The sequence below is a fragment of the Serratia sp. Ag1 genome, assembly GCF_000743355.1.
GTDB lineage: Bacteria > Pseudomonadota > Gammaproteobacteria > Enterobacterales > Enterobacteriaceae > Chania.
Window position 1 is genome coordinate 173,015 of sequence record NZ_JQEI01000003.1, and the last position, 57,671, is coordinate 230,685.

Below are 57,671 nucleotides of genomic sequence, written 5' to 3' on the forward strand. Positions count from 1 at the left end.
AGTCATTCGTACCGGCACAGTTAAACGCCATGATAAGCTTTTGCGAAGATTACTCATCGCGATGGAGTTTTCATCCAGTTGCTGAGCAAGGAGTGCTACTTGCTTTTTTAGTGATTCTCGCTCAGCACTATTTTCCTGAGCTTGAACATACAGTTGTTGCTGCTGTTCTTGTTGCTGTTGCTGTTGCTGTTGTTCTTGCAGCAACAACAATTGCTCCAATTGCTTCTGCTGTAACGCTAATTGATCTTGCTGCAACAGCAATTGTTCTTGCAGAGAAGAAATAATACTCTGCTTGCCCTCAATATCAGTAATCAGGTGATGTTCTGCAGCTTTAATTTCCTGCTGCATTACATCCTGCTTTTCATTTTCAAGCTTCACATGTTTTGAAACCAACTCACCCAGAGTCATGCCCTGCATTTTCAGCAACCCTTCTTTCTCGGTCGAATAATATTCAATGTGGTAATTCAGAATTGCGTTCTCATCCGGCTGTGCAATACGAAAGCGCAGATAATCAATATCAAAAAGCAATTCAAACGGAACCAGATAAGAGAACAGATAGAAAGCCAGACGATTGACTTTTTCCTGCTCATCCTTAGCCTGCGTAACATACTTATAGGAACTATCACCAAGTACTGTTGTTGGTATACCGGTTAAGAGCCCTTCGAGACCTACACTCGAGTTGATCGTCAAAATGTGGCGACAACGATGCACAAAATCCAAGCTCATGGGTGAGTGATCGATATCATAGTCACCCGATTTAATTTGAAATTGGCTGGCTGGATGGGTTCTTAGCAAGAAACTGCTCTGTGGATAATGCATTCGCGCATATGATAGCAAAGTCAAATTATCAAAATCATTGCCATAAGCAATCAAATTTGAATCATCTTCAACCTGAAAAACAATGCCAACATCGGCATCGATTGACTGAGTATTGACGTAAGGATCACGTAAAAAATAACGATGTAACTCATCAGCCGAAACATCAACCTGGCACAATCCCTCGATATCTGAGTACCTTTTCTCGGCCTCTGTATGCCCATTAACTCCGGTAAAGTCTAAATAACCTGTATTAAAGTAAGCTGGCATACGCAGTGGCCCAACCTCAATATGGAGCACAGGAATTGACAATGACTCAGCAACAGCCTCCAATGATGGGCAATTGCAGATCGCTAATACCCCTTCGATCTTTTCAGCCGAGTGACCAGAAAGACATTCATGTAATTTTATTTCTAACGCAGGGATTCGCTGCGTCAGCATTTTTCTAAATGCCTGTATCGGATTATAGTTACATGAAGCAAGTAACTCTTCAAATACGCTCTCTGTGAGATAGAAATAATCATGTTGGGCCAGCGACTGCTCAGAAGGAATTTCATAGCCCAGATTAGTCATCGTGGCAAGATCAAACTCCCAGCGCCCATTCTTTTGCCATTCATCAGGCGAAATCAGATAGTCTTCACCTGTGATAAATAATGAACGTTCCTTCAGCGAAGACAAGAGCCTGTAGAAAACCCAAAGATATGGAGCTTTCACTCCCCTAAATGCATAGGGTGGTAAAAATGTCGCGAACATGCGGCTAATTACTCCTCATTTAATACACTGATAGGGGCATATACCACACCGCCTAATTCACGAGAAGACCAAAATTTTAATCTCATCATTGGCCGACGCTGATCCAACTCTTCACGCACGCCACCCTGTAATGAGGCTAAACCGCAGTGAACCAGATAGTCACCTGAGTTTATTGGCAATTTCACCTTATAAATTACATGCTGTTCACCAGCTCTCAGTACTAACGGACTCCCGGCACCGATATTACTGTCACCCCAAATATCACCGCCTTGGGCCTTTGAGATGGAAATACCGAGTGCGACATCACGAATCTCTTCCGAGGCAAGAATAGTGAAATCCAGAGTCAACTCATCGCCGGAACGTACCAAAGGTTTATCTGAAAGCGTAGTGCCATCTGATTTGATAATTTCCAGGTGTTGCAGAATGGCTCTAGCACTACCAAAGCGTTTTTCCCCAATCTCAGCATTCAGTTGCTCTTGCTGCAAAGTGGCTAAAGAGGACTGATCCATAACGACAGATGATGACAAGTTAGCTGTCTTTTCGCGTTTCACAGCCTGCGAGAGAAGCATACCTTTCTCGTAGGCAAGAACGGCGGCAAGAACATCATAAGTATCCACCACTAACTGGCCATCACTCATCACCAGGCAACGATCGGCGTATTCAAGGATGCTACCCGTCGAGTGAGTAACCATAATGATGGTCACGCCCTTTGCTCTCAGCGCTTCCATTCGCTTATAACATTTATACTGGAAACCAATATCACCGACGGCCAAGGCTTCATCAACGATCAGTATTTCTGGTTCAACGCACGCCTGCACGGCAAATGCCAAACGGATGTACATACCACTTGAATAAGTTTTTACCGGTTGATCAATAAACTCACCGATGTCAGCAAAATCAACAATCTCCTGGAAGCGGGCATCAATCTGTTCGCGAGTAAAACCCAAGACAGAACCGTTGAGATAGACATTATCCCGGCCAGTAAATTCAGGATTAAAACCAGCCCCTAGCTCCAGCAATGCTGCGATTCTGCCATGAACCTGGATCTCCCCTTCGGTCGGGGTCAAGGTGCCACAGATCATTTGCAGCAAGGTAGATTTACCTGCACCATTACGTCCAATGATGCCAACGGTCTCGCCTTTTTTGATGCTAAAAGAAACATCCCTTAGCGCCCAGAACTCGCGAAAATAGCGGCGTGACTCTCTGCGCACAACGCGCTGCAGTTTAGGGGCAAAAAACTGTTTCAGACGATCACGTGGACGATCGTAAATCTGATAGCACTTGCTTAATCCCTTAACTTCAATGGCAAATTCATTAGAGGACATCAGCAAACCCCTTTCTGGTTTTCTGGAAGAAAACAAAACCCAACCAAGCTACGACCGACGCAGCCAAGGTATAAATGCCAAGCCCTAGCCAATCAGGGACTCGCCCCCAAATCAATACATTACGCGATTGTTCAATAATAAAAGTAAGCGGGTTCAACATAATCCATACCCTGTACTTCTCGGGTAAAGCAGTAATTGGGAAGAACACGGGTGAAAGGAACATCATCACTGTAGTGATGATCACTGTTGTCTGCCCTACATCGCGAATGTAAACGCCCAATGACGCCAGGATCCACCCTAAACCCAGGCAAAAAATCACCAGCGGCAAAAGAACCAACGGCAAGAAAACAATTGTCCAGTGCAGGAAACCGTTAAACAGGAAGAAAGCACATAACAGCACAATCACGCTGATTGAGGTGTGAAACAACGCAGCACAGAGGCTTATCACGGGTAGTGTTTCCAAAGGGAACACCACTTTTTTCACATAGTTGGTATTACCAAGAATGATTTGCGGCGCTCGGTTAACCACTTCTGCAAAGAAACCGTGAACAATCATGCCAACAAACAGAATAACGGCAAACTGAGTGCGGCTTTCATCACCACCAACAGACCAACGAGCCTTGAACACCACTGAAAAAACAAAAGTGTAAACGATCAACATGAACAGAGGGTTTAAGAATGACCACGCCAAGCCCATCGTTGATCCTTTATAGCGGCCAACCACCTCACGCTTAGTCATCTGCAGAATAAGAGGCCTAAACCCCCAGATGTTGCGAATCAAGGCAAGTGGCGAGAATGGCAGCATTTTATGCGGATTGCTCATTAACCCCCCCCATCACACACGCAACATGCCCCAAACCAAAATCACACCCAGTTACAGATAACATCACAGATACCTTAGATTTAATTAGACTCATAAAACCGCCACTTCTGCTAATCGAACATTTTACCGCTTCTCAGCAGGAGAAGTCATGGGAATCGTCTTTAAACATTTTTGGTTAATAAGGGTACGTTGCTGGTCAAAAAACCACCCCCACTTGTTAAAGTATGAAATAACTGATTTGATATGATAAATAAATAAATTCAAACTCTTATAAGAGCCTTTACTAAAAACATGGATTATCGTGGCATCAGGATAGAACACGATATCAGTCAACGACAGCGCACGCCTGCAAAGATCCACATCCTCCAAGTACATAAAGTATCGCTCGTCAAATCCACCCAGTTGCTTCAGCAGCTGTGATTCCATCAACATAAAGCAACCAGAAACCGAAGGAACTGAAAAAGATTGGGTGTAGTCAGCGTGCTGAAGCTCGTAGATGACATCAAGTTTTATGCCCCACTTCGGCATAAAGCGACGCAGGAACAAGTTTGCCGGTGTGGGCAATAAACGGCAACTGTACTGAAATCGCCCGTCGCTATAGTGGATACGAGGAGAAACAAACTTATGGTTTCCGTCACGAGCAAAATGATACAGACGCTCAAGCTCCCCTTGGGCAAAACTGATATCTGGATTACAAATCAAGAAGTAACCACATTTATCCAGGTAATGCTTCATAGCAACATTGTGCCCACAACCAAACCCTCGGTTTTGCCCGAGAGGGATGTAGTGTATCCGTGGATTTTCCAGCGCGGCTGCCCACGCAGAGCTACCATTGTCAACCAAGACAATCTTTTCAACACAGGGCTCGCTAAGCAGGGATGACAAGGTATCCTCCAACTGGGCGAAGCTGTGGTTGAACAATACAATTGAAGCAACGATTTGATATTGTTTTGATTCTAAAGACATGCCGTATGAAGTTCCTGAACCCGTAATACTTGCCATGATGCATAGCCATACAGATTGGGTAGTGGTTGCGCTCATTATTTGCCCAAACAGAGCAAAAACGTACAACTTGATGAGTAAAGCGCCAAAGGGGACAACCGTATCCCTTTCATTTCATCCAGTGAAGGGGCAATTCTGTAACAACATTTTCTAAGAGAAAACTATATACAAGCCACCCGGGGCTAAAACCCCAAAAGGCTCAGCGCGAGTATGACAAACGAAGCACCGGAGGTTAGCACAAATCCTCAAAATATCCGAGATTGGTCATAAAAACTTGGCTAAAAAAATTTTTTATGGTTACTTTTCGGGCACCTGGAAATAATTTGAGTATTTAATCAGCGCAAATAATTTGAGAGGTAGGGTTTTGCAGATTGCAACAAGGAGGTGGGAAATATGCATTCAAATTGAACAAGAGAACACGTAGGCTTATCAATAATAAAGAGTTAAAGACAAGCCTACATGAAAGTACAGAACGACTAAGACTGGCAGCGAGTTACAACAAAGCCAACCCGCTCTTTCCATGGTGATAATTCAACACCTTCATTCTGAATTTTTGCACAATTCAAAACGGAATATTTTGGCCTTTTGGCTGGGGTTGGATACTGTTCAGTCGTGATAGCGTTGACTATAGGGGCCTGAGTCAACACTTCCAACTGCAATGCTGAGGAGAAGATTACCTCGGCGAATTCACTCCAGGCTACTTCACTATTGCCACAGAAATGATAGACACCACCGGGAGCTTTCTTTTGTAACAATACAAGCAGTGCGTTAGCGATATCGCCAGCATAAGTTGGGCAACCGCGCTGATCAGCTACAACACCTAAGCTATCGCGGTTCTCAGCCAAACGCAGCATGGTTTTGACGAAGTTATTGCCATATTCACTGAACACCCATGCGGTACGGATAATCAAAGCCGCGGGCTGAATCTCACTGACGGCCAGTTCACCATTCAATTTGGTTTTACCGTACACCCCCAATGGGTTTGTGGTGGCCATCTCAACATAAGGCACGGTTGCCTCACCATCAAAAACATAGTCTGTAGAGATATGAACCAACCGGGCACCATATTCATTAGCAGCAAGCGCCAAATTTTTGGGCCCTACTTCGTTAATCTGCATCGCAATGTCTTTCTCAGATTCAGCTTTATCAACCGCTGTATAAGCAGCCGCATTAACAATAAAATCTGGCTGGTATTCCGCGACCACCGACCTCACTTTCTCGAAGTCAGTAATATCCAGAGTGTCAGCATCAGTTGCCAGAACGCTCCATCCGGCTGGCAAACGATCGCAAAAACAGCGCCCTAATTGCCCATTAGCACCGGTAAGTAATACCTTCATTGCTCTAACTCCTTCAATAACTTACCGAGTTTATCTTTTTCTGATAATAAAGGATTGGTAACCGGCCACTCAACACCCACATCAGGATCGTTCCACAACAGACAACCTTCGTGCACCGGGTTGTAATAATCAGTACATTTATACTCAAAATCTGCTGAATCAGAGAGCACTACAAAACCATGAGCTAAACCAGGAGGGATCCAGAACTGAGTTTTATTCTCTTCTGATAGCTCCAACCCTTCCCATAAACCGTAAGTAGGTGAATCAGGCCGAATATCAACCACCACATCAAACACTACCCCACGGACGACACGCACCAGTTTCCCCTGGGGATTAATCTTTTGGAAATGCAGACCACGCAGAACCCCACGCGCAGAGCGCGAATGGTTGTCTTGCACAAAATCCATATCGATATCTAACATTTCCTGGTAACGTTTTTTTTCAAAAGTTTCCAGAAAGAATCCGCGCGCATCCCCAAATACCTTTGGTTGAATAATCTTCACTCCAGCGATTTTGGTATCTGTGACCTGCATTCTATTTCTCCACAATCATTTTCGATGAGTATTGTGTTATGAGGTCTTAACAAGCTACTTGGCTGGTGCCTCTGATGGTGGGCTGTTCATAATTACCGCACCGGAAAACAATACGTCTTTTTATATAAGTTAATGAACCAAACCTAAACGTTCCCCAACATAGGAACCATCTTTTACGCTGCGCCACCAAGCTTCATTAGCCAAATACCACTCAACGGTTTTTCTGATGCCACTTTCAAAAGTTTCTTGCGGCTTCCAGCCCAGTTCACGTTCGATCTTTGATGCATCGATCGCGTAACGCATATCGTGGCCAGGGCGATCGGTGACAAAAGTGATTAAATCTTCATACTTGGTGAGGTTACCTGGCTTAGTTGGCACCAGTTCATCCAACAAACGACAGATTGTTTGCACTACCTCTATGTTTTGCCGCTCGTTATGGCCACCTATGTTATAGGTTTCGCCCACAGCGCCCTCACAAACCACCTGATACAAAGCACGAGCGTGATCTTCTACATAAAGCCAATCACGAACTTGTGCCCCATTACCATAGACCGGTAATGCTTTTCCTTCCAATGCATTGAGGATCGTCAGCGGTATCAGCTTTTCAGGGAAATGGTAAGGGCCGTAATTATTTGAGCAGTTGGTCACAATAGTCGGTAAGCCATAGGTACGCAGCCAAGCTCTGACCAAGTGATCGCTAGAGGCTTTGGAAGCGGAATAAGGGCTGCTCGGCGCATAAGGCGTGGTTTCAGTAAACAGATCGTCAGTGCCATACAGATCGCCATACACTTCGTCGGTTGAAATATGGTGGAAACGAAATGCTTTTCTTGCGAGCTCACCTACCCCTTGCCAGTACTGGCGCGCGGCCTCTAACAAGGTATAGGTACCCACGATATTGGTTTCGATAAATGCCGCCGGGCCGTCAATTGAACGGTCTACATGACTTTCTGCCGCCAAATGCATCACAGCATCAGGTTTAAACTCAGCAAAAACGCGATCCAATGCCGTACGATCACAAACATCTATCTGCTCAAACTGGTAACGATCATTGCTGGAGATCACTTTCAGCGATGCAAGATTACCCGCATAGGTCAGGCTATCCAGCACCAGAATCTGGTCCCTGGTATTATTGATAATATGCCTAGCAACGGCTGAACCAATGAAACCAGCGCCACCGGTAACGATAATCTTCATATAGCCCTCTATAAACAACAAGTGTGGTCAAACCTCAACCACACTCGTGCCTACGCTCTCAAACTCAACAAACAGCGTTCTTGTCTATTAAATAATCGTCGCAAAAATGAAAAGCTTCACAATCAATACGTTAAGAAAACTCTCAACTTAATGAAGCGACGCATTGTACAAGAATCTATTACTACCTGCTATCGGAATACACACATTTATAGCTAAATGACGCTAGCAGGATCGCAGATTAACGGTAGCCTTGCGGGTTGTTTTTCTGCCAGTTCCATGCATCACGCATCATGTCATCCAGGCCCCGCTTTGCCTGCCAGCCGAGTTTCTCTGCAGCTAAGAGCGGGTTAGACCAACACTCTGCGATATCGCCATCCCGACGCGGTACAATTTGATACGCTACCTTGCACCCTGCCGCCTTTTCAAAAGCGTGCAACATATCCAGTACCGAATAGCCTTTACCTGTACCTAAATTGTAAACGGTAAATCCTTTCTGATCGTTGATGTGTTCAATCGCTTTTAGGTGCCCTTCTGCCAGATCCATGACATGAATATAGTCACGTACGCCTGTTCCATCAGGCGTTGGGTAATCGTTACCAAAAATTGATAGCTTCTCTAGCTTGCCAATAGCCACTTGCGAAATGTAAGGCAGTAAGTTGTTTGGAATACCGTTAGGATCCTCGCCAATCAGGCCAGATTCGTGTGCCCCCACCGGATTAAAGTAGCGCAACGCAGTGATAGAGAATTCAGGCTCCGCCTTTGCAAAATCCTGCAGAATCTGTTCAACCATCAGTTTAGAAGTACCATAAGGGTTTGTTGTGCCCCCCACACGAGATGTTTCAACCAGCGGAACTTGCTCTGGTGTGCCATATACAGTGGCCGAAGAACTGAAGATAAACTGATGCACGCCAGCACGGCGCATTTCATCCAGCAGAACCAAAGTGCCGGTAACATTGTTCTGGTAGTATTCTAAAGGCTTGCGGGTGGACTCCCCCACCGCCTTCAAACCCGCAAAGTGGATCACCGCAGAGATCTTATGGCCATCAAAAATGCGATTCAGGCATTCCGCATCCTGTACATCGCCCTGATAAAAGATCGCTGCTTTGCCTGCCAGTTGCTCTACACGCTGCAGTGATGCTTCAGACGCGTTAGACAGATTGTCTAACACTACTACGTCATCACCCCGTTCCAGCAGTGCCAGAACCGTGTGGGAACCGATATAACCGGCACCGCCGGTGACTAAGATTGCCATATGAACTCCTTGCGTGCGCCCTGATGCTAATAATGGGGATTTATTGAGGTGTTTACGATGATGTTTTTTAACATCCCAAAGTAAAGTTTGATTATTTTGCATTTTTTATACCATTGGCAAGTTTATTTTCTTCATCAATCTCTACAGTTTTTGTTCTATCGGAAAGCTATAACCATTTTTTCTTTACAACTAGTCATAAAATTTTCATTAGAATAATTCTTTTCGCCTAACACAGCCTTAGTATGAGACTTTAACCACCTAATTTTTGGCTGTATTCTAGGCTGAGCCTCTTGCTTTAAAAACAAGCCAACAGACCCCGACTTCAGCATAATCAAGTAATTTCTAGATGTTTTTCAGAGTAAGTAGCGATACGTTGATACTCTTTAAACTTAGCAAAGTAACTTCAACGAAGTTACGTTTTTTGTACAATCGATATCGAGTTTTCAGCGTTTATCCTGAAAAACTTTCCCATCCGACCTAATAAGGAATAATCGCCTTTATCTCTCTCATTTTTAGTCGGCTACGTAAGATCTGGTTTGAGCATCTATTATCAACCAACACAACTTCAGACCGCGATTTAAACTGTTCACTTTAGCGGTTTTCAAAACCCAAATGTTACTGCCATCTAACGCAATAGTATCCCCGTTAACCAACATTTTCCCATCAAACATCTGAAGTAATTTATTGAAAATGCAGTTCACACCAATGAACTCCTGAGCACAGCACCAAAAAATTCTATTCATAACTTACCGGTGCTCAAAATAAGGCCAACCGACCTCAGAAACGCTTTGCTCAGGCAGCTGCGGGGATGAAATCAACGCCCAAGTGCCGTCGGGAAAATCGTAATGAGCCACGCAAAAGACTTTTTCTGGTTGAAATATATGCTGAATTGTATAAAAATAACTACGAAACACAGCCTAAATAACGCTATTTTAACTTAAAGACTCTTTATAAGTAAAAAACCTGACAATCCATGTAAAAACATCCATATATAATTAATTTTATATACTATGCTAAATTTATAAATCTCCACTAGCACTTGAAGGCTCACAAAAATCATGTAGAAGTAAGATTAGACGAAGTTATTCTCAAAAAATATTTAAAGCCAAGACTATTAGCATTTATTAATCTTTAAAATATTAACTCTGCTCTAACGATATTAAACCTCTGTATCTCCGTCAGGGTCAGCATTGAGAGAATGTACTTTATTTTTTACACAATCATATAACAAGAGGTTTATTATAAAGCACCGGGTTATATATTTAGCTATTCCACCTTGACTATCCGATAATCGGTTTCTGCAATCTGCCAATAGTCATAGTTAATAAATAGGTTATTTGAAAAATTATCTAGCATATTTATATAACAACTTCATCAGTGATAGAGGCAGTAAATGCAAAAAAAACCTTAGTGAAATAAAAAATACATTTTTAAATGATACTTTCTTCAATGTAAACATATAATATGCTCGGATTCTAAACTCACTGATTGCCTTATTAAAACCTTTCCTCCTTTTAATTGAACCTTCATTCAATCTAAAATCGAGGAGTACCTCATCTAAATTTGAAAACTTAAAACCTTGTTTAACTAATAAAAACCACAAAGCCATATCCTCCGTTAGACAAGTATCTGTAGGATATCTAGCACCGTTGGAAAATACTTTACTTTTGAACATAACAGTAGGGTGAATAAATGGACACCTAGTAACACTAAAATCCACCAATTCATCATGCATAATAGGCAAGTGTTTCTCCTTAAGAGCATATGTTGCTCCAAACTCTCTACACGAAGTTCCTAATATATCAACATCCGGATTTTTAACCATATGACTTACTTGGCGCTCGATACGATTTAAATAGGAAATGTCATCACTATCCATTCTTGCTATATAGTCATATCCCCTAGAGATAACACAATCAATCATAGCGTTTAACGCATGGGCTAATCCATTATTTTTTTTAGAGCAAAGTAATGTAACACTTTCATTTTCCTTAGCTATGGAACGCAGTAAATTTGAGATATCAGGAGATACCGGGCCATCTTGGTAAATATAAAGCGAACAAGGTTTTGTTTGATTCAAGATACTATCAACTGCAAGCTCTATATGTCTTAACTCATCTAAACGATAAACAGACATAATAACAGCAACCTTATAATCATTATTGGTCATAATAAATTCATATTTTCTAATAAAGTATTCAATTATAAAATTTGTATAAACCAACCACATTTCATACAAATGGCTTGATTTTTTTCAAAATAAAAGTAGGAAGTAAAACAACAAGAGACTTAAAGTTTGGGCGATGCAAAAAAGACATGATTGCATATTTCATTTTATCAGTTGTACTAACATGTGAGGCTGACAAAGCCACTCGAAAATAAACCATACTCCAGAATTTATTTTTTAATCTAAGCTGTAACAAGTCACTCTTGAATTTTTCAGCAATATAATTAGCTGACTCTATATATTTTTTATATTTTGAGCTAACCTGGAAACCAGATGAGTGAATTGTATAAATAACATTCACCCCCCCATCGCTCATTACATTACAACATCTAGCCATTCTTATCCATAATTCATAGTCTTGCATGGCATGTAATTTTTCATCAAACATTCCAGCACTTATAAAAATACTTTTTCTCACTGCAGCACATGAGGTAGGACCAACACTATTACCATTCGCGAGTAAATCATGAAAAGATACAGGTTTATTTGAAGCACTTTTTATTCTTTTAACCTTCGTAAGATCACTACTTAGTACAAACTGAACGCCTGTATAAACAAGGCCTACATCTTTATTTTTCTTAAAAACATCAAACTTTTCAGATATTGAATCTTTAGTATACGCATCATCATCATCTAAAAAATAGATCAGACTACCAGATGCCGCTAGTACACCTTGATTTCTTGCTTTGTTTCCACCTAAGGAGACGTGATTATTTATTATTTTATAATTATAAAATTCAGGTAGAACATCCTTTTCTATAATCCCCCCTCCATCGTTAACAATAACAATATCAAAAGGTAGCATAGAATTCTTTAAAACTGACTCAACAGCTCGATTTAAGTACTGCTGACGGTTTTTAGTTGTGATAATTATACTTATTTTCATTTAATACCTTCACATTAGGATGATTATTTAAAGAATTCATCTATATTTTTTTATGAAGAATTGGCAAAAAACTATGAAAAAAGCAAAAATAATTAACGCTTGGAGAAAAGACATATACTGTATAACCCAACCATGTACGATAAGAATAAAACTAGAAATCCAAGATATTAGTATAAAAAAAGGAGATTTAATTAAGAACTTAGATATAACGACAGAAGTAATTATCATTAAAATCGAAATAATATATACAAAAATTGCATTGCTTCCGAAAAAAACCATATAGCCATATAGACCTATATGTGATGCCCAGTTATCCATTCCATTTATCATGGTAGCCAAATAAACTTGCGGTGTTGGAATAGTAGCAATACTATAGCCAAGCATTTTATATATGCTGTCAAACAGCCAAAAGCCACTTAAAAAACTTGAGATCGACGGAGTATAATTGCTAGATATAGAACTAATATTTGTAAGTAGATATTCTGTATTTGCAACCACTTGGAATCTCTCCAATCCAACAAAAAACATATCTGCGTATAGATCATACAGTGACTTTTCAGAGATGGCATTTTGCATCATAATCCCAACCTCCACATTATATGCAGAACTAGCAATAATTGAATATTTAAGAAATCTAAAAAAGGGATACAACAGAACACCAACAATAGATAGTGATATTAGTCGAGATAATGGGAAGACATGCTTCCTTCTGAAGTAAATATACATATACACGTATATTAACGCAATAAACTGAACAGTTTGCCCAGTTGCCAAAATTAGCACAGTGTATGCAAGGATATTTATAATAAATAATTTATTATAACCCACGCAAACTCTATAGTAAATATAGATTAAACAAAACCAAACCGGCTGAAATATTGATATAACATAAGATATCAATTTAATCATAATAGAATTTGCATTACGGTCCGCACCAACACCGACAATCCCAATATCATAAACTATAGCTCCATAAATCCCCAAGAAAGACAACACTAGAGCAGTAATATCTAGAACACCTCGATACTCATAAGAAACACTTGGTATATTAACCCTATTAATTAATGAAAAAACAGCAAATTGATAAATAAATATGAAAAATATCACAAGTAATAATGAAAAAAACAAATTATCGGGATTTGATATCACCGTTCCAGAAAAATCCCCTCCTAGATATCCATTTATAGAAAACAAAATAGCGCAAACAATATTTGCAGTAATATAAATAAATGAAAGATGTTTTTTTACAACACCTACAATAGCTTTATCAAAACTAGTCATTAAATGATACTCATCATTAACGTGATATGCGATAAGTTTCTTAGTTGATTAACACGAAAAATTTGTAATGTGATGACTATCCAAAACCAGTTAAAATAGTAACTAGGTTTGTTGAATAAAATCATTTCCACCCCAAAAACTGTCTTTAGTACCAATATATTTTTTATCTGACTATACTTTTTACTTGAGAATGAGTTCGCAATTTTTATAAAGCTCTTATTCAGTAATCAGCACATCTTGACAACATCACAGATACCATCACAGTGAAACATCAGTATAACTATAAACTTGCTTCTTATTATCATCTCTTCTTAGTGATATCTTTTGCATCAGAGCCTTTCCGGCATCGGATATTCATTCTATGCTCGACATAACTAAGTCCGATTGGTAATTTGAGACATTCACCGATAGCTCTGAACGCTTAAATAGAACTGAAATCCCTCTTGATAATCTACTATTTTTAACAACTATTTAGGAACTACTCATCCTCCATCCAATATTTGCGATTTTTCATGCACAAATACAACTATACTATGATAATTTTAAGGGAGTATTCATCAAGTTAAGAGAGAATCGATAAATGTTGTAGAACATTGAAAAACCTTAATAATTGAATCTATTTGAACAACTAATTCAGCAAATTGAAAAAATAATCGTATTTTCTTCGATATACCGCGCAGCATTAAGTAATAGTAGGGGTAACGCAAGATATTACTGTCCTATTTTTAATAAATAGTTTAGTTATATAGCTACTATATGCTATTCATATACTTTTCCCGAAAAATATAAAACTTAACATTATCAATTTTAAGAGATGTGACTCTGCCGATAGATAAAAATCTCATTTAGCAATAGATAATTACTCCAATGCATTCATTACTTTGTCCCATTTATTACAAACTTCACTAATACGATATTGATTAACTTTCAATCTCCCATTAAGACTCATAGAATTAAGAACAACGTCATTATTTAAAACTGAAGATAACAACTCGACAAACTTAGCGGTGTTACCGTCTTCAACTAAAAAACCAGTTTTATTATTATCTATAATTTCTCTCGGCCCACTATGTACATCAAAAGCAATTGCAGGGACACCATAATACATAGCCTCAATCAACACCATTGAGAACCCCTCAAAAAAAGAGGTTACCAGTAACAATCTAGCATGCCTGTAGATATCATTAATCTCTTTTGTAAAACCTGAAATAGTAACGTGTTTTATATTATTTGTAATGATATATTTATCTAACGTAGCTCTCATAGGTCCCTCGCCTATAATTTTAAGATTATAATTATTACTACTCCCATTATCGCCAACACGCTTCCAAATATCGAGGAGTCGAATAAATCCCTTGACTTCAACCAGTCGCCCAACAGCAATTATATTTTTGCCCCTATGGCTTAAAGGGGCTATATTTAGATTATCATCTACCGGAATAGGGTTTGGAATCATTACAACTTTTTCTGAATTCCATTGTCTTCGATCTAGTTCTGTGAGAACTATAACTTGATGTGACAATAATAAAGATATTTTGCGACCAATACGAGCCCATAGAGGTTTCCGAAAATAACTTGTGTGATCGCAGCAAATATACTTAGCTCCAGAGATCATAGCGAAAGTTGATGACCATATAACACTATCCATCCCTTGAGAAATGATATAATCAAACTTATGCTTTTTCGCTGCTATTGAAAATAGAACCACCTTTAATAAACAATTAATATGTTTAACTAGCTTTTTCTCATAAGCATTTTTTTCAACTAAATAAATAATTCTTACTTTTTCCGATATCTCATAAGGATATGATGGCTTATTATCTTTACTCATCGTATTAGCATACACGCTAATAATTGTTACATTGTTAAACTTCGACATAAAATTGGCAAGCTCAACGACCACTCTTTGAATCCCACCAGGATCACTTAGATCTGTCAAGAAAAAACATATATTCTTATTTTTTGTAAGATTCATTATACACTCTCTTCTACCAAAAATTCTTATTAAAGGGCTTTTTAAATCTATGTAAAAATCTAAGCATCTTAGGGAAATTAAATAAGAACAGCACAATCTCATTTTTCAAAATTATATGTTTTTTTAAAGAATGATACTTAGAACGATAAGTATATACTATGTCATCAACGCCACAAAGAATACATCTTTTCATAATGGAAAGATAAATATTCATCACTCTGTCATTAATTTCTATCTCTTGATTAGGGAAATCAGTAACTATTTTATTTGTATAATTAACAATCCTCTCTTGTGTTTGTATATACTTTTGAATATTTTCATTTATACTCGATGACCATGAATTATCAGAGCCAACTCTATAAACAGCCATTTCCGCGGATAAAAAACACCCTTTCCCTTGAGATAGCATATATACCTCAATAAAGAAATCACCTATAGGCGCTTCGCTAAACCAATTAGGCAGAACTCCTATATTTGATCTTTTAAAGAAATACGATGCTGTTGGAGAATACTGTTTATTGCAGTTAATAACGTCATTGACATCAAAGAAACTTTCTTTAATTGACATTTTAAAACCATTATGCAAATTATTATCTTTCAATAACTTTGCCGAATGCACACAAATTGATATAGAGGAATCTGCCTCTAGCTTATCAAATTGAACTTGAATTTTATTTTCATTGCACCAATAATCATCACCTTCACAAACAGCTATATATTTTCCCTCTGCTGCATGAAAAACCCTTAAAAGATTGGAGTTCGCACCAATATTATCATCAGAAGTAATCACTCTAATTAGTCTTGGATATTTTTGCTGATATTCATTTAGTATGGTTAGCGTATTATCTTTTCCATGGTCCTCACCAATAATGATCTCAAAAGGAAACGTAGTCTTTTGCATCAAAAAACTATCAATGGCTTGTTTTATATATTTTTCTTGCTTATATGTAATGCAACATATACTAACACCAATAGGTTCCTCAATCGACCAATTAGACATAATCTGAGCTTCTGTTAATTTAAACAAAATATCTCACCTCGAACCGATTTCTATGTGATTTTTTTTTACCAGCTCACTTTCACACTCTAGTAGTTTTTGTTCCCTTCTCTTAATTTTTTTTGCTGGCACACCTGCATATATGTTAAAGGCTTCACAATCTTTTGTCACAAGAGAAAAAGCCCCTATCGCAACCCCTTCATATAAACTAGCACCTGGTAATACTAATGAACCACTTCCAATAATGACGTGTTTTCCCAAAAAAACCATATCATTTGTAACATTAGTAAACACACTAGGAACCATAGGATTTGTCATATACTCACCACTATAATCATCATTACTAGAATAAATAGCTACTTTTGATGATATGTTGCAAAAATCAGAAACCGTTATCTTACCGCCTCCGATTAACGAACTATATATAGCAATATGTATATAGTTACCGATCTCAATTCCTCCACAACCGGCAGATAAAACACAAAAATCATCTATACGCACATTGCTACCAATTTTGATACGACTAGCACCATAAATTGAAGCTTTATCAGAAATTAATACATTTACCCCAAAAGAAGCAAATCCAATATTTTTTAACTGTTCTTCAGTTAGAAAAGCCATGTTATCACATCCCCTTGATCAAGTTTATAATATAGTCTTGCTCATCAACCCCTAATTCGTGATAAATTGGTAAACAAAGTACTTTGCTAGAAACCTCATTCGCATTAATCAAGCGACTTGCTTGCGAGCTTGGCAATCCGCGATACATTGGCATATTGCTAATTAAGGGGTAGAAATAACGACGTGATAAAATATGATTTTCCTTAAGTTTTTCATATAACTCATCGCGGCTAAGAGGATAATTATTCTCAACTAAAATTGGAAAATAAGAAAAGTTACTGTCAGCATTTATGTCATGCTGATACAAAGTAATACCTTTAACTTCAGCTAGAGAAGCTCGATAGCGAAAGTCGATATTTCTCCTCAATTGCATTACCTTGTCAATATGTTTAAGTTGTACTAAGCCAAAAGCAGCATTAACCTCACTCATTTTCCCATTAATACCAGGAGCAACAACAGTTAGCTCATCCGTAATGCCAAAATTTTTCAAATGATCTATTCGTTGTTTAGTCTTTAAATCAGGACTTATAATTGCCCCACCTTCGAAAGTGTTAAACACTTTCGTAGCATGAAAACTTAAAATGGACAGATCTCCCCACTTGAGTAAACTTTCCCCTTTATATTTAATATTAAACGCATGAGCAGCATCATAGATAACTTTTAGTCCATAATTGTCAGCTATTTTTTTAATAGCCTCAACGTTACATGGATTTGAATAGCAATGTACAGGTAAAATTGCTGTAGTTCGTGGGGTAATTGCTTGCTCTATTTTTTCAACATCGATGTTAAATGTATTAGGATCTATATCTACAAAAACTGGTTCTAGACCATTCCATAAAATTGAATGACTTGTAGCTACAAATGAATAAGGAGTGGTAATTACTTCTCCACTAATTCGCATTGCTTGTAAAGCAGTAATTAATGCAATAGTAGCATTGTTGAACAATGATATATATTCAACGCCTAAGTAATTGCAAAGTTCACTTTCTAATTGCTGATGAAACGGACCATTGTTGGTGAGCCACCGATTTTCCCATATCCTTTCCAAATAAGGTATAAATTCATTAAGTTCAGGCAAAAATGGTTGTGTAACAGGAATATTTTTCTTACTCATATAAAATCCCAATACTAATTAAATATAGTATTTTAACAAAGTTAAATTCAAGTTTGAAATTATAAATCAAACCACATTATAAACGTTTTAAACCCATGTCAACATACTTTAAAGTATGTCTGGTTTAATATCTCACTAGATGATATGTCTGATTCTGAATGATAGTTAATGATGATAAAAAGCTATGGCAAAGAAAAATAAAGGGCAGATATTTGACAGATAAAATATTCATTTGGCATATCTAAATAACTTCGCCAAATAGTAGATTACTTGAAAGGAACTCAGCCTAGTTTGTGCGATCTGCTCAATTGCCAAATATCCCAAATCACTCACCGGACTGAGCGATGCCGATCATAGCAGCAATTCCTGATGAAGAACAACAACTGATGCGTAAAGAAGCCCGACAGACCCGTGACAAAAATCATACTAGGCGGCTCATCGCCATGCTGATTTTACATCAAAGAATGACCGTTTCCGAGGTAGCCAGATTGCTCTGTGCTGCGCGTTCATCCGTCGGAAGATGGATAAATTGGTTTACTTTACAGGGTATTGAAGGACTAAAAAGCCTCAAGCCCGGACGTGCTCGTCGGTGGCCAGTCGCGTACATCCTGGCGCATCCTGCCATTGTTGGTACAACGTTCTCCACACAATTTTGGTTGGCTGCGTTCCCATTGGAGCACTGAGTTGTTGGCGCTCATTGTCAACCAGTTTTTTAGTGTAAAACTCCATTCTATCACCTTATACCGATACCTGAGCCAGGCAGATATTGTCTGGTGCAGAACCGCGCCAACGTTGAAAATTAAAGATCCACATTATGAGGAAAAGCGGCACTCTATTGAACGGACGCTAGCTCAGGAGCAGACAGTGCATCCTGTGTTTTATCAAGATGAAGTCGATATCGACCTGAACCCTAAAATCGGCGCAGACTGGATGCCCAAAGGACAGCAGAAGCGCATCGCTACATCGGGACAGAACCAAAAGCATTACCTAACTGGTGCGCTGCACTCAGGTACGGGACGAGTCCACTACGTCAGCGGCATCAGTAAGAATTCTGAACTATTTATCAGTCTATTAGAGACGTTACGCTGCACATATCGGCGAGCGAAAACTATCACCCTGATCGTTGATAACTACATTATCCACAAAAGCCGTAAAGTAGAGCGCTGGCTGGAGAAGAACAAAAAGTTCCGGCTGTTATTCCTGCCAACCTATTCGCCTTGGCTGAACCCAATAGAACGGTTGTGGTTATCGTTACACGAAACGATAACGCGAAACCATCAGTGTCGATATATGTGGCAGTTACTGGGCCAGGTAAAATAGTTTATGAATGCAGCCTCGCCTTTCCCCGATAGCCAACACAGGTTGGCTAAAGTGGAGCGGTAATATGCAAAGTTATTTAGTGTAGCAGTCCGACTCGATCTCCCGCTTTGAAAGATTAATTCGTAGAATGATCTACGCCCCTAGCCTTATTCAATTATATAAAAATAATTCCCTCTTCATTAAAAAAACTCTATTAATTGAACATATGCCCCTTAACGATGAAATCTTCATTTAACGTTCGTACTGTATTTATGTCACGGCTAATTAAAGCTAAACCGCTTCATCACACTAATTAATAATTTTATATGAGACTATATATTTAACTACGCAATATTGATAATAATTTTTGTGTTAATTGTCTCTGCAAAAAAAGCAGATAGGCTGTATAACATAATATGGCAACGGCTAGTGTTATTATAATTTGTAGCCATAAAACCTCATGTAAATATAAACCCAAGATGTAACCAATAAAAGCAGAGAATACCGCAGCCAACCAAATAGGCAGTAATTTTCTACATTGTTGCCATTGACTGATTTTAGTCAATTTAGCTGTATAGTAAGTATTAAGAAACAATGACGCATAAGATGTAATACAAAAACCTACACACATTGCTAGCAATCCAAATGGCATAGTAATAAGTAGGATGCTTACTCCGATTATTTTTTTTGCAACCTCCAATTTTAAAAATAAATCACTACGCCCTTTTACTTGCAATAAATTTAAATTAATAGCATGAATAGGATAAAGCATATAACCTATGCATAAAATGCTTAACAAATTAGCTGCATCTTGCCACTGTGAGCCCAACAATAAAGTCATCAACGGCTTTGCAATAATAGCGACACCAATTATAAGAGGAAATATAAATACTGCAGCCATTCTTAGCGTTAGGAAAAAAAGGCTTTCCAACCTATCTGTCTTGTCTTGTAAATGACTAAACATAGGGTAAGTTACCCTCTGGATAATACCCGTTAACGTCATTGCTGGCACACTAGCTAACTGGTTAGCTTGCGTAAATTGTCCTACAATAGCAGGGCTAAATTTTTTCCCGATTATAATTAAATATAGATTATTATATATAACATCCAATAGGCTAGATATTAATAACTTACCTCCAAAGTCAAATAAATAATCAAATGAATTTTTTGTTATTTGTCCCCGAGGGAACCATGGAGAAAATAGATTGAACAATAACACTGAACAGACTGTTGAAATTATCATCTGAAACACTAGCGACCACACACCATAACCTAACATAGCCATGACAATCGCTATTAAGCCACCTATTGACACGCTAGTAATAGAAATTTTAGCTTGTGTTTTGAAATCCATTGCCAGTGTTAACTTTAGCCTTGGAATAAACATGAAAGGATTAATTAAGACAACTACTCCTAGAGATCTCAAGATATATTTCAATTCATCTTGATGATAAAAATTCGCAACATATGGCGCAATGAAAAATAATATGAGATAACAAACTGCGGACATCAAAATATTATAGTAAAATGCAGTAATCAAGTCATTATTACAATGATCCTTTTTGCGAATTAGCGCCGAACTAAAACCACTATCAATCAAAACATTTGATATAGCTATAAATATAGTTAGCATGCCTACCAGTCCAAATGCAGAAGGCCCTAATATTCTGGCAAGAACTAAAGTTATACCTAATTGAAAAGCTTGTGTGAAAAAACGCTCAATTGCGCTCCATTGCAAACTTTTTTTTGTCTTATCTTTTAAATTTTGCATCGCGCTATATATTTCAACCTTAAACATAAAGATTATATGAGATAATAACTAAGTGGCCTAACTAAAAGCAGAAAATAGAATTCATAAACAAAAATATGACTACGCTAAAATTATCAACCCATAAAATGCATTGAATAAGGTTACTTTAATCGTCAAAAATGTAATCATCTAGCTGTATAGCTACAAGGTCTTTTAGAAAAAGGCTCGGCTTCTGTTAAAATAAAAATCATAAGATTTTAAAATAATGAAATTCAAAAATTACGCCCTATAGCATATAGGTAACCTGCATCTAAAACCAAAAGTCGAATACTTATTGTAAACTCAGTTATTTCCCAATAATGTATCTATATAGCGACTCCTAGCAATCAATCGCATGAACATATTTTGAACACTTGTCACCTTTAAAAAATTTAGAATGCGAAACATATTGTATTTTTCTAAAAAAATTTTTTAATCACATACTACTTAGATATATTAAAATTACCACATTCATGGTTGAAACCATAGGACATACTCAAACGCTGAATATAATTGCTAGAAAAATAAGTGATTAATCTAAAAACTTCAATTTGTGTGGAGAACATAGTATAGTCAATGTCTATTTAATACATTAGGATCCAACTTTTCAATTAGTTGCTGTCAATTAATGACTAATCCTAAACATCTAATCATAACAGTCATGTAATTTATCAGCAACTAACTCTCATCTCATTCACTTTCAAATAAAGCTATTTTATTAAAACAGTTTCTTTATAACTGATATTATTGGTTTAATAATGTTAAGCTCCAGATTTATACTCATAATGATAGTAACCATAGCCAAAATAATTTGATGACTTGCGTAAAACAGCGTTAAGAATAACTCCTTTAATATCAACACCATTTTGCTCAAAACGCTTAATGCTAACATCCACTTCTTTAGGACTATTTATCTCAAAGCGAGCAACCATCAAAGCAGTACCGGCTAACTTACCAATAATTGCTGCATCAGTTACAGCAAGGATAGGTGGTGTATCTACTAACACTATGTCATACTCCTCCCCGACATACTCTAGCAATTCAGTAAAGCGGTTGTGCATCAATAACTCAGAAGGATTAGGTGGGTTTTGACCACGCGCTATAAAATCAAAATTATCATATTTAGTTTTTTGAATTGCACTTTGAGCATTTAATTTGCCAGAAAGCACATCAGATAAACCATACCGACTGTCTCCCCCTAGTAGTTCATGTGCATATCCTTTTCGCATATCACAATCCATGAATAAAACTTTGAGACCGCTTTGCGCTATTACTGCAGCTAAATTTGCACTGATAAAAGTTTTACCAATCCCAGGGCTAGCTCCAGAAATCATTAAAATATTATTTTTAGCCTCCATCATCGCAAAGTGCAAACTAGTTCGCAAACTCCTAATTGCCTCAACAGCTAGATCAGCAGGATTACCATATGTCAAAAGTAGACTTGTATCATTAGGAGTGGTTTTTTTAGTTTTTCTTTTATTTGCGAGAGTGAGATCCTGTTTACGTTGCCATTCAGATAAAGGGACACTAGCGTAAACATTGATTCCTAACTCCTCTAGCTGTTCGGGGCTTTCTATACCATTATAAAGAAATGAGCGTATTAAAACATAACCTATAGATAACATCACACCCAATATCAAGCTCAAGCTAATTATTATCACTTTCTTGGGTTGCACAGGAATATCCTGAGTTACCGCCTGATCAATAATCCGCACATTGCCCACCGTGCTAGCCTTGGATATGCTCAATTCCTGCTCTTTAGCCAACAACTGCATATAAATCTCTTGGCCTGACTGTACATCTCGGCTTAGCCGCAAAATCTCTTGCTGAGTTTTAGGCATCGAGCTCACTCGTTTGTTCAATTTGTCTCTTTCATCTTCCAAAACTTTCTTTTTCTCTAAAAGAGCACGATATGACGGATGTTCCACCGTGTATAATTTCGATATTTCCGCCTCTTTAAACGTAAGCTCATTCAATTGAGCATCAACAGAGACGATAGAATCCAGTACAGATTTAGCCTCTAAAGAAAGATCAACAGAATCATTCTGTTGACGATATTTATTCAACAAATTCTCTGAAGCATCAAGTGAATTGCGTACCTTTGGTAACTGACCTCTTAAAAACTCCAAGCTTCGGGCATCTTCTTCAGATTTTCTTTCAACATTTTGTGCAAGATAATTGTTGGTAATACTATTCAATATTTTCTGATTTAATATAGGGTCACTGCCAGTATAACTTAGTCCCAATACTCCAGTATTCTTACCTTTGTCCTGAACATTAAATACATCTAAGATAGAGTTAATAACCTTCAACTCTGGAACTTTAGTGACAAAGAAAGACGTACCTGCTTTTGCATTCACATCACTAATAAGTATAGAAAAATCGCCTTTTCTCAATAAAGTACCAATGATACCCTCTGCAAAAATCGCCTCATCTCTGTTTACACTAAAGTGCTTACCATCGTTTATGATTACCTCGATTGTAGGGTCATCCCCCCATTCGTCAGGGAGCACTAATCTAGATATAGCAATTTTTCCAGCCGGCTCTTTAGTCAAACGTACAAATATTTTACCAAAAACAGGAAAATACTTCTGCTCTATCACAGTATCTAAATTTAAATCCTCAACAGTTTTACTTAAAATCATTCTAGATTTAAGCAACTCAATCTCTGGAGCTGAATCTGGCTGTCCATTTGGCAACATTTGATTAATATTCTTTAGCAATGAATTCCCAGAATTTTGCTCTACCTGCACTAACGCATCAGCACGGTATATAGGGGTTGCTAATAAACTATATAATACCCCCAACGTCAAAAAGACTGAAGTGACAGCTATTATCAACCATCGATTATCTAGAACCTCTCCAAATAAACGCTTCAGATCAACCTCATCGTTCTTTTCACTTCTGCTAATATTTATTCTATTTTTCTCTAACATTATAAACCCTAGCTAACTAGCGACTTAAAGCACCGCCCCATTTTTGGGCGGACTCATAAAGAAGACGATAAACAAACTCAAATGCCTCTCGGCTTTGGCGATAAGGATCAGTAATGTCACATTTATTAAACCAATGCCCAAACAACATAACTTTGCCTCTTACTTCAGGAACTAATTGGCAAACTGCTTCAATATGTTTTTTCTCCATCACCAAAATCAAATCATATTCATGACACATACTTGCAGTAATTTGTTGCCCTTTATGCCCAGCTAATGAAAGACCATATTGCTCAGCAACTTCTGCCGCCCTCGCATCAGCTGGCTCACCAACCAAGGCACTAATCCCAGCTGAATCAATCTTTCGCTCTGGCAAGAGATTTCTCAACAACCGCTCCCCGGTTGGGGAGCGGCAAATATTGCCAACACAGACCACAAGAATTGAATTAAACATATTAGTTCGGCCAATTCCTTATCCAGCGCGCGGATTCAGTCATATTATTAACCCCAGTAATTGTCGGCACCAATTGACTGATCACGCGATTCCAACGCACTAACGGTGCAGTGGTAACATAAACAATATCGTAAGGTTGCAACTGGAACTCGGTACCCATCACTAAAGCACTGGCGTCTGAAGCATTCAACTGGTAGATATTCGCCAGTTTCTTACCTTCGCTACCGCGCAAGGAGCGAATCACAAACACCCCAGTAGCATCAGCCATTGCCTGGTCCATCCCTTCTGCATTACCCAATGCCTCAGTCAGAGTCATACCACTGCGGTCCATCTTCAACGTGGTCTGTTTCTTAACTTCACCCATCACAAACACTTTCAGGTCATCATTACGTGGGATGTAAAGAATGTCACCAGGGTACAGCAGGTGGTTTTCGGTCAGGTCGCCTTTCTGTAACAGCGCTTGAAGGGAGATTCGCTTCTCTTTGCCATCGTGGGTTAACACTACGTTGCGCCAATCCGCATTTTCGGTCAGGCCACCTGCAGCGTTAATTGCATCCATCACTGTTAGCGGCACGTTGGTAATAGGTTGTTGGCCAGATTTAGCCACTTCGCCTGTTACATAAGTCTTTTGCGAACGGAAAGCAGCAATGCTCACATCCACCTGTGGGCTTTCAATATATTGCGCCAAACGGCTGGCGATCTCAGTCCGGATCTCAGACATTGTCTTGTCTGCTACTTTAAGCTTGCCAATGTAGGGGTAAAAAATGGTGCCATCTGCATTAACCCAGTTACCGGTGTCGCTGGCACTACGGTATTGCCCCGCCGGAGTTGTCAACTCAGGGTGATCCCACACCGTCACCATCAGCACGTCGCCAATCCCAACACGATATTCGTAATTTTTCAGCTCAGCTTCTAGATCTTTGTTCGGCTGCGCTACAACCACTGCTGGTCGCATTTTTTCGATCAACTGCGGCGTCATTGGGTAAACATTGACCAGTTTGTCAATGTTAAAATCTGCATCGGATTGCTTTACAACTGTTTTACCTGAAGCCGATAGATGTGAACCAGGCACCACAGTACATCCACTGATGAAACTTGCTGATATCAGTACGGATACCAGCTTAAACGTAACTTTTGTCATCCAATTATTCACTATTATAAGGAAAGCAATCCAATCTAACATTCGAGCTCTATGAACGGAAAACAACTCAGTAAAGAGTAAACCACCTATCACACAATGCAGTTAATCACTTGTTTGAAGGTGTGTTTCCGATTTCGCTCATCCCTTGCTTATGGCCTGGCTTTCGGATCCAAGTCAAAATTTTCCAAACCCGAATAATAGACCAAAAATAAGCTGCAAAAACAACCAAAAATCCCACCAGCATCAGCAATTCAGGAACCCGGGCCCTATCGCCAATAATACCAATAGTCGCTAGCAACGCAGCAAAAGCAACAATCGCCAACAGTGTTTGCCGTGGACCCAAGCCAGCTCTCATCAAAATATGGTGCAAGTGCTCACGGTCAGGTTTAAATGGGCTATCTCCTCTGCGGATCCTGCGCACCATGATCGCAGCCATATCCATTAATGGTACCGCAATCAGCCACAGAGCAGATACTGGCCGCATCACAGCTTTATCACCCTGAGTAGCCAACACCAACAACCAGATAACAGTAAAGCCAATCAGCGTGCTACCCGCATCGCCCATAAACACCTTGAATCGCCTTCCCATCGGGAAGCCAAGGTTTAGCATGATGTACGGCAGCGATGCGACCAACAAGCACACGCACCATTTGGCCAGTTCCATGTTGCCACCTAGCTGGAACATTACTGCTAGTGCACCAAACGTAACACAAGACAACGCGCCAAGCAGGCCATCAATACCATCAACCATATTGAAAGCATTGATGGCACCCCACACCGCGAGTAACGTTACAGAATAACCAAATACCCCTAATGCCAGTTCAATATCAGTAGTCACATAGCCAAGGCTTGTCAAAACTAGCCCAGACCACATCATGGCACCAGCAACCAAGGCCTGAACCCCCACCCGTGGTAGAACAGGTAAATCAAACCGATCGTCCAATACACCAACAACCAGTAAAATTGTTGCACAGAACATGTAAAGACTAAATTGCGGCATCCAGTCTGGGTGCATCACATAAAGCACCCACAATGCCAAATAAATCGATACTCCCCCCACCAGCGGAATATGGCCATCATGCTTTTTGCGGGCACTGGGTTTATCAACTAAACCAATATAAAACGCGACCTTTCTCGCCCCCAGCAGCATTAAGAAGGCGCCAACGAAGACCACCATCGACTCTTGCACTTTCTCACCATAATCAAATAGTTATAACTCAAAATCCAGATGATGCAGACAGGTTACGGCTCTTGGCTAATGGCATTGCCAGCTAAAAACCTTAAGCGTAAGTGCCTGGTAGCTTCATGCTTTTATGGAAATAAAAAAGATCTAATCGTTATAACATCAAGAATAAAAATCCATTTAAAATCAAAGTATGGCAAGTATATCGACATGCCAATACAAAGCTTATTGCGTATGAAATAATTTATTTTCGCTAGAGGTAATTAAATCATTTAATTTACTGCTAACTAATTATCGGGCTCAGTCTTGAGAGAATAATTGTCGCTAATAGTGCCAATGGTTTTGCAAACTGTCTGTTTCTACTCGTAAATGTCAAAGTACATAAAACATTTACAGACCCAATTTCTCTACCCACTCGCGGAATGCCTTGCCCTGCGTCGGGTGGCGCAAACCAAAGGTGACAAACGCCCGCAGATAATCCAGCTTCTCGCCGCAGTTAAACGACTCCCCGACTAACTTCATGGCTTCTACCGGTTTTTGCTTCAGCAATTCTGCAATGGCATCGGTTAACTGGATGCGCCCCCAGGCCCCCGGCCTGGTTTGTTCCAGAATCGGCCAGATATCGGCAGCAAGCACATAGCGACCAACGGCTGAGTAGTTAGATTTCAGTTGAATCTCGCGGCTCGGTTTTTCAATGATGGATGTCATGAGCGAACTTTCACCAGGCTGCAAAGCCTTGGCTTCACATTCAACCACCGAGTAGTTATGCAGTACGCTTTCATCCACCGCCTGTACCAACACTTGGCTCGCACCGGTTTCATTGAAGCGCGTAATCATCTGTGCCAGGTTGTCTTTTTTCAGATCGGCTTTTACATCATCTATCAGCACGTCTGGCAGCAGTACCACAAAAGGGGAATCCCCCACTAACGGCTTGGCACAAAGCACCGCGTGCCCCAGGCCTTTGGGTTGCCCTTGGCGAATGTGCATCAGGGTGACGCCCGGTGGGGTGATCGACTTCACTTCATCCAGCAGTTGGCGCTTCACCCGCGCTTCCAGCATGGCTTCAAGTTCGTAAGAGGTGTCAAAATGATTTTCGATCGCATTCTTGGAGGAATGCGTCACCAGAATAATTTCTTTAATCCCAGCGGCAACGCACTCATTGACGATATATTGGATCAGCGGCTTGTCGACAATCGGCAACATTTCTTTCGGTATCGCCTTGGTTGCTGGCAACATGCGCATCCCCAAACCAGCAACAGGAATGACTGCTTTCAACATTTTAGCCATGATAACCCTCTCTGAATCTTCAAATCATGCTAGCGCTCTTGGCTATCACTTGCTGGTAAGAGTCTGTTTCAGCCACTGGGTGAAATTCTCACCTTCAGACGGGTGGCGCAGGCCATATTGCACAAAAGCCTTCATATAACCCAATTTGTCGCCACAATCGTGCGATTTCCCGGTCATATGGAATGCCTCAACCGTTTCCTGCTTCATCAGCATGGCAATAGCATCGGTCAACTGGATCTCATCACCCGCTCCAGGTGGCGTCTTTTCCAACAGCGGCCAAATATTGGCCGAAAGCACATAGCGCCCTACCACCGCAAGATTAGAAGGGGCTGCATCACGCGCAGGTTTTTCGACCACTGCAGTCATCGGTGTGCTTTCACCAGCAGCCAACTTTGCCCCACCGCAATCAACCACGCCGTATTTAAATACATCCTCTTCGGGCACAGGTTCAACCATAATCTGGCTACAATCGGTTTGCTCAAAACGCTGTATCATTTTGGCCAGATTCTCTTTACGCAGGTCGGCTGTAGCATCATCCAGCAACACATCAGGCAACAACACAACAAAAGGCGCATCACCCACCATCGGTTTAGCACATAGCACCGCATGGCCAAGACCCTTGGCCTGCCCCTGCCGCACTTGCATAACCGTCACATCCGGCGGGCAAATCCCCTGCACCTCTGCCAATAGTTGACGCTTTACACGTGCCTCAAGCACGGCCTCCAGTTCAAAAGAGGTATCAAAATGGTTTTCAATTGCATTTTTAGATGAATGTGTAACCAGTACAATATCTTTAATCCCCGCTGCAACGCATTCACTCACGATGTATTGAATCAATGGCTTATCAACCACCGGCAGCATTTCTTTCGGGATAGCCTTGGTTGCAGGCAACATGCGGGTGCCCAGCCCCGCTACGGGAATCACGGCTTTTAATCTTTTTTGCATCGTTTCGTTCCACCAAAAAACAAAAATAAATGTAAAAGAACCAGAAAAAATGTGAGGCAAGAGAGTTTAATATTTTTATTTAAAATCATCAGGTTCTGAAAAACTCAAATTTATGATGCTGACTTTTGACACGCTACCGCCCTTGGCTTGCAGCTACCAATGCACTGTAGACGATGTTTTTAATCAAGAAAATGCGATTATCACCACACCTTACGGTGCATCTGGGGCTTTACACTAAAATTAATGTGATATAAATCACACTATAATAAAGAGACAATACCCATCCTGCCGGGTAGCGGCACTTATCATCGTCTAAAGAACGACAGGATTCTTGAACCAAGATTCTTATACTATTGACCCACTGAAACAAGCCTTAGATAAACCTGTATAGGCCTTTTCAGAATAAGACTACTATTTTGTTTTTTACGCACATTTTATTTCAGTTTTCAATAAAAATAACACATTGATTTTAATGAAATTTTTAGACTTCTCATGCGAACAAGAAAGTTGGTTGATTTTTTTTGCAACAAGGTTCAACCAGGCAATGAACCATTATAACGGTTAGTTACTCGCCTTTTCTATTCTCCTGCGTCCTATTTATACCGATTTACAGTTGAATTCCCTTTTCCCTGCGTTCATCATTCTCATTGCGGCATAAGCCGTAGAACATAAAGGTGAAATTGGGCATATGGAATGGATCGCAGATCCAACAATTTGGGCCGGTCTGGCCACCCTGGTTGTGCTGGAGATTGTCCTGGGGATAGACAACCTCATATTTATCGCCATTCTGGCAGAGAAATTACCAAAAAAACAAAGAGATAAAGCTCGTATTGTCGGCCTTTTGCTGGCGCTGCTGATGCGTTTGGCACTGCTTGCCTCTATTTCATGGCTGGCGACGCTCACCAAGCCCCTGTTCACTGCAGCAGGCCACCCGTTCAGTGGGCGGGATCTGATCATGCTGGTCGGTGGTATCTTCCTATTGTTTAAAGCGACAATGGAACTGAACGAACGGCTGGAAGGTAAAGACGAAGAACAGCACGGCCAGCGTAAAGGGGCTCGTTTTTGGCCCGTCGTCGCACAAATTGTCGTGCTTGATGCCGTCTTCTCGCTGGACTCAGTCATCACCGCCATCGGGATGGTCGATCACCTCGCGGTGATGATGATTGCCGTCTGTATCGCTATTGGCCTGATGCTGCTGGCCAGCAAGCCGTTGACCCGTTTTGTCAATGCTCACCCCACGATTGTTATTTTGTGTCTCAGCTTCTTGCTGATGATCGGTTTCAGCCTGGTTGCAGAAGGTTTCGGCTATCACATTCCGAAAGGGTATCTCTACGCAGCCATTGGTTTCTCAGTGATGATCGAAGCACTGAACCAACTCGCACAGTTCAACCGACGCCGCTTCCTTTCCAAGGTTCGCCCCTTGCGTGAACGCACCGCAGAAGCGGTGTTACGCATGCTGAGTGGCAAGCATGAAGAAGCGGAAGTCGATAGCCATTCCGCTAACCTGTTGGCCGACAGCACCAGCACAAGCGGTGAGATCTTCAACCGCCAAGAACGCCATATGATCGAACGCGTGCTGGGTATGGCGCAACGAACAGTTAGCAGCATCATGACCTCACGGCACGATGTTGAATACCTTGCGCTCACCGATCCACAAGAAAAGCTGACGCAGATGCTGGGCAAAAACCAGCACACCCGCATCGTGGTAAAAGAAGATAACGCTAGCGATGAGCCGTTGGGAGTGATCCACACCATCGACGTTTTAAAGCAGCAGTTGCAGCAAGACTCGCTGGATCTGCGGTCACTGGTGCGCCAGCCGCTAATCTTCCCAGAGCAACTAACGCTGCTTTCTGCCTTGGAGCAATTCCGCCAGGCCAAAACGCATTTCGCCTTTGTCGTCGATGAGTTTGGTTCTATTGAGGGGGTGGTTACCTTGACAGACGTTATGGAAACCATCGCCGGTAACTTGCCAGAAGCTGACGAAGAGATAGACGCACGCCACGACATCCAGCAAACCGCCGATGGCTGTTGGATCGCCAATGGTCACATGCCGCTGGAAGATCTGGTGCTGTATGTGCCGCTGCCGATAGAAGAAAAGCGTGAATATCATACGCTAGCGGGTTTACTGATGGAGTATTGCCAGCGTATTCCACGAGAAGGTGAGCAATTGCAGATCGGTGACTATCTGTTTGAACCACTGCAAATCAGCAGCCACCGAATTATGAAGGTAAAAATCACGCCGCTAGTGATACGTGAAGACGACGAAGTCTGAATTCTACTGCCCTCTCTCGCTGGAGGGCAGTAGCCCAGTGTTCCTCCCTCCCCCAGGGATGAAGGAACTCTTAGCGCAGCGGAACCAGCAGTTCTGTCGCTACCACCACTACAATCAACCCGACAATAACTGGCACCGAAGTCCGTTTCACCACTTCGAACGGGGAGATTTTCGCCATCCCGGCCACCGCCACGACTACCCCGGAAACCGGTGATAATGTTCTACCAAGATTTGAAGCCTGCAGCATCGGGATCACCAGATAAGCCGGATTAATCCCCATCTGTGCGGCCAGTTTCGGGATCAGTTCAACAAACGCGTAGAAAGGAGCATTACCCGAACCGGTCGTCATTGCTGCCAGCATGGTAATGATCACCAGAACCAGCATCATGATAATCCCGCCGGTCCCGAACGACTGTGCCAAACCAATCAACCCACTGATAAACCCAACGGTACTCAACCCCTGTGCAAAGACACCAGCTGCAACCAGCAGCATAACTACGCTGGCAAACGCATCCGCCATGCCACGGTAAGCCACTTCCAGACCGGTAAACACGGTTTTGGCGTTGAAGCTACGGACAAACTCAATCACCGCAGTCAGGAACATGCAAATCACCAGAATGGTGATGATATGCAGCTCAGGGCCCCATTTACCATCAAACACCAGCACACCCAGGATCGGTGTAAACGGCAGAATGGCGTAGAAAGCCGGTGCGTGAGTCGTGATTTCACTCACATCGACAATATGATGCTGTTCGTTATTCTTGTTGTCGAGATAGCGTTGCCAGAAGAAATGAGCAATCGCCATGCAGACAATAGCGGCGATCGAGATTGGCAGCGTGGTTTTGAAGGCAAAATCAACCAGCGGCATTTCCGCCGCCTTGGCTGCCAGCACCACATCACCAGAAGTCGGTGAAAGAATTATAGCCGCCGGGGAGGCACAAATAGCCGCCGCAGCGCCACGGCTGATCCCCACATTCACCATCAGCGGGAACAGCGTTGCCATCAGCAACACCCCCAACCCTGTGGCAGAAGACACCGCCAATGACATCAGGCAGGCAACAAAGTAGGCGGCGATCATCAATAAATAAGGGGAGTTGATCATCTGCAACGGACGCGAGGCCAGCTTTACCACCACATCGTTGGCACCAATGTGGGTCATGTAAGCCGCAAAGCCACACAGCATCATGATCATCATGCCGAGATCGCCACCACGGCTCATCAGCAGAATCTTCACATACTCAAAAATATCGGTGGCCTGCCAACCGGTTGACGTGGCGCTGGCGGGCAACACGTTTTTGCCCATCAGGGCGCTGATCGTCAACAGCATCAGCCCCCCAACCATCAGCACCCCGGTGGCCGAATACCCTTTGATGATGTAACGCCCGACACCAGCCGCTACCACCACACCAATTAGAAGTTCTAACATAAACCCTCAACTTAATTATTTTGTTTCAGCACAACTATGGCTGATGAATACCGCACACTCTGCAGAAAATCGGCACAGGATATTATGACATTCATCAAAGTTGCGAGAGGAAACTGTCAGGGAATTATGATGGATTACCCGGGTCATTACATCTATGGATTAATTAACCATGTCCCCGCCTGTTCGACAGTGAACTTTTTCTGGTACTGGTTTTTAGCCGTGAGCACTTCTGCCAGATATTGCCCTGTGGCCAAATTCAGATGAACAAAGCCATTTTGGTCTGGTGTAACATGTTGCTTCTCACCGTTAATTCTCAGTTCTTCACCCGATTGGAGTTTAAAATACACTACAGCAACAGAGGTAAGAGCGGGAGTGGCAGGTGCTGCTGGTGCGGGTGTTGTGGCTACAGATTGCGGTTCTGGGGCTTGTGTAGTTAATGTGTTGTTCGCTATTGGCGTGATAACGGAAGACGAACCACTGTTAAACCAGATGATGAGCCCTGCAATGAGCACGGCTGCCATACCTGCACCGAATATGAATGGACGCAAGCGCTTTATGTCGCGTGTTTCGTTAACGACTTGTGGCATCACAACGGGTATCAGGCTGTTTGCCGCAGGCTGAGCCCCTGCGATCTCATGCTCGCTGGCAATAGACAGGTGTAAGAGTTCAGCCATTTCACCGATGGTTTGTGGCCTATCCTCGGGTTTTAATGCTAATGCACGATCAATCGCATCCAACAGATCTAACGAATAGCCTTTCGGACGACGTTCGGTCAACGGTTGGTAACTATCTTCGATACTGCGCACAACGCTGACCGGTGGCGGGGTACCCATGATCAGAGTATGCAACACTGCCCCGAATGCATAAATATCGGTCCATGGCCCCTGTTCACCATCGCTATTTTCCGTGTATTGCTCAATTGGGGCAAAACCGGGTTTGAGCATGATCTCTGTTTCATCAGACAGATTACCAATCTCTTTGCGCGCGGAACCGAAATCCAGCAAAACCGGCAACTGGTTTTCCTGAATCTGGATATTATCCAGTGAGATATCACGATGCAGATAGCCTTCCTGATGGATGGTATTAATCGCACTGAGTAAGGTGGGCAGCATATTACGGATCCAGGCTTCGTTGATTTTTTCCGGGTGCTGAACCCGGAATTTTTTCAATGTCGTTCCCGTATAAAACTGCATACCCATATAGGCTGTGCCATTTTCTTCCCAAAAACGCATCACGTTGAGCAGTGCCGGGTGAGAAAAGCGAGCGAGCAACCGTGCTTCCTGAATAAAACTGTTAAGGCCAACCTGGAAGGTGCGGCTAAAACGCTCACCACGCAGGCTGAGCGTTAAATCTTCATTACGAATGACCAACGAGGAGGGAATGTACTCTTTGATGGCAATAATGCGCTCTAGTTGGTGATCGTAAGCTCGATACACGATACCAAACCCACCTTCACCAATGACTTCTTTGATCTCAAACTCATTGAAACGATAGCCGATAGGCAGACTGTTTGAATTTGGTTTTATCATTCCGTTACCTGACATAATGGCAATTCTCTGTAATCAAATGACCGATGCAGATGGCCGACGCTATGCCTGAAATTGGCAGTTAAACTCGTGGTTCTGCATTGAAATATGTAACTGACAGTAGCTTTGGGCGTTGGCACTGGCCGCCAGCAGGGTAGTGCTTATTTGTGGTAGCAAAGTGTTGGTGAGAATGGCATCCACCATACGTCCACCGGACTCGACCTCGATACAGCGACTCGCTATCTGATTAATCACTTCGTCGTCAAACGTGCAGGTAATACCGTGATTTTCTGCCAGACGCTGCTGAATACGGCCAAGTTGTAAACGCACGATATTACCGAGTATTTCATCTGTCAGTGGATAATAAGGCACTACCAGCAAGCGTCCAAGCAAGGCGGCTGGAAACGCTGACAGCAATTCTGGACGCAATGCAGTGCCAAGCGCTACGGGCTCTGGCAACAACTCAGGATCGGCACACAGAGCAGTTATCAACTCGCTGCCAATGTTAGACGTAAGAATGATGATGGTATTACGAAAATCGATATGTCGCCCTTCACCGTCCTCCATCCAACCCTTATCAAATACCTGGAAGAAAATCTCATGCACGTCTGGATGCGCCTTTTCGATCTCGTCCAGCAGCACCACGCTGTAAGGCCGTCGGCGCACCGCTTCGGTCAGGACCCCACCTTCGCCATAACCCACGTAGCCCGGCGGTGCACCTTTCAGGGTCGATACGGTATGCGGCTCCTGAAACTCACTCATATTGATGGTAATCACATTCTGCTCTCCACCATAGAGCGTCTCGGCCAATGCCAATGCGGTTTCTGTTTTACCGACGCCCGAAGGCCCCGCCAGCAAAAATACACCAACGGGTTTATTGGGATCGTCCAAACGGGCGCGTGAGGTGCGAACCCGATGGGCGATCAGTTCCAGCGCATGGCGTTGGCCAATAATGCGTTGGCTCAGCGTATCGGAGAGTTGTAATACGGCTTCAATCTCATTTTTTACCATACGGCCCAGGGGGATCCCAGTCCAGTCGGAGACGACTGCTGCAACAATATTGGCATCAACAGCGGCGAAGATCAGTGGCGTTTCCCCTTGCACCTCATCCAGCTGTTTTTGTAACTCTGCCAGTTGGGCACGCAATTCCTCTTCAGAAGCTGCTGTTTGTTCAAGAGCGTTCTCTGCCGTTTCATGTTGTTGCCAATGCAATTGAGCACGTAGGTCGATCGTTTGTTGGATCAGGTCTAACTCCCGTTGCCAGCGCTCGGTCAATTGAGATAACCGTTCGCCCAATTCCACCAGTTGTGCTGCAATCTCCGCCGGGCGCGCTAGGTTGCCAATGCCCATTTTGGCTTCACGCGAAGCAATGCCCTGTTCAATGTGTAATGCTTCAATCCGGTGGCGACAATCCTCCACCTGAGCCGGTTCAGCATGTTGGCTGACTGCCACTCGTGCGCAGGCGGTATCGAGTAATGCCACCGCCTTATCCGGTAACTGACGTGCTGGAATATAGCGGTGAGAAAGGCGCACCGCAGCATCAATGGCTTCATCCAGCAACAGAACGCGGTGATGTTGTTCCAACGGGCTGACAGTGCTGCGTAACATCAGCAAGGCTTTTTCTTCGCTGGGTTCCTGTACCTGCACCACCTGGAATCGACGGGTCAGCGCTGGATCTTTTTCGATGTATTTTTTATATTCTGACCAAGTCGTCGCGCCGATGGTGCGCAACTGGCCACGCGCCAACGCAGGCTTTAACAGGTTGGCGGCATCGCCGGTTCCTTGCGCACCACCTGCACCAATTAGCGTGTGAATTTCATCAATGAACAAAATGATCGGAATCGGGCTGGACTGCACTTCGCTGATCAAGGCTTGCAGGCGTTTTTCAAACTCGCCTTTTACCCCCGCTCCGGCTTGCAGTATGCCAATATCCAGCAGGTAAAGCCGGACATCGCGCAATTGTGGCGGAACATCACCCGCCACAATACGCAGGGCCAACCCTTCAACCACGGCTGTTTTACCCACGCCAGCCTCGCCGGTCAGCAGAGGGTTGTTCTGGCGACGACGCATCAGAATATCGATAATCTGACGGATCTCTTCGTCACGCCCGCTAACCGGGTCAATTTCCCCCTTGCGCGCGCGCTCCGTCATATCTTGTGCACACTGTGCCAACACACTGCCGCTGGCGGAAGGAGCAGCGGACTCCAGTACTTCTTGTTCCTGCGGGTTCTCACTGGAGTTGGCGACGATCGTCATAAATTGATCGGTCAGCAATGTGACATTAATCATATCGAATTGTGCCGAGATGCTTTTTAACAAGTGACGCAAACTGTAGGTATTTAAAATACCGATGAGCAGATGCCCGGTGCGAATCTGATTGGCTCCAAACTTCAGCGAACCATAAACCCAGGCGCGTTCAACGGCGCTGTCGATGTGTTCTGACAGATCGGAGACCGAACTGGCACCGCGCGGTAGCCGATCCAGTGCCTCAATGATGTTTTGTGTTAAGCGAGTTTCATTAAGGGAGAAATGTTGCATAATCTGCTGCAAATCCCCATTAGGGGATTGCATCAACTGATGCAGCCAGTGCACCAGCTCAACATAGGGGTTACCACGCAGTTTGCAAAAAGCCGTTGCACTTTCCAATGAAGTGAATAACAGGCGATCCATTTTGCCAAATAGCACTGAACGACTGATTTCAGACATGGTTTTCCTCGGGTCTAAGAATGGCGGAACGCTGAACGGTTCCAACAGGAATAATTAAAAAGGTGTTTCCAGGGGCTCTGGGCTGTACGTCAGGTCATTGACATCATCTTGGCGATGGGGATTTTCCATCCAGCTACTGAGCCCCAATTGCTGCGTGCCGCCGAGTTGGATACCGTCCAACCGATCTTTTGCCAAAATCAGCCGGACCTCCCAGACAAACTCAATGCCCACATACTGGCGTACCCAATCACGTAACCGTTCGCTGAACACTGCACCGGGCAAAAAACGGTCATAATCCTGTTGGGACATCGGGCCAAGCTCGATACAGAATTTATGCTGAATGTCGCGCATGGCGATCCCTAAAAATGCCGACTCCCCTAAACGTGGGACGCCCCGCCCTGCCCCCAAACGAGCCTGTTCACGTTTTTCTATCCGTATCCAGTGTGGAACGTTTTCTATGATGCGCACCGGTACGTTGAAATAATCTTGCAGGATTTTGCCCAGCCCTTCGGGATCGCGTCCATGGCGCACTAAATGCCCCGCCATAAAGTGCTTGGCATGCATACTGAGGCTATCGCGCGCACGCTGCGCTGGCAGGCCAATGCCCATCAGGCAGGACAGATATTCATCAAATCGCCGGTTGTCAGGCCGATCAAGAGAAACCGTCGGCTGCGCGTTCGCCCAGGCGCGGTAGAATAGTGTGATCAATCGATGATGAAACAAGTTACTAAATGCCAGCAGGGTCCGATCCTGATGGTGATGCAGTCGCTCATACACATACTCGGTCATGTGTAAAGGCAATGGGCCATTAGGGCCAAACAGGCCAAAACTGAAGATCGACACCTCATACAGAGATGATCCCGCACGCGGATTCACCTGTGCCAACGTGGAAGGCGCAAAGGACAACGAGGGCTCTTGCCCAAGGCGCAGCAGATCATCACGTGGTCGAGGGGCACACCCTAGCAGATAAGGTTGCCCTCCTTGAGCATCAATCCGCCGTAATAGCTGGAACAAATCGTATCGATAAGGCGTTTTCTCCAGCGTTTGCCAAAAATTATTTGGCAAACGAGAGAGTGAGTTAATAGGTGCAAGCCCTGATGAAGGTAATGAACCCGTTTCGATAATCTCATGGGGCTCATTCATATCAGCGCCCTTTTGCCAATGCGCGCTTGCCACTCGGCGATCTCCCCCCGCTGTTGGCTGATCAACGTCATTTCCGTGAACGAGTTAATGGAAACCATCCGTGCAAACAGGCGTTCCAACACGCTGCCAAGCAGATAAGCACTACCGCCCGAAAATGCCTGTTCATCAACGGTGAGATCGATTGCAATGCCTCTGGCAAAGACAATCGGCCCAGGTTCTGGCACTCTGCGGAATACCGGTCTTATATTGCAATAACGTACCCCATTGACCTGCTTGGCAATAGTGGGTTCACTTAAATCACCATACAGGCTGAGTAGCTGACGCAGACTGGCAGCACCTTGCTCTGGATCGGTATCCATCAGGCTTAAGTAATTCAACTGTAACTGGCTGATTAAGTTCCAGGTAATCATACCTTCACTCAACGCAGCTCTGGGTGAGGTCGGGCCTTTCTTCAGCGATACCTGTCTGACCGGGAGTGAATCTGGCATCACGAAATGCCCCTGATCCTGCTGCAAGAGGGCCAACGGTAGATCACGACTGGTGCATAGCACATCGGCACTCAGGTATTTGAGATCGCTGTGCCACGGTGATTGATGTTCATCCACCAATGAAATAAACACTTCTGAACCAATATAGCCAGTACGTGTTCCATAGCGACGTGCACGTTCAGAGAGGGGGCGTTGTTCACGACGCAGTGAAAAATAGGCCCCATAATTATTATCATCGCTGCTTTTCGTTGCGTAGAAGTGGCGAAACTCCTGTTCTTGCCTTTTTTCGCGTGAACTCCCTATCAAGCGTTGTACTGAGAATATTTCATAGTCAAGTGGCCGAATGTTATCCACCACTAAGTGATATTCATGATTTTTTTCGTTGATCGAGATGCGCTCAGCGGTTTTAGGGAACAGGTTGATCACTGGCGTGCAATGTAACGCCAGATGATGCAAATCCACTACACGCTCCAGTGCAGCATCCTGTTTATCCAGCAGCAAGACTATTTCAAACTCGCGAGGTGCTTTTTTGCTTTCAGGAATACTCTGCAACAGCGGTTGCAAACCCGCGATGCTAAAGAACTGAAAACGGGCGGGGAAAGCGAAATACTCTTGCAGCAATCGGTAGCCATCAAAGTTGCGCAGATCGTTGGGTAGCAGCGCCTGTTCTGGTTCGAACCCTTCCTGGCGCAACAGATGTTGTGCTAATACCCGCCGTTGCGGTTGCGCCTCTACCGTTTGGCAGAGCAAACCGACGGTATGCTGCATAATCAACTCTTGCAGTTGCTGAGCGTGAATATCACTTCCTGACAGATAGAATGTCAGTTGATCGAGTTTAAGGTTATTCAGCGTGACGGTTTCGTAGCATTCCAATGTGATGCGTAGTGCGCTGATACCACCATTATGCTGCAACCCCAGGCTGGCTAATGGCAGATCGGCGGGAATTCCTCCCAGTTCGACATTCTTAAGTCGTACCGGCTGCAATCTCACGTCATGTGCTGTCGTATAACTACAGGTGACGCCATTTTTCTTTAACATCTGGCTGTCCAGCATGGTTCCCCTTGGCACCAGGAACCCTGTGCTGATGTCACCTTTATTACTGTCTGGCTGGATCTCTGCAATCGCCATTGACGGCGTGGGTGCCAGATAATTGGGATAGATGATCTCCAGCAACCGCTGTGAGAAACGTGGAAATTCGGCATCCATCTTCAGTTGCACGCGCGAAGTAAGGAAAGCGACCCCTTCCAACAGGCGCTCAATGTAGGGATCTGCAACGTCAATGCCCTGCATGCCCAAACGCCCTGCGACTTTTGGATAACTCTCCGCAAACTCCGCTCCCATTTCGCGCAGATAGGTCAGTTCACGGTTGTAATATTCTAAAAGTTTACGGTTCATCGTTTACCCTACATCTTTTAAATCGAAGCGGCCGTTTTCCAGATCGACATCGGTGCGAAACAGAAACTCCAGAGGGTAAGGGACACACCACAGACGGCCTTTGATTTCTATCGACAGGACGTTATGCAGTTCCAGTGAATGAGTATCTGAAATACAGCGCACCTGTAGCCCTTCGGGCAAGATACGGGGTTCAAAGGTCAGGATGGACTCGGTCAGCGCCTGTTGAATGTCCGACCATTCAATATCAGACATACGCTTGCCCGCCATGGAGGCAATACCGTAGTTAACCGTTGAGCGCCGTACCTGCGGATAAGACTCCAGATCGAGGCTTGATTCGCTATTAACGCAGTTGAACAACCATTGCAGATCGCGCAGTACCCGGTGGCGCAACTCACTGGACGACAACAGATGACGTGCTGCGGACTCCTGCTTTTTCTGCGGTTCATGATCGGTCAGGAGATCGAGCAAAACGGGTTGTATTCTATCGCGTGATGTCAGGCGTTCAGCATCCTGTCGGAAGTAATGCCCCTGCTGGCGCAGATCGCCATTTTTAAGCAGAGTCTTGCTGTTCATGAACCGTTACCCTGGTCAAAACTTAGTTGCCGCATGTTAAGCAGCGGAAATTCGGTTTTATCAGTGAACCAGGTTTTTAAACCCGATCCCGCATAGTGCTGGCTGTTCCCCAAAGGATGCCATTCGGTACGTTTGCCGAGCAGCAATGCATCCGCAGAATCAGCCAACAGCGGGTAACGGACAGGTAACTGACAGATGTGTTCACGGCCATCCACCAGGCGTATCAGCGCGTGGCTCCATACCAAATCGATCGCACTTTGTGGTGCCTGGAACTGGATTTCGGCAATAGCACTGAAAGGCAGCCAGTAATAATTGCCATTCAAGGCTAACTCACATACTGGCCCCAAGCGCCCATCACCATCCGTCAGCCAGGAAAAAGCTTCAGTGTTCTGCTCTTCACCGTTGGCGAAGGTGAGCTGCCCACTGCTAGTCATTGCCTCTTCCAAAGCCCGATCGCGCACGGCTTCCGCCTGCTCGTCTTCACCACGCAAGTCATGATGTAATGCCCCGAGCATCTGCATCATCCAACTTTCTGCGCTGTTTACCCACAAGGGGGTTGCCTGGCCAGCAAACACCGCCTGACGCTGTAGCTCAGCCTCTACGGACTGCATCAACAAATACGTTGTTGGCTGCGCTACAGGCTTCAGGGCTTGCCAGGATTTGAGCTGCATCTTGGCGCGTTGCCAGTTGCCGGTGAGGCACAGCAATTGTGCCAGAGCGGCCCGGAGATCGGCATCGGTTGGGTGAGCCTTAATATCGGTTTCCACTTGGCTGATGGCAGCACTTATAGTGTTCTCTTGCAGCATACCCGCTAATGATTTCATTATATTTCCTTTAAAAATCAATTAAACGCTTCATTAACGGAGAGATAGCTGCCGCTGGCGGGATCCACTCGTTCAGCAGCCAGCGTTTCTACCAGGCGGTATCTCAGAGATATCCCTGATTGAGTGAGCAATGGCCGCCAGGTATCACGGGCACGCGTGACTTCCTGACTGACTTCTACCTGATCGGCTGCCAGCTCACGTGCCATTTCAATAATTACCTCACCTTGGAACACCCAAGCGTGTAATTGTGGGTCAAACGGCAACACCAGGAAGCTGTTTGAACTCCCGAGTACCAGACGTTGGGCATTCGCACTGACCACCCTCAACGGGAAGCTGCCGGTATCAATATTGAGCAATGGATACCCTTGATAAAAGACAACGTTGTGCGTCTGGTTGCCCCCTTCAAGCGGGATCACTACCGTGCCTCGGCCATTCAAAAAACCCTCAGAATCGCAGTGAAGCGTATCTGTACTGGGGATGAAGATAGTGCTGTCATCAGCATGGTCGTTCCAATTGGTTCGGAATTGACAACCCTGCGGTAGCGCAAAAGACACAATGTTGTCTTGAGTGGCTAAAGGCGAAACCACGGCAACCGCAGGCGGTATCCCAGTATCTGCTGGATTTGTTGCCTCAGGCAGCTCGGCTACCGGTTGCCACTTCTGGCTTTTCTTCGCGCTGCCTGATGCTATTTTATTCCCCTGCTTGTCGGTAAAAATCCAAGGGATTTCTACCACTTTGGGGCACTGCCTTTCTAACAGACTACCTACACGCGGCAGAAAATCGGTCAGAACAGATGTGTTCTGACTCTGAGCCGAGGTAATGCGCAGTAGGATACTGTTGGCACACCAGCTTTCGGGCTTGCTGTTATTGACATCATCAATGAAGACTTCAAGTTTTAGGGTAGGTGAATGTACCAACCGATAATTTTCAGCATGTGCAACAGGTATCATCATCAGGGCAATAATCCCAGATATCCAAAATTTCATAGTAGACCTTCGACGTAATTCAAATTACTTGTAGGAAAGAAAACGTTCAGCATCGGTGAGAGAGTGTAATAAGGTCGTTTCTTGCGGAGAGCCAACCCAGACAGCAATTGCACTGTAATTATCGGAATTGTTAACGTTACCGTTCTTATCCCAGGCTTGTTGCATCAGAGAGAGCCATTCGCTAGGAGAATTCACCATATGCAGTGATTGCTCCAGCTCATCTTGGGTAAAGTTATGCCAGAAACCATCAGTGCACAGCAGGAAAACGTCGCCGTCTTCCAGTTGCAGCACTTCGCCATAGGTAGCATCACGTTCTTCATTCATTCCCAAGGCAAAATACAGCAGATTGCTGTTGATCCCGTTGGTTTGATAGCCAGCGTCGGCCATTTGCTGCACCAAACTGTGGTCACGAGTAACAGCCTGTAAATAGCCACGGCGAAACAGGTACAGGCGACTATCCCCTGCGTGCGCCCAGTAAGCGAGTTGGTAATCACGATCGATAAACAGGCTCACCAACGTGGTGCCCATCTTGCGGTATTGTTCAGATTGCTGTTGTTGGCGAATGGCATGGTTGGCCTGTGCAATATATTGGCGGATGCTTTGCGCATCCAAATGCCTCTCACCATCAAAATTTTGCAAGATGCTGTCTCGCGCCACTTTGGCTGCAATCTCTCCACCCGGCAGGCCGGCAATACCGTCGCAGACAACAAAACAGGCGGCGCGAAGACCAACCACCTCACCGATCTGATCTTGATTGGTTACGCGTTCCCCTTGATTAGAGGTCGAAGCTACAGTGATATTCATTGGCTACCCGATTTAGTCTGTGAATCTTTGTATTGGTTTACTTCGATGCCATAAGCGTGCAGGAAGGCTTCACCAAACAGAGTATGAAAATCATCTTCAAGCTCACCGGCGGTCTTCTGATAACTCTTAACGAAATAATCCCACAGTGCAGCTTTACGGCTTGAAGGTAATGTCAGGCGGGGAATAGCCCCTTCGTGACGTGCTTCGTCTTCCAGACGTTCAGGATTAAAAGATTGCAATATGGCTGCGATAAGCGCCTGAATCCCGGCGATCATACCTAGTTGGTGAGCCTGCAGATCGATCAGCGCATCACGTACAGATTGTTCTGGCGGCATAAAGCCCGGCATTTTGCTACCAAACATTTGCATCAGTACGGTTTTGCCTGAGGGTAAGAGCTTGAATGGGTTATTGGCCTCATCCAGGATCATCGTCATTTCCGCTTTTACACCACGCTTGAGGATTGAGCGGGAAGAAAGCAAGGCAACCGTGCCTTGTGAAAACAAACTCAACAATCGGCCAACCTGCTGCAACTGCTGCTCGTCAAGATGTGGTTGTGACTGTAAGTCATCCAAACCAAGCCCTTGCAGCAAAGCCTTCAGTAACGGCCCTTCCAGTATTTCACCGTTAGAGACAGGTGCGCTTGGTGGCTGCTGTTCTGAGTAGGCAACGGGATCGATTCCCAAACGACTCCCTAGGCGAGTTTGGGATGTTGCTGGTGTAATTTGGGCTTTAACCTTTGGTTGTTCGGGGGCGGTCACTGGGGCTACTGGCTGCGATACGATGGTTTCCTGTCTGGCTGGGGCCAGAGGCGTTGACGTTCTGGTCAATATGGGTTCTGTCGGTGCAACCGGGCGCTCCGGCGCGGGTGATAATGGTTCTGCCAAGGGTACGACATGACTCGTCATCAGGCCCAACGGGTCATGATTGTTTTGGGCACCTGTCGCGACTGGAGAATGTGAGCTACCAAAGAGAGCCAGTGGATCAAGCTCTGGTTCACCAGCACGATTCTCTCTTAAAGGCGTCGGTTCTGGCGTGTGTTTAGGCAAATGACTTTCTACCAGCAACGCACTGGGTGTGGTATCCGCCAGAATATGGTCCCGAGCAAAGGGCGTGTCGGAGTTGAATAATGCTGACGGATCGGTCTGCCTGGAGTGCAAATGATGCAGTTCGATACTATCGGTCAACTGCTCCAACGGATTGCTCGGGTTCAGCTCAACGCGTGGATTATCCAGTAAAGGATGAAGCTCATCGTTATAAGTCGCTGGCGTCGGCGTGGTTTCTTCTGGAGTGAACTCTTGTATCAGGCTATCCCAGATCTCATTTGGGACAGCCGCCGTGTTTTGCTGCTCAGCGGAGGTAACGGTTGGTTCGATATCTAAAATACGGGTGATCGCAGGGGACGCTACCGAAGCGGGAACGGGTACCACGGATTGCTGTAGACTGTTGACCTGAATTTGATAGTCGTCGATCCCCAAAATATCGCCATCCTGCAACTCAACCTGACGGCCACGTTCCAGCGGAATATTATTAAGTTGTACGCTTGTCACATTGCCACGGTTGGTAATACGGCATTCACCCTCAGCTGAAATATGTACGATTGCCTGTAAGCGAGATATTGCTCGCTCTTCGTCCGGTAGCACCAAATTATTATCCACGCTACGGCCTATTGTTCCACCAGGCTGCAGAAAATCGCAGCTACTCTGCGGAGGTACCTGACCACTCTTGTTTTTTACAATAGAAAATCGCATAAGGCATTCCTGCTGATTAAGGTGTAATGCAACGTCGTATTATTGCTGGCTAGTTAGTGATATAGCGCATCAATTTTCTATCAGCCCATCAAGTTAAAGAAGTCTTACTTAAAGTGATAGAATTTGTCTCATCAATAAATGCTCAGGACAAGAAAATAACAATGTATTGGCGCTGTCATGAGATGCAGAACCCTATCTCCTGAGAGAAGTGTTTAGACAAATAACCTCCCAATAAGGGAGGTTATTTGTAATATTAGGACTCTTTATTTTCTTTGATATTCCATCCTGCGCTACTTTCTGCCCCCTTACCGCCTTTATCGCTTTGCTCCCAGTATTGCTGTTTAACTTTTGCTGCCTGGAAGGCGTAATTGACGCCTACGGTATCTTCACCATCAGAGCCGGTATATTGTACTGAGGTCACCAGTACATCTTCCAAGGTGATTTTGACATACTCAACCTGGCCACCACCGGCTTTGCAAATAGAAAGCTCAATTTTCCCCAAGTGTTTTCCGCTAGCGCAGTGCTTTAATAATGCTGGCGTTGATTTATCGACCAATGCCTTAATATGCAGATCGTTAAAGCAGACTTTACCAGCGCCACCGCCACCACCTACCCCCATATTACCTGGCTGAGATGCCCCCCAAGAAAAAGAAATAATGTCGGTCCATCCTTTATGGTTGGAGTCTTTAGATTCACCGTTGGCACCTTCAACCTTCAGGAACATATCAATAGCCATTATCTTTATCCTTAATTAAATTTTGTGAATATTAATTTGCGTTGAAACATTCAGGTAATAGCAGCAGGAGTTATAATTTTGGTGAGAAACCGTGAACATCCTTGTGCCACGCCCCATTAAATACCGATTTAACTGTCGGTACGGTTATGAAGCTCTTTATTGCTGGGCAACAGAGAGCTTAATTTATTGCGCATTGGGAATAGCAATTAAGCAGCGCTCAATATTCTGCGAATTTTTTACTTTTTCTTGTAGGATTATCTTACATGTCTTAATTTTTTAAAAATTAAATCTAGCTCATTTCCCAGAACCAGACTTCTTTACAATTAAAATAACAATGCGAATGACATAAAAGAACTGCATTTCCTGGTTCAATAAGGTCAATGTGCCCACCGTCATAATTGGTTATCTTATTGAAAAAAACGACACCCTTTTTATTACGAATCCATTTTTCTGCTTCTGCAGTCTCTAGGAATACTTTGGCTTTACCAAAAACACTTGGCTTCTGCAGTTGATCCGCAAGCAGTTTTGCACCCGCTTCTATGGTGCGGCCTTTATATATACCCTGTTTTATGGGTAATCGCCCTTGGAAACGGATTCCCGATTTCATCAACGCCAGACTCATTCTGACCGCACATGTATTTGCATAACCTCTGTTTTCCCCAATAAGGGTTTTGATGTCATAGCCTATTTCGGTATAAAGATCATCGGCAGAGAAGTAGGAAGAACTGGAGTAATCAGATGAGTAATGGTTATTTTTTAATTGGCTGAATAATGGTTTCAATGATGCCCTCCTTTGCATGGAAAATCCTTCACCATTGCAGCCTCAATCAGATCTGACGCTCTTAATTTCAACTGTTCTTGAGGTAACTTTTTAAAGTATTCGAATACAAACTCCTGCAAAGTGATGATTTGCAGTTGGCTATACTGGCACCAGACCTTGCCTTCAGTGGCATCCAGCACTCCCAGCAGATAAAGCTGAGCCTTTTCTTTTTCTTGCTGGTTTGTACCACGATATAATTTGAAAAAGTCCTCACCTTTCAGATTAACGTTATCGGGGGTTAAATGCTGAATTATGGTTTGCTGGGCCTGAACAGGCACTTGAGCCGCAATGAAGAATAATATCGTTGCCAATGACGTTAGATAATAAGTTTTTTTTTGCAAACTAATCTCCCGATAAGCACAGCATATCCTTGGTTAAATATAAAGCGACTAAATAAAGAGCCAGATTACCTTACAGCAACCTGGCGTATTACCATCAATTACGCTTCGCTCTGCTTCAACGAAGGAAGTTTTGATACCAGACGCAGCGAGACCGTTAAACCTTCCAATTGATAATGCGGACGCAGGAAGAATTTAGCGCTGTAATAACCTGGGTTATCTTCTATTTCTTCCACCAAAACCTCGGCCGCCGCCAGAGGTTTGCGTGATTTGGTTTCTTGTGAGGAGTTGGCGGGATCTCCATCAACGTAGTTCATTATCCAATCATTCAACCAGCGTTCCATATCATCACGCTCACGGAAAGAGCCGATTTTGTCACGGACGATACACTTGAGATAATGCGCAAAGCGGCAGCAGGCAAACAGATACGGCAGGCGTGCTGAAAGCTGGGCATTGGCCGAGGCGTCCGCATCATAATACTCTGCCGGTTTTTGCAGGGACTGAGCGCCGATAAAAGCGGCAAAATCAGAGTTTTTGCGGTGTATCAGCGGGATAAAACCATTTTTAGCCAGTTCGGCTTCACGGCGATCGCTGATGGCAATCTCCGTCGGGCACTTCATATCAACACCGCCATCGTCGCTTGGGAACGTATGACATGGCAGGTTTTCTACCGCTCCGCCAGACTCGACGCCACGGATCGAGGTACACCAGCCGTATTCCTTGAATGAGCGGTTGATGTTAGCCGCCATGGCATAGGCCGCGTTGGTCCAGGTGTAATGATTGTGGGTTGTCCCGTCGGTCTCTTCCTCAAAGTCGAACTCATCAATCGGATTGGTGCGGATACCATAGGGCTGACGCGCCAGAAAGCGCGGCATTGCCAAGCCCAGATAACGCGCATCCTCAGATTCTCGCAGGCTACGCCAGGCAGCATATTCGGTATTTAGGAAAATTTTTGTTAGGTCGCGCGGGTTGGAGAGCTCTTGCCATGACTCCATCTGCATCACGCTGGGGGCGGTACCAGTGATGAACGGGCAGTGAGATGCTGCACCAATTTTGGCCATTTCACCCAATAGTTCAACGTCTTGCGGGCTATGGTCAAAATAGTAGTCGCCCACCAGGCAACCAAAAGGTTCGCCGCCAAACTGACCGTATTCTTCTTCGTAGATTTTTTTGAAGACCGGACTTTGGTCCCAACCCACGCCTTTATGGCGCTTCAGCGTTCGTCCTAATTCCTTCTTGGAAATGCTCATGAAGCGGATTTTCAGCATTTCATCCGTTTCAGTGTTGTTGACCAAATAGTGCAGGCCATGCCAGGCACCTTCCAAGGTCTGGAAATCCTGGTGGTGGATAATTTTGTTGATCTGCTGGGAGAGTTTTTCATCAATTTCAGCAATTAGCGCCTGGATCGTGCGGTAGGCATCAGCAGAAACCGTAACGGTATTTTCCAACGCCTGGTGGGCTAACGTTTTTACCGCAATCTCTACGGCTTCCTTGGCCTGATCGGTTTTGGGGCGAAACTCTTTATTCAACAGCTCACTGAATTCATCGCTGGAGAAAGCTTCGGTAGTCTGCAACGCTTGTTGCTGCTGAGGCGAGTGACTCATCGATTAATCCTTATATTCGTTGTTGTCATCTTTTGCGGCAGGGTTGGGGGCTTTACTCAAGGATTTCAGCAAATGAGGATTTTGCAGGATCTGGGAAATCAACTGTTCTGCGCCGTTCTTGCCATCCATATAGGAAAGAAGGTTAGAAAGCTGAGTCCGCGCTTCCAACAGGTTATCCAAGGCATCAACCTTACGAGCAATAGCGGCAGGTGAGAAATCGTCCATGCTTTCAAACGTGAGATCAACGTTCAACTGGCCTTCGCCCGTCAGGGTATTTTCTACTTGATAGGCAACACGCGGCTTCAATGACTTCAGGCGTTCATCAAAGTTATCAATATCAATTTGCAAGAATTTACGTTCATCAACGCTAGGCATGGGTTCAAGCGGGTTACCCGTGAGATCGGCCATCACACCCATAACGAAAGGTAGCTGGATTTTGCGCTCGGCACCGTAGATTTCAACGTCGTACTCAATCTGTACACGCGGTGCACGGTTACGGGCAATAAATTTCTGTCCACTGCGGGACTTCGAGTTTGACATGGGTTACTCCATCTAACGATTATCAAAAACGTTCCCATCCAATGGGATAGAACGGCTTCAAATTCAGGCCTGTTTCTTGGGAGAACAGGCAGCTAACACTCAAAGATAAATTAGGCTGTCAGTTGTTCTCCTCATGTCCTGGCATACCCAAAATAGTCTCTACCTGGCTAAGACCATCGGGAGCCAGGTCGCGGACGATCTGCATAAAATCCAGCGTGAGCAGCCGCTGTACCCGGTCAATCATCAAGGGAGCGGGATGACTGGGCTCATGGGTATTAAAGTAGTGTTTGACTTTATCCAGCATGAGTCGAGCATCGTCGCGCGACTGGATCTGAGCACTGTGCCAATTGAAAACCAGGGCGTTGTTGGGTGGCGCAGCTGTGACTGCCGCTACGGGAGCCTCCATCGCCTCTTTCACGGGGAGTGGCACGACCTCCCTTGGCTGACAGGCTTGAGCAAGTGTGCGAAAGAGGTGTAACAGGCCATCCATTTCTGGCAACGCGTTTTCTCCCAAGTGGCGGGAGACTTCTGTGCGCAGGTCATTCAACGTTTGATACAGCGTGATAACCAACGGGGAGACCGATTGTGATGCTTGTGCGAGTTCCTCCTGCAAACGAGTCCGCCCGCCAGGAAAACCGGGATATTCCTGTTTACTACCATCCAACAGAGCACAGGCATCGCGTAGAGATATTTCGCTGGAATTGCTTTTCAGCAGATTGGCAGTGCGAATACAGGACGCCAGTTGAGTTTTGTCACCTAACCCGGCCAGCGCATTGATACGAAACAAAGGGTCAATTTCGCCATCAAAATCCAGCGCTGGCAACAGCGTATCCCAATAACGGACCAACGCCTGATGGATCAGCGCCAAGCCATCGGCATAGCCAGGCAGGCCACGGATTTGCGTCCAAGCCTGGGTGAGTTTGAGCATCACCCGTAGATCTTTGGTGCGCATCAGCAAGGCACTAGCCAAACGTTCTACTTGTATCCAGTCAGGCAATTCAGCCGGAATAATAGTGCTACCGAACTGCTGCTCAGCTTTGCCTATTGAGGCTTTATCCATCGCCAGAAAATCAGCGTCATACTCCAGATTATCGCCACAAGGGACATCACTGCTGATTGGGGCCAAAAGGATATCGATATCCATACCGTTTACCTTTAAAGAAGATATACCCGTCATACTTCAAGTTGCTTGGGTGTTGGCTGCGTTCTATCGCCTACCGGCAACTCGAATGATTTAAGGTATGTTTTTAATCAAATAGCTGAGGATACTGCCCACCCCCACCTGGCCTTGACCAACCATTAGGGCTAAACAGCAATGAAAACAGTTGTACGGTAAAGTTACCACTGTGTACGTGAGTGTAGAGTGGGTGACCATCGGCTTGGTTGGTCCACCAGAAACTACTGTATTGTGTCGCTTCAAAGCAGTCGGCAGCCTGCTGCCACGCCAGTTTGTTTTCTGGCTGATACGGCAAACCGATAACAGATAAAATATCTGACCCCCCTTCCTCGGCGGGAATGGCAAGTTCTGGAATGGCGAGTAACAAATGGTCCATTTGCTCCGCAGATAAACCGTTACGGACCCCATGCAGTAGCGTATGGCCTAATTGGCTATACCAATCAGAAGCGATATTCAATTGCTGTTTATGCCAGTCATTCAGGTTCCACAGACGCATCGCACAAACGGGGTAATAGCGGCCAACGCGATCGCGGGCGGGTAGCAAACAGCCCATTTGTACATACTGGTTGCCCAAAGGCGCCGGTATAACAAAATTCCAGACCGGGGCTTGGCTAAAAGGATATTTGCTGCTGCCCGATGGTTCCTGTTGCAGATTCAGCAAACCATTGTGAAACCAATGGGCCCAGCGGTTAATGACCACACTGGGCAAACGGCGCTGAAGAAAATCGCCCTCAGCCGGAATTTTTCCATACCAACCAATAGACATCGTTAGGTTTAGGTTACGATCCATCGTCATCTCCTTTCGGGCTACGGGCAAGAAAACGCAGGTAGCTGGAAAGGGTTTCGAATGCTGTTGGGGGTAAACTCCAACGTCACACTATGTCCATCCAGATTGAATGTCGCCTGACGACTGAGGTTACTGCCAGCCGATGACGCTGCCCGATCGACCATACGATTTAGCGCCCAAGGCCCGCTGGTCACCATACTGGCCGTCGTTCCATTAGCCAGTGACAATTGCAAATGCACCTGATTGGTATTGCGAATACCCGGCCAACTCACCACAAGAGGAACCTGTGGGCCGTGGCTGTATTTGAACAATTGGCCATCAATATCCAGTGTCAAGTTCAGGATATCGTTATCCATACGCAGCGGACGTACCGTAACCCGGTAAGACGGGACTGCAGTACCGTTGGCAAAAAAGGCATCCCTAATGCGTTGTGCCTGTTGAAATGAGGATAAGATCCCCTCTCCTCCAGGCAATGTTTTACCATCTACGCCTGGTGTAAAACGCCAGGTAGGCCGTGTGCTGTCAACTTTGCCTTGTAAATTGTCACGGAAAAAGTTGTCCATCAGGCCAGTATTAGGCGCAAACATCCGGGCCAGATCGTCCGGCGTAACATCTTGCGCTGAACGGGGGTTAAGTGGATAACGACCCGCGATAGCCTGACGGCAGAAACTGCCAACTTCCACATTGATGCGTTTTTTGACATTTTCCATGTCCTCGCGTTGTGCATCGCTACTGGCCCCAATCGCCAGTGACAACAACATTTGTTTAAAGGGGGTCGGTAAGCGACCTGACTCTGCCTGCAAACGCGGAATAATATCGCTGGGTGGAATGGCCATACCGCTGTTAGTGGCACCCTGAACGGCGGTCAGATAACTGTAAAGGTCATCAACCTGTTTAAGTACAGCATCAAAGGGGATGGCCTTACTCCCCTCTCCCTGACTCTGTGCCAACTCCAGCAGGGGAGCAAAATGCGCCATGACAACCAGCTCAGGTTGTGTGGAGAGGTCCCCATCAGCATTGGCTGGGCGGGTGGTAAACAGGGCTTCCAGCGTATGATTAGCCCCCTGATTTAACTTGTCTCCGGCTTTTCCTAGCACCGAACGCTGGTCTGCGTCACTGTTCTCATCACGCAAAGTGACATATTTTCTTATGTTAACCAGTAGGTTACGCATGGGGGAAGGGTTACCCGAAAGCAAACGCGCGCTGTTGATACGCTGGCTCAGTTCACTGATATTTGCCAGCCGTATATCCGCCAGCAGTTCATCCCAAACGGCAATAAAGTCCTGCATGTAAAGCTGGCGGACTATTTTCGTCAAGTCGGTACTTTTTTGCTCCGACGCTGTCTGGGTATTCAGCACCCAAACATCTTCCTGACGCAGTGTTTCCGTCACCTGGCCAATATTGTTATCAAACGCTTTCCAATAGCCCTGCGGAGTAAAAAGCCCCGGGATGCCATCGGTTACCGGTTTGCCACTTTGGCGTGAAAAAGCCAACTCCGCCTGTGCGCCCGCTAAATCCACCAGGCTGACCGGTTTGATCTCGGATTGTTTTAACAACAAACGCTTCAGGCGGCTATAAACCCTCTGAGGGAGAGGCGAGCGCCCCAGCGCAGATTGGGCCTGTGCCACCAAAGCTTCATCTTTGGCATAAGGTGATGACTGAATTTGACCATCAAGCAGTTGGGATAAATGCCATTCCAACTGCTGTAACTGCTGTTGCGTGATACCTTGACGCAGGTTGCGTTGCAGGTTGAGCATCACCCAGGCACGTAAAAACTCTCCGTTATAGTGCTTTGGCAGATAGAGCATTTGGTACGCTTTTAACGCTTCGTAACTGAAGTCGGCATCACTGCGATTATCATGACGCAATGTATTGGTAATCTGTTGTGCTACCTGTGGCAGCAGAAGCTCTTTCAGTGCCTTTTGGTATAACGCATTGCTGGCATTACTAATTTGAGCCCCTCGGTACAATCCCATCCGGTAGGAGAAGGGGGCATTTTGCAACGAAAAATGCTGGCTTTCTGGCAAGTTCAACACGCTATTCAGGAACGGGAGCAGCGTTAACATATCCCCCGTTGCCTGTTGAGCCAATCCTTGCCCTTGGCTTTCCAGCAGCGGTACTTTGGCAGTGACGTCTGCCAGGTAGGCTTTGTTATTATCATAACTGGTGAACCAGACTCCCCCGAGAATGACCAGAATCACTCCCAGAGAAATGTAACCAGCCCAGTGCAAGGCTCGGTTACGGTATTCCCACCAGCGGTTACTGCCTGCCAAACCAGACTCTTGGAAGACGACCTTTTCCAGCATGTCTTTCAGGAAAAAACTTTGGCCTTTGGCCGCCGGTCTTGGCGCTTCCTGATTGAGACCGCTCCAGTGGGTATTATCCTGGTCTGCTGACTGATTTGGGGGCAGTTTTAAATAGCGATTCAGCTCCCCCATTACGCGATCAAAAGGTAATCCTTCCTGAGTACCACTGGTGAAATAGATACCGCGTGGAGTGAAACAGGTTTCAAAGTTGGAACGGGTGAAGACGATATCCAGATATTGATTCAAGAACGGGCGTAAGGCCGCAAACTCTTGGGGGAACAGATAGCACTCGGCACGTTGCTGAGCATCGTGCTCAAGTAACAACGTCTCTGGCAGAGCAGCATCCAGCCGTTGTTGCAGTAAAGTGTATTGCGATTCTACAGCTCGTTTGAGGTCAAAGTCTGCCTGGCGGGCCTGCTCATAAGGGAAGGTAAATCCCCAGATTTGATCGCGCTGTGTTTTATCAAACTTGCTGAAATAGGCCATGAACCCATTCAGCAAATCGGTTTTAGTGATCATGACGTACACAGGGAAACTGATACCCAGTTGCAGATGCAGCTCGAGCAGCCTTTTGCGCAATGCCCCTGCCTGAATGGCCAGCGACTCACTGCTTTCACTCAGCAAGTCTGCCACGCTGATGGTAATGATCACCCCATTAATGGGTTGGCGTGCCCGGTATTTTTTTAACAGCTCAACGAAGCTTTTCCACTCTCCGGCATCCTCTGCGCGCTGGCTCTCCTGTGTGGTGTAACGCCCTGCCGTATCCAACAAGATCGCTTCATTGGTAAACCACCAGTCGCAATTCCGCGTGCCGCCGACACCACGCAGGGCTGATTTGCCAAAACTGTCCGCCAGTGGGAAGTGCAGCCCTGAGTTGATTAGTGCAGTTGTTTTCCCTGCGCCAGGAGCCCCGATGATGACATACCACGGCAATTGATAGAGGTACTGACGATTAAAGCGATTCAACCAAGGGTGTTTGTCTGCCTGGCCCGGATTGAACCGGGCTTTTTTTAACAGTTGTATCGCTTCATCAAACCGCTGTGCCAGCTGAGGATCCCGCTGAGGCAAAGCCTTGACTTCCCCTTGAGGGATTTCATTGGCAGCCCTTAGGTTGCTCAGCAGTCTGCTGTTGAACCAGATACTGTAAATACGCGGAATGATGCGGTATAGGAGCCAGAACAGGTAAAGTATGCCGATAATGACCTGTCGATTAAGTTCTGGCTCTAAGGGGCGGTAGTCACCGATAGCAACCAGTGGGCCTATCACCCAGATAACAAAGGCTAACGCGGTGATGCCAATCGCACCCCATAATAGGCGACTGGTTATAATGGAGAATAACGTACTGAGCATTATTGTCCGCTTCCTTGCTGCAATTGATTGAGTTCTGACTGTGTATTTACTGGCGCAACCAACAGAGTGATTTCGACCCGGCGGTTTAATGCCCGATTCTCTTTGCTGTTATTTGCCACCATCGGATTACTTTCACCACGCCCTTCTGTTTTGACCCGTCGTGGGTCATCCAGATGTTTTTGTAGCTGTAGGGTGACAGACTCGGCGCGCGCCAGCGAAAGCTCCCAATTAGAGGCAAAACGGGCACTGCGGATGGGAACGTTATCACTGTATCCCGTCACCAGAATTTTTCCGCTGACCCCATTCATTGCGCGGGCAATCCGCTCAATGATCGGCAGATAAGCTGGGCGCAAGGTCGTCGCCGCTGAATCAAACAACCCATCACCTTTGAGGATCACCACACTTTGCTGTGCTTCATCACGGACGATAACTAATCCCTCGGCGATCTCTTTGCGCAGGAAACCTTTCAGATCCAGCAGAGGAGGAGCTGCGGATGCCGGGTTGCTGATGGTTATTTGCGGCAGATTAGTTTGATAAATCGAGGCCAGCACTGGAGATGTGGCATCATCAAGACGCCAGTTAAGAACAATGAAAATCAGTGAAGCAATAAATCCTGCCATTGCAGCGCAGGCCCAAAGTGGTACCAAAGGACGCCATTGCTTCTGCAAGACCGGGAGATCCAGCGCGTTTTGCGATAGCATGACACTATAACCGCCACGCACCGAACGTATCATCTGCAACAGGCGCTGCTTGATGGTCTCTAACTGAGAACGACCATTTTCAATGACCCGATAACGGCCTTCAAAACCCAGTAGCAGGCAGTAGTTGATTAACTCCAACAACTGAATATGTTCACGCGGGTTTTGTGAAAGCTTGGCCAATAGCTGGAAAAACTTTTCCCCCCCCCAGGTTTCATTATGGAAAGTCACCAATAAACCACTGCCGGACCAGACGCTGTTACTGCCCCAAGGCGTTAGTGCAGCGGACTCGTCCAACGCGGTACACAGGCAATAGCGGGCCCCGATGATGGTTTCATAACTCAGGCCCGCCCTTTGCGCGCCCACCTCAAAACGACGTATCTCATCAATCAATTGTTGGCGTAACTGCGCCGGATCGGCATGGGTTGCCGACTGACGGATCTGTGAAACAGCATTTAACAGCGGGTTCGCGGTGAGCAGCAGTGGGTTGCCCGATTGGGTAACGTGAGTCATGAATCATCGTTCCGTCTGGTTGCGAATGGCCCAGAATTCCATTTCCAGCCCAGGAAAGTCGCCAGCCAGATGAAGCGCGAAGGCACTGGATTTCTCCATCTCTTTCCACAGATCGCCATGTTTCTCCAATTCGAAATAGGTATATCCCGCATGGTAGGGGATCTGACGCGGAGCGGCAGGCATGGTGCGCAAGCCAATACCAGGCAACTGGAGCTGAACCAGATCGCGGATACGCGTTACCGAGGCAATTTTCATTTGAGCCGGGAAACGGCTCAACAGAGCCTCCATCGCCACGTTGGCCCGCACCGCCAGCACGAAACCAAAATCGTGCATCATCTTGGTGTCCTGAACGGTTGCCACATTCAGCCCATGCGAGCGTTCTGTCAGCAGTAGCTGAATCGCGTTGTCTTCCAGTACGACAGAAAGCCCCTGACGCAACATCAACATCAAGGCGCTGAAACCAAGTGTCAGGTTATTGTGGTCATACGCTGGCAGTTTTGTTTCTGAGGTACGTGTTGCAGAGAAGCTGCTAAGTTCAGTGGCAAACTGCAGCCATTCGGCAAATAACCGTTCTGGATGAAGGTAATCGAGTGTTCTGGCGTGGCTAACCTGCCCCAGATAGCGGTTAATCAACTGCAGCAGCATAAAATCAGCGATCTCTGAGCTACCTCTTTGCCCCGATTGCAACAGGCGCTGGCTCATCTGTTGGCTACGTTGGGTCAATAGACCTTGCAGGTCATTAATAAAGGTTTTCAGTATCTGACTGCCATGACAGTTAAGCATCGGTGGAATCAGTGCAGGATCGAGGCGTAAGCTATTATCATTTTGCCGTTCCTGAACCAGGCAAACCGTCAGTGCCGTCCATTCCGGGCTTAGTTCACTTTCGCGCATCAGGCGTAACCGTAACTGACCAAACTGCAATGCAGCGCTGCCCACAGCAACGGTATTCAAATCGTTGACTTCGGTTTCATAGGCCAGATAACGAGCCAGCGACCCAGAAGCTTCCTGAAACAGGATCTCTTCGCGCCCTGCACGGTATGTAGGTAATGCCAGCACCACTCTCTCACCCACCTGATTATCGGCGATATCCAATGCGGGCAGCAGGTGTTGTGCACCAGATAATTCAAACGGCGTGCCATCTGGCAGGATGCCGCTAGCGGCGTTGAGGGCGATCTTACCTTGGCGCAACAGTGTCTGATCCAATTCCAGAGTCAAAAAACCCCAGAAATAGCCACAGTGCGACTGTCCCCAGCGTTTTACATAGTTTTCGAGATAATTTTCGGCCTGCTGGAAATGATGAGGACGTAAAAACATTCCTTCTGTCCAGACCACCTTATGAGCATTCTTCATCATCGTCCCTAATTGTCATGGTGTTTCAGCAAAACGGATTACGGGTTCGGACCGGTGACGGCCTTTAGGCCGTTCACACCGGCCACGATATGCGTGGTCAGTTCATCAGGAGATAATTGCCATATCTTGTAGAAGTTTGTTTCGGTAGGCTCAGGCAACGGTAACGAGAGACGCCATGTTTTACCGTCCAGCGCCTGATATTCAGCGATAATCCCGATATAGCGGGCCTCCAGCGTACTTTTCCCCACCAAAGTTTTGCCTTTCTGCCCTGGTGTCAGGAAGAATTGATCTCTATCAAGCAGGCTGCTGCCGAGTACACTTTTCGCATCGCCTTGCAGAGTAAAGAAATCCGTTTCCATAAACTCAGCATCAGAACGTAACAGCAATACGCGGA

At 44.7% G+C, this 57,671-nt stretch carries 44 protein-coding genes and 1 pseudogene (2 of these 45 running past the window's edge); 2 read left to right on the forward strand and 43 right to left on the reverse strand.

The annotated features are described in order from the left end of the window. From IV04_RS02085 to vioA, 15 genes are all read right to left on the reverse strand, one after another. A protein-coding gene (locus IV04_RS02085) for a hypothetical protein (protein ID WP_037394103.1) crosses the window boundary here: on the reverse strand, positions 1–1,569 show its start. The gene continues 1,842 nt to the left of window position 1, outside the view; 1,569 of the gene's 3,411 nt are visible here — the first part of the coding sequence; the start codon lies at positions 1,567–1,569; its stop codon lies beyond the left edge, outside the window. Positions 1,570–1,577: 8 nt separating this feature from the next. Further along, positions 1,578–2,894, reverse strand: a complete 1,317-nt coding sequence (locus IV04_RS02090) for an ABC transporter ATP-binding protein (RefSeq protein ID WP_037394106.1) — start codon at positions 2,892–2,894, stop codon at positions 1,578–1,580. After that, the gene (locus IV04_RS02095; protein WP_037394109.1) at positions 2,884–3,717 is read right to left on the reverse strand and encodes an ABC transporter permease; all 834 of its coding nucleotides are present in this window, start codon (positions 3,715–3,717) and stop codon (positions 2,884–2,886) included. The genes IV04_RS02090 and IV04_RS02095 overlap by 11 nt, the downstream gene beginning before the upstream one ends. A gap of 123 nt (positions 3,718–3,840) precedes the next feature. Continuing rightward, on the reverse strand, positions 3,841–4,719 hold the full coding sequence (locus IV04_RS02100) for a glycosyltransferase (protein ID WP_231566220.1): 879 nt from the start codon (positions 4,717–4,719) through the stop codon (positions 3,841–3,843). A 476-nt stretch (positions 4,720–5,195) separates the two neighbouring features. Next, positions 5,196–6,056, reverse strand: coding sequence for a dTDP-4-dehydrorhamnose reductase (gene rfbD, locus IV04_RS02105; protein ID WP_037394116.1), 861 nt, complete (start codon positions 6,054–6,056; stop codon positions 5,196–5,198). After that, the gene (rfbC, locus tag IV04_RS02110; protein WP_037394119.1) at positions 6,053–6,589 is read right to left on the reverse strand and encodes a dTDP-4-dehydrorhamnose 3,5-epimerase; all 537 of its coding nucleotides are present in this window, start codon (positions 6,587–6,589) and stop codon (positions 6,053–6,055) included. Before rfbC ends, rfbD begins: the two co-directional genes overlap by 4 nt. Positions 6,590–6,718: 129 nt before the next feature. Beyond that, positions 6,719–7,783: a dTDP-glucose 4,6-dehydratase gene (rfbB, locus tag IV04_RS02115; RefSeq protein ID WP_037394121.1), complete on the reverse strand. Its 1,065-nt coding sequence runs from the start codon at positions 7,781–7,783 to the stop codon at positions 6,719–6,721. Positions 7,784–8,021: 238 nt separating this feature from the next. Next, the gene (galE, locus tag IV04_RS02120; RefSeq protein ID WP_037394123.1) at positions 8,022–9,035 is read right to left on the reverse strand and encodes a UDP-glucose 4-epimerase GalE; all 1,014 of its coding nucleotides are present in this window, start codon (positions 9,033–9,035) and stop codon (positions 8,022–8,024) included. Between the two features lie 1,345 nt (positions 9,036–10,380). Beyond that, complete coding sequence (locus IV04_RS02130; RefSeq protein WP_037394327.1) at positions 10,381–11,205, reverse strand: glycosyltransferase; 825 nt, start codon at positions 11,203–11,205, stop codon at positions 10,381–10,383. Between the two features lie 61 nt (positions 11,206–11,266). Then, positions 11,267–12,148 (reverse strand): glycosyltransferase family 2 protein, encoded by an 882-nt coding sequence (locus IV04_RS02135; RefSeq protein ID WP_037394128.1) that lies wholly within the window; start codon positions 12,146–12,148, stop codon positions 11,267–11,269. Between the two features lie 36 nt (positions 12,149–12,184). Beyond that, complete coding sequence (gene wzy, locus IV04_RS02140) at positions 12,185–13,429, reverse strand: oligosaccharide repeat unit polymerase (protein WP_037394131.1); 1,245 nt, start codon at positions 13,427–13,429, stop codon at positions 12,185–12,187. Between the two features lie 859 nt (positions 13,430–14,288). After that, positions 14,289–15,404: a glycosyltransferase gene (locus tag IV04_RS02145; RefSeq protein ID WP_037394133.1), complete on the reverse strand. Its 1,116-nt coding sequence runs from the start codon at positions 15,402–15,404 to the stop codon at positions 14,289–14,291. A 13-nt stretch (positions 15,405–15,417) separates the two neighbouring features. Beyond that, on the reverse strand, positions 15,418–16,431 hold the full coding sequence (locus tag IV04_RS02150) for a glycosyltransferase (protein WP_037394134.1): 1,014 nt from the start codon (positions 16,429–16,431) through the stop codon (positions 15,418–15,420). Between the two features lie 6 nt (positions 16,432–16,437). Beyond that, on the reverse strand, positions 16,438–17,022 hold the full coding sequence (locus IV04_RS02155) for an acyltransferase (protein ID WP_037394136.1): 585 nt from the start codon (positions 17,020–17,022) through the stop codon (positions 16,438–16,440). A 4-nt stretch (positions 17,023–17,026) separates the two neighbouring features. After that, positions 17,027–18,136, reverse strand: a complete 1,110-nt coding sequence (gene vioA, locus IV04_RS02160; RefSeq protein WP_037394137.1) for a dTDP-4-amino-4,6-dideoxy-D-glucose aminotransferase VioA — start codon at positions 18,134–18,136, stop codon at positions 17,027–17,029. A gap of 344 nt (positions 18,137–18,480) precedes the next feature. Here vioA and IV04_RS02165 point away from each other — a divergent pair. Further along, positions 18,481–19,519, forward strand: a pseudogene (locus IV04_RS02165) (IS630 family transposase). 256 nt (positions 19,520–19,775) lie between these two features. On the opposite strand, the gene IV04_RS02170 reads toward IV04_RS02165, so the two are convergent. From IV04_RS02170 to galU (IV04_RS02200), 7 genes are all read right to left on the reverse strand, one after another. Beyond that, positions 19,776–21,233: a lipopolysaccharide biosynthesis protein gene (locus IV04_RS02170; RefSeq protein WP_231566221.1), complete on the reverse strand. Its 1,458-nt coding sequence runs from the start codon at positions 21,231–21,233 to the stop codon at positions 19,776–19,778. A 752-nt stretch (positions 21,234–21,985) separates the two neighbouring features. Continuing rightward, positions 21,986–24,160 (reverse strand): tyrosine-protein kinase Wzc, encoded by a 2,175-nt coding sequence (gene wzc / locus IV04_RS02175; protein WP_037394142.1) that lies wholly within the window; start codon positions 24,158–24,160, stop codon positions 21,986–21,988. 16 nt (positions 24,161–24,176) lie between these two features. After that, the gene (locus IV04_RS02180; protein WP_037394145.1) at positions 24,177–24,611 is read right to left on the reverse strand and encodes a protein-tyrosine-phosphatase; all 435 of its coding nucleotides are present in this window, start codon (positions 24,609–24,611) and stop codon (positions 24,177–24,179) included. A gap of 1 nt (position 24,612) precedes the next feature. Next, complete coding sequence (locus IV04_RS02185; RefSeq protein ID WP_037394146.1) at positions 24,613–25,752, reverse strand: polysaccharide export protein; 1,140 nt, start codon at positions 25,750–25,752, stop codon at positions 24,613–24,615. A 106-nt stretch (positions 25,753–25,858) separates the two neighbouring features. After that, entirely contained in the window at positions 25,859–26,929 is a 1,071-nt protein-coding gene (wecA, locus tag IV04_RS02190; protein WP_231566223.1) for a UDP-N-acetylglucosamine--undecaprenyl-phosphate N-acetylglucosaminephosphotransferase, read from the reverse strand. A 396-nt stretch (positions 26,930–27,325) separates the two neighbouring features. Continuing rightward, positions 27,326–28,222, reverse strand: coding sequence for a UTP--glucose-1-phosphate uridylyltransferase GalU (gene galU, locus IV04_RS02195; RefSeq protein WP_037394151.1), 897 nt, complete (start codon positions 28,220–28,222; stop codon positions 27,326–27,328). 45 nt (positions 28,223–28,267) lie between these two features. Then, positions 28,268–29,167 carry a UTP--glucose-1-phosphate uridylyltransferase GalU gene (gene galU / locus IV04_RS02200; protein ID WP_037394154.1) on the reverse strand — a complete coding sequence of 300 codons (900 nt, stop codon included), beginning with the start codon at positions 29,165–29,167 and terminating at the stop codon, positions 28,268–28,270. Between the two features lie 688 nt (positions 29,168–29,855). Here galU (IV04_RS02200) and IV04_RS02205 point away from each other — a divergent pair. Then, entirely contained in the window at positions 29,856–31,439 is a 1,584-nt protein-coding gene (locus tag IV04_RS02205; protein WP_037394157.1) for a TerC family protein, read from the forward strand. Positions 31,440–31,509: 70 nt separating this feature from the next. Here IV04_RS02205 and dcuC read toward each other — a convergent pair whose 3' ends face one another. The 21 genes from dcuC to tssJ all read right to left on the reverse strand — a co-directional run. Further along, positions 31,510–32,865, reverse strand: coding sequence for an anaerobic C4-dicarboxylate transporter DcuC (dcuC, locus tag IV04_RS02210; protein ID WP_037394159.1), 1,356 nt, complete (start codon positions 32,863–32,865; stop codon positions 31,510–31,512). Positions 32,866–33,017: 152 nt separating this feature from the next. After that, positions 33,018–34,409: a serine/threonine-protein kinase gene (locus IV04_RS02215; protein ID WP_037394162.1), complete on the reverse strand. Its 1,392-nt coding sequence runs from the start codon at positions 34,407–34,409 to the stop codon at positions 33,018–33,020. Positions 34,410–34,454: 45 nt separating this feature from the next. Next, on the reverse strand, positions 34,455–37,097 hold the full coding sequence (tssH, locus tag IV04_RS02220) for a type VI secretion system ATPase TssH (RefSeq protein ID WP_037394165.1): 2,643 nt from the start codon (positions 37,095–37,097) through the stop codon (positions 34,455–34,457). A gap of 54 nt (positions 37,098–37,151) precedes the next feature. Beyond that, positions 37,152–38,240: a type VI secretion system baseplate subunit TssG gene (tssG, locus tag IV04_RS02225; protein WP_051916587.1), complete on the reverse strand. Its 1,089-nt coding sequence runs from the start codon at positions 38,238–38,240 to the stop codon at positions 37,152–37,154. Further along, positions 38,237–40,123 (reverse strand): type VI secretion system baseplate subunit TssF, encoded by a 1,887-nt coding sequence (gene tssF, locus IV04_RS02230; protein WP_037394167.1) that lies wholly within the window; start codon positions 40,121–40,123, stop codon positions 38,237–38,239. The genes tssG and tssF overlap by 4 nt, the downstream gene beginning before the upstream one ends. A 3-nt stretch (positions 40,124–40,126) precedes the next feature. After that, positions 40,127–40,696, reverse strand: coding sequence for a type VI secretion system baseplate subunit TssE (locus IV04_RS02235; RefSeq protein ID WP_037394169.1), 570 nt, complete (start codon positions 40,694–40,696; stop codon positions 40,127–40,129). After that, complete coding sequence (locus IV04_RS02240) at positions 40,693–41,520, reverse strand: type VI secretion system accessory protein TagJ (protein ID WP_037394171.1); 828 nt, start codon at positions 41,518–41,520, stop codon at positions 40,693–40,695. The genes IV04_RS02235 and IV04_RS02240 overlap by 4 nt, the downstream gene beginning before the upstream one ends. Before the next feature lie 17 nt (positions 41,521–41,537). Then, complete coding sequence (locus tag IV04_RS02245; protein ID WP_369794862.1) at positions 41,538–42,473, reverse strand: type VI secretion system-associated protein; 936 nt, start codon at positions 42,471–42,473, stop codon at positions 41,538–41,540. A 57-nt stretch (positions 42,474–42,530) separates the two neighbouring features. Further along, positions 42,531–43,310, reverse strand: coding sequence for a PP2C family serine/threonine-protein phosphatase (locus IV04_RS02250; RefSeq protein ID WP_037394176.1), 780 nt, complete (start codon positions 43,308–43,310; stop codon positions 42,531–42,533). Then, the gene (tagH, locus tag IV04_RS02255) at positions 43,307–45,058 is read right to left on the reverse strand and encodes a type VI secretion system-associated FHA domain protein TagH (RefSeq protein ID WP_037394178.1); all 1,752 of its coding nucleotides are present in this window, start codon (positions 45,056–45,058) and stop codon (positions 43,307–43,309) included. Before tagH ends, IV04_RS02250 begins: the two co-directional genes overlap by 4 nt. A gap of 253 nt (positions 45,059–45,311) precedes the next feature. Next, positions 45,312–45,794: a type VI secretion system tube protein Hcp gene (locus tag IV04_RS02260; RefSeq protein WP_037394180.1), complete on the reverse strand. Its 483-nt coding sequence runs from the start codon at positions 45,792–45,794 to the stop codon at positions 45,312–45,314. Between the two features lie 289 nt (positions 45,795–46,083). Then, a complete protein-coding gene (locus tag IV04_RS02265) occupies positions 46,084–46,575 on the reverse strand; it encodes a T6SS effector amidase Tae4 family protein (RefSeq protein ID WP_037394183.1) in 492 nt (163 codons plus the stop codon). After that, positions 46,572–46,955, reverse strand: coding sequence for a Rap1a/Tai family immunity protein (locus tag IV04_RS02270; protein ID WP_051916589.1), 384 nt, complete (start codon positions 46,953–46,955; stop codon positions 46,572–46,574). The genes IV04_RS02265 and IV04_RS02270 overlap by 4 nt, the downstream gene beginning before the upstream one ends. 98 nt (positions 46,956–47,053) lie before the next feature. Next, complete coding sequence (gene tssC, locus IV04_RS02275; protein WP_037394186.1) at positions 47,054–48,556, reverse strand: type VI secretion system contractile sheath large subunit; 1,503 nt, start codon at positions 48,554–48,556, stop codon at positions 47,054–47,056. A 3-nt stretch (positions 48,557–48,559) separates the two neighbouring features. Further along, complete coding sequence (gene tssB / locus IV04_RS02280) at positions 48,560–49,096, reverse strand: type VI secretion system contractile sheath small subunit (protein ID WP_037394189.1); 537 nt, start codon at positions 49,094–49,096, stop codon at positions 48,560–48,562. A gap of 118 nt (positions 49,097–49,214) precedes the next feature. Then, positions 49,215–50,240, reverse strand: coding sequence for a type VI secretion system protein TssA (gene tssA / locus IV04_RS02285; RefSeq protein WP_037394190.1), 1,026 nt, complete (start codon positions 50,238–50,240; stop codon positions 49,215–49,217). A 103-nt stretch (positions 50,241–50,343) separates the two neighbouring features. Next, positions 50,344–51,063 carry a type VI secretion system-associated protein TagF gene (gene tagF / locus IV04_RS02290; protein ID WP_037394193.1) on the reverse strand — a complete coding sequence of 240 codons (720 nt, stop codon included), beginning with the start codon at positions 51,061–51,063 and terminating at the stop codon, positions 50,344–50,346. Positions 51,064–51,080: 17 nt separating this feature from the next. Continuing rightward, positions 51,081–54,716 (reverse strand): type VI secretion system membrane subunit TssM, encoded by a 3,636-nt coding sequence (gene tssM / locus IV04_RS02295; protein ID WP_037394195.1) that lies wholly within the window; start codon positions 54,714–54,716, stop codon positions 51,081–51,083. Next, entirely contained in the window at positions 54,716–55,927 is a 1,212-nt protein-coding gene (locus tag IV04_RS02300) for a DotU family type VI secretion system protein (protein ID WP_037394198.1), read from the reverse strand. Before IV04_RS02300 ends, tssM begins: the two co-directional genes overlap by 1 nt. Before the next feature lie 3 nt (positions 55,928–55,930). Continuing rightward, entirely contained in the window at positions 55,931–57,277 is a 1,347-nt protein-coding gene (gene tssK, locus IV04_RS02305; RefSeq protein ID WP_037394201.1) for a type VI secretion system baseplate subunit TssK, read from the reverse strand. 38 nt (positions 57,278–57,315) lie between these two features. After that, positions 57,316–57,671 carry the 3' portion of a type VI secretion system lipoprotein TssJ gene (gene tssJ / locus IV04_RS02310; RefSeq protein ID WP_081893144.1) on the reverse strand. 178 nt of this gene lie beyond the right edge of the window, so the window shows 356 of its 534 coding nt (coding positions 179–534); its start codon lies off the right edge, out of view; it ends in the stop codon at positions 57,316–57,318.

Excerpts from the sequence above, each read along its gene's own strand:
- IV04_RS02090 (WP_037394106.1), bottom strand. The coding sequence starts at position 2,894 with ATGTCCTCTAATGAATTTGCCATTGAAGTTAAGGGATTAAGCAAGTGC.
- IV04_RS02095 (WP_037394109.1), bottom strand. The coding sequence starts at position 3,717 with ATGAGCAATCCGCATAAAATGCTGCCATTCTCGCCACTTGCCTTGATT.
- IV04_RS02100 (WP_231566220.1), bottom strand. The coding sequence starts at position 4,719 with ATGGCAAGTATTACGGGTTCAGGAACTTCATACGGCATGTCTTTAGAA.
- rfbD (WP_037394116.1), bottom strand. The coding sequence starts at position 6,056 with ATGAAGGTATTACTTACCGGTGCTAATGGGCAATTAGGGCGCTGTTTT.
- rfbC (WP_037394119.1), bottom strand. The coding sequence starts at position 6,589 with ATGCAGGTCACAGATACCAAAATCGCTGGAGTGAAGATTATTCAACCA.
- rfbB (WP_037394121.1), bottom strand. The coding sequence starts at position 7,783 with ATGAAGATTATCGTTACCGGTGGCGCTGGTTTCATTGGTTCAGCCGTT.
- galE (WP_037394123.1), bottom strand. The coding sequence starts at position 9,035 with ATGGCAATCTTAGTCACCGGCGGTGCCGGTTATATCGGTTCCCACACG.
- IV04_RS02130 (WP_037394327.1), bottom strand. The coding sequence starts at position 11,205 with ATGACCAATAATGATTATAAGGTTGCTGTTATTATGTCTGTTTATCGT.
- IV04_RS02135 (WP_037394128.1), bottom strand. The coding sequence starts at position 12,148 with ATGAAAATAAGTATAATTATCACAACTAAAAACCGTCAGCAGTACTTA.
- wzy (WP_037394131.1), bottom strand. The coding sequence starts at position 13,429 with ATGACTAGTTTTGATAAAGCTATTGTAGGTGTTGTAAAAAAACATCTT.
- IV04_RS02145 (WP_037394133.1), bottom strand. The coding sequence starts at position 15,404 with ATGAATCTTACAAAAAATAAGAATATATGTTTTTTCTTGACAGATCTA.
- IV04_RS02155 (WP_037394136.1), bottom strand. The coding sequence starts at position 17,022 with ATGGCTTTTCTAACTGAAGAACAGTTAAAAAATATTGGATTTGCTTCT.
- vioA (WP_037394137.1), bottom strand. The coding sequence starts at position 18,136 with ATGAGTAAGAAAAATATTCCTGTTACACAACCATTTTTGCCTGAACTT.
- IV04_RS02170 (WP_231566221.1), bottom strand. The coding sequence starts at position 21,233 with ATGTTTAAGGTTGAAATATATAGCGCGATGCAAAATTTAAAAGATAAG.
- wzc (WP_037394142.1), bottom strand. The coding sequence starts at position 24,160 with ATGTTAGAGAAAAATAGAATAAATATTAGCAGAAGTGAAAAGAACGAT.
- IV04_RS02180 (WP_037394145.1), bottom strand. The coding sequence starts at position 24,611 with ATGTTTAATTCAATTCTTGTGGTCTGTGTTGGCAATATTTGCCGCTCC.
- IV04_RS02185 (WP_037394146.1), bottom strand. The coding sequence starts at position 25,752 with ATGACAAAAGTTACGTTTAAGCTGGTATCCGTACTGATATCAGCAAGT.
- wecA (WP_231566223.1), bottom strand. The coding sequence starts at position 26,929 with ATGGTGGTCTTCGTTGGCGCCTTCTTAATGCTGCTGGGGGCGAGAAAG.
- galU (WP_037394151.1), bottom strand. The coding sequence starts at position 28,222 with ATGGCTAAAATGTTGAAAGCAGTCATTCCTGTTGCTGGTTTGGGGATG.
- galU (WP_037394154.1), bottom strand. The coding sequence starts at position 29,167 with ATGCAAAAAAGATTAAAAGCCGTGATTCCCGTAGCGGGGCTGGGCACC.
- IV04_RS02205 (WP_037394157.1), top strand. The coding sequence starts at position 29,856 with ATGGAATGGATCGCAGATCCAACAATTTGGGCCGGTCTGGCCACCCTG.
- dcuC (WP_037394159.1), bottom strand. The coding sequence starts at position 32,865 with ATGTTAGAACTTCTAATTGGTGTGGTGGTAGCGGCTGGTGTCGGGCGT.
- IV04_RS02215 (WP_037394162.1), bottom strand. The coding sequence starts at position 34,409 with ATGTCAGGTAACGGAATGATAAAACCAAATTCAAACAGTCTGCCTATC.
- tssH (WP_037394165.1), bottom strand. The coding sequence starts at position 37,097 with ATGTCTGAAATCAGTCGTTCAGTGCTATTTGGCAAAATGGATCGCCTG.
- tssG (WP_051916587.1), bottom strand. The coding sequence starts at position 38,240 with ATGAATGAGCCCCATGAGATTATCGAAACGGGTTCATTACCTTCATCA.
- tssF (WP_037394167.1), bottom strand. The coding sequence starts at position 40,123 with ATGAACCGTAAACTTTTAGAATATTACAACCGTGAACTGACCTATCTG.
- IV04_RS02235 (WP_037394169.1), bottom strand. The coding sequence starts at position 40,696 with ATGAACAGCAAGACTCTGCTTAAAAATGGCGATCTGCGCCAGCAGGGG.
- IV04_RS02240 (WP_037394171.1), bottom strand. The coding sequence starts at position 41,520 with ATGAAATCATTAGCGGGTATGCTGCAAGAGAACACTATAAGTGCTGCC.
- IV04_RS02245 (WP_369794862.1), bottom strand. The coding sequence starts at position 42,473 with ATGATGATACCTGTTGCACATGCTGAAAATTATCGGTTGGTACATTCA.
- IV04_RS02250 (WP_037394176.1), bottom strand. The coding sequence starts at position 43,310 with ATGAATATCACTGTAGCTTCGACCTCTAATCAAGGGGAACGCGTAACC.
- tagH (WP_037394178.1), bottom strand. The coding sequence starts at position 45,058 with ATGCGATTTTCTATTGTAAAAAACAAGAGTGGTCAGGTACCTCCGCAG.
- IV04_RS02260 (WP_037394180.1), bottom strand. The coding sequence starts at position 45,794 with ATGGCTATTGATATGTTCCTGAAGGTTGAAGGTGCCAACGGTGAATCT.
- tssC (WP_037394186.1), bottom strand. The coding sequence starts at position 48,556 with ATGAGTCACTCGCCTCAGCAGCAACAAGCGTTGCAGACTACCGAAGCT.
- tssB (WP_037394189.1), bottom strand. The coding sequence starts at position 49,096 with ATGTCAAACTCGAAGTCCCGCAGTGGACAGAAATTTATTGCCCGTAAC.
- tssA (WP_037394190.1), bottom strand. The coding sequence starts at position 50,240 with ATGGATATCGATATCCTTTTGGCCCCAATCAGCAGTGATGTCCCTTGT.
- tagF (WP_037394193.1), bottom strand. The coding sequence starts at position 51,063 with ATGGATCGTAACCTAAACCTAACGATGTCTATTGGTTGGTATGGAAAA.
- tssM (WP_037394195.1), bottom strand. The coding sequence starts at position 54,716 with ATGCTCAGTACGTTATTCTCCATTATAACCAGTCGCCTATTATGGGGT.
- IV04_RS02300 (WP_037394198.1), bottom strand. The coding sequence starts at position 55,927 with ATGACTCACGTTACCCAATCGGGCAACCCACTGCTGCTCACCGCGAAC.
- tssK (WP_037394201.1), bottom strand. The coding sequence starts at position 57,277 with ATGAAGAATGCTCATAAGGTGGTCTGGACAGAAGGAATGTTTTTACGT.